Genomic DNA, 55,199 nt, shown 5'->3' with positions numbered 1-55,199 from the left:
CGGCCTCGGAGGCTGCCGCGATGCGGTCCGCCAGCTTGTGGGCGCGATGTGAGGCGTCCGTCCAGGCCGGCAACTGGTAGCGCAGCGCAATGGCGGACATCAGCCGGTCGGCAACCTGCTGGAACGGTGCGCCGAGAACCCGCTTCAAGGGCGAGATGCAGTCAAAGCCGAGGAAGCCTTCCTCGGCATCGTGCAGCAGCTCGGCCCGGGCCTCGGCGGCACTCAGGGGCTGTGCCGCGCCGTCGCGGCGCAACGCCAGCACAAGCAGCGAATGCTGTGCGACCGACAGCGGCCAGGGCCAGACAGACTCGCCTCCCCATCGGTAGGTTCGCGCCAATCGCGATGCAAGGTCGAGGTCCGTCCAGGCGTCGGATCTAGGGTTGATGAGATCCAGGGCCGCCCCAGAAGGCAGCCGTATCCATGCACGTGGCCGATCGGAGGTGTCCATGCGCTGCAGCATAGGGCGGCTGGCGAGGGGGGCGGCAATGCGGGTCTGACCTCACTCCAGCCGATTGCGACGAATTCGCGCCAAGTCTTGAAGAAGATCGGCTGGTGATCAAAAAATTGGGGCGTATTGATGCTTCATTGCCTCATTGCCCCAGCTTCGTCTTCGCTTGCTCATGAGATTCGTCGCATGACGGTGACCCATCGCTCTGCAGCCTGCTGGATTCTGATCCTCTCGCCTGTCGATAGGCGAGCCAGTACGGCTTCGCAAGTCGCCCGGGCCTCTACGGGCACTATCACGTCGCAAGCAGACAGCACAAGGAAGCGTTGGGCCGCGACGCGGCAATGCCCGCGCGTGAGGCTGCGCTCCAGCGAGTCCAGCAGCGATTGGCTCAGGGTCGCATGGGGCGTCGTGGGGCGCGCCAGGAGGGGAGGCCCTCCCACCCACTTGGTTGCTGGAGCATGCGTGCCCATGCCGACGTCTTCTTCTCGTTGACGCGAGGCGACCTCAATATTGGTGGACGCGGAGCAGCACCTTGCCCAGGTGGCTGCCGGTCTTGAGGTGGGCGTAGGCCGCCGCGGCGTCGTCGAACGCGAATTCGCGGTCGATGAGGGGCTTCATGCCGGCGGCAGCCACCGCGCGCACCATCGCCTGCAACATGCGGCGGTTTCCGGCCGTGATGCCGCGCAGTGTCAGGTTTTTGCCGACGATGCCGAAGAGGTTCTGCAGTTGCAGTGCGCCGTCTGCCGGGCTGGCCGCGAGGGCACCGATCAGCGCGAGGCGGCCGTTGGGCGCGGCGGCGGCGATGGACGTGGCGAGTGTGGCCAGGCCGCCCGTCTCGGCGACGATGTCCGCGCCGTCGCCGCCGGTCTGGCGCAGCAGTTCCGCCGCCCAGTCGGGATGGCTGCGGTAGTTGATCGTGAAGTCGGCGCCCAGTTCGCGCGCCGTGGCCAGCTTATCGTCGCTGGACGACGTGATGGCCACGCGCGCGCCGTGAAGCTTGGCCAGCTGCAGCGCCAGCATCGCGACGCCGCCGGTGCCCAGCGCCAGGACCAGATCGCCAGCCTTGATGCGGCCCACTTCCACCAGCGCGTTCCACGCCGTCAGTGCGGCGGCCGGCAGCGCCGCAGCCTGCGTGTCTGTCATGCTGTCTGGCACCTTCACCAGCGCGTCGGCCGGCACGACGATCTGCTCGGCCAGCCAGCCGTCGCGGCTGATGCCCAGGTCCTCGGCGAACCAGCGTGGGTGGAACTCGCCGTCCAGCCAGGTGGCGAAGTGCGGGCAGGTCACGCGCTCGCCGAGTGACAGCCCCTGTACGCCGTCGCCGAGCGAGATCACCTCGCCGACGCCGTCGGACACGGGGATGCGCGTCTCGGGGCGGCGCGGGCCGTAGGTGCCCTGCAGCATCAGCAGGTCGCGGTGGTTCAGGCACACGGCGCGCACGCGCAGCACCACCTGGCCCGGGCCGGGTTGCAGGGCGGGGCGTTCGGCGGCGCGCAGTGACGACAGCCCTTGCTGTGTGCCGATCTCGTAGACCTTCATGTTCATTCCTTTGCGGGGGAGCGTTGCGTAGGCTGCCGGTCGCCCTCAGAGGTTGAGAGTTTTTCGGCCGTGCCAGAAAGGCGCTTTGGCGTGCAAGGCTGGCATGGGTGAAAGACTCTCAACCTCTCAGGCGTCCTGGCAGCGGAACTTGATCTGCAGGTAGTCATCCAGGCCACGACGAGAGCCTTCGCGGCCGTAGCCGGAGGCCTTCACACCACCGAACGGCGCCGCCTCGGACGAGATCGCGCCGGCGTTGATGCCGACCATGCCGGCCTCCAGCGCGTCGGCCACGCGCCAGCAGCGCGCCACGTCGCGCGAGTAGAAGTAGGCAGCCAAGCCGAACGGCGTCGCGTTGGCGGCGGCCAGCACGCCGGCCTCGGTGTGGAAGCGCGTGATGGCGACCACGGGCCCGAAGGTCTCCTCGCAGGCGCAGGCCATCGTGGCGTCCACGCCCACCAGCACCGTCGGCGCGAAGTAGTGCGCGCCGCTGTCCGCGTGCAGCCGTGCGCCGCCCACGCGCAGCGTGGCGCCGCGGGCGAGCGCGTCGCGCACGTGATGCTCGATCTTGTCCACCGCGCGGGCGTTGATCAGCGGGCCGATCTGCGACGCCGCATCGGTGGCCGGGCCGACGTGCAGCGCCTGCACGCGCGCGGCCAGCCGCTCGACGAAGGCGTCGTGCACGGCGTCGTGTACGAACACGCGGTTGGGGCTGACGCAGGTCTGGCCGGCGTTGCGGAACTTGGCGGCCATCAGGCCGTCCACGGCGGCGTCCAGGTCGGCGTCGTCGAACACGATGAACGGCGCGTTGCCGCCCAGCTCCAGCGACACGCGCTTGAACGTGGCCGCTGCCTCGCGGGCCAGGTGCCTGCCCACCGGCGTAGAGCCGGTGAAGGTGACCTTGCGCACGCGCTCGTCGGCCAGCCAGACGGCCACCACCGCCGCCGCGCGCTCGCGCGACGCGACGACGACGTTCAGCACGCCCGCCGGCACGCCGGCCTCCTCGGCCAGCCGGGCCAGCGCCAGCGAGGTCAGCGGCGTGTCCTCGGCCGGCTTGGCGACGACCGTGCAGCCGGCGGCTAGCGCCGGCGCGATCTTGCGGGCGATCATCGCTGCGGGGAAGTTCCACGGCGTGATCGCGGCCACGATACCCACCGGCTCGTGCTCGGCCGTCATGCGCCGACGCGGGCTTGGCGACGGGATCACGTCGCCGTGAATGTGCGCGGCCTCCTCGGCGAACCATTCGACGTAGGACGCCGCGTAGGCCACTTCGCCGCGCGCCTCGGCCAGCGGCTTGCCCTGCTCGCGGCTGATCAGCCGGGCCAGGTCTTGCGCGTGCGCCAGGATCAGGCCGTGCCAGCGCCGCAGCAGCTGCGCGCGGGCGCGCGGTGCGGTGGCGCGCCAGGAGGGAAAGGCGGCGTGCGCCGCGTCCACGGCGGAGCGGGCGTCGGCGGCGTCGCTGTCGGGCACCTGCGCGGCGACGGCGGCGGTGGCCGGATCGGTCACCGCGAACTGGCGGCCGGCCGCGGCGTCGCGCCACTGGCCGCCGATCAGGTTGTGCGTGCGCAGCAGCTCGCTGCGTTCCAGGGTCAGGGGCATGGCGTCAGCTCAGTGGGGTTCTTCGCCGCCGGACACGTTCATCGACTCGGCCGTGATGTAGGCCGCCTGCGGCGAGCACAGGAAGGCCACGGCGTTGGCCGTGTCGGCCGGCAGGCCGGTGCGGCCCAGCGGGATGCGTGCGGTCATCGCGTCCATGTACTGCGCCAGCGTCTTGCCCTGCTGGGCGGCGAAGTACTCGTTCTGCCACGCGCCGAGACCGGTGGTGACGTGGTTGGGGCAGACGTTGTTGACCGTGATGCCGTGCGGCCCCAGCTCGATGGCAGCGGAGCGCGCCAGGCCCACCAGCCCGTGCTTGGACGCGGTGTAGGCCTGGGCCTGCGCGAAGCCGGACTTGGCCGCCTGGCTGGCGATGTTGACGATGCGCCCGCCGCGGCCCTGCTTGACCATCACTGCCGCCGCGGCCTTGAGGCCGTAGAAGGCGCCGGTCAGGTTGACGTCGATGACGGCCGCCCAGTCGTGCGGCTCCACCTCCAGCAGCGGCTTCATGATGTAGCCGATGCCGGCGTTGTTGACCCAGATGTCCAGGCTGCCGTGCGTGGCGACCGCATGCTCGGCCAGCGCATTGACTTGCACCCAGTCGCGCACGTCGCAGGGTTGGGTGCTGACCGCGCCGCCCAGCGCGCGCACGCCGTCGGCCACGGCTTGCAGCTCCTGCTGATCGCCGATCATGCGGCCCGGCGTGGCGGCATCGACCGCGCGGCCGATGTCCGACAGCACGATGTTCGCGCCGTCTGCGGCCAGCCGCAGCGCGATGGCCTCGCCGAGGCCACCGCGGCGGCCGGCCCCGGTGATGACGGCCGTCAGGCCGGCCAGCGGGCGTGATGACGTGTCGGCCATGTCAAGCCTCCAGGCGCGCGGTGTTCAAGAACACCGGATCGGCCCAGTCCTGGAAGTCGGCGGCGATCCTGCGCATCGCGTCGGTGTTGACCTCGTCGCCGAAGCAGTCCATGTCCTTCACGTCGATGATCTCGACGTACTGGTAGGGCGGGCGCGCGACGTCGTCGCCCAGCAGGCCGGTCACCCTGAAGACGGAGAACTCGGCTACCGACTTCAGCCCGTTCACTGTCGGCAGGTCCGTCTTGCGGGCCCAGGCTTCGTAGTCGGCGACCGAGCGGCCGGGCTTCAGGTTGAACAGGACGATGAGGCGGGTGGCGGCCATGGCAGTGCGGTGGACTCGAGGGGAGGGCGCCACGATAGGCGCGGCTCCCGGCATCGCCCCAGTCGCGGCGCGCGGCTATCCACCCTTCGAGCATTGCCGCGCTGGCGGTGAACAGCGGCGGCCTGCGCCTTCATCCTCGCGGCCTGAATCACGCACGAGGAGATTGCATGCAAACCCCTGCCCCGGCGGCGCCCCCGCCCCGGCACGACGGCCCGCCGGACTACCGCGTCGTCGGCCGCCACGCCGTGTTCCCCCAAACGACGCACGACGAGATCGAGCGCATCAACCTGCTGGCGCAGATGAACCGGCACCTGGCGGCGCAGGTGCTGCCTGGCGTCGTGAGCGCTTACGAGCGCCGCGTGCTGCCGCGCCTGCGCGCCACGCTGGGCCGCGAGCCGCGCGATCGCCACGAGGTGCGCCGCGCGCTGCTGGACGATCCGGCCTTCCAGGCCTGGTCGGCCTTGCGCCGCATGACGATGGAGCAGCGCCAGCAGGCCGGCCTGTGGACCGTGCTGCGGCAGGCGCATGAGCTGGCCGCGACCGCCGCGTCGCTGGCCGACGACGAACACCTGCAGCTGGACCCGTCGCTGCAGATCCCGCGCTACGTCAGCGCGGTGGACCACCACTGCATGCCGGGCAGCTACCACCACGAGCGCTTTCCGGGCGACGTGACTGCCGGCGCCAACTACGACCACGGCGGCTTCGTCACCACCGGCGGCCTGCTGGGCCGCTGGGCCGATGGCGGCGGCCAGGCCGTGGTGCAGTGGCTGCGCCGCGCAATGCCGGACTTCCGGCCCCGGCGCATCCTGGACATCGGCTGCACCGTGGGCCACAGCGCGCTGCCCATCGCGCAAGCCTTCCCCAAGGCCGAGGTCATCGCCGTGGACGTCGGCGCGCCGGTCTTGCGCTATGCCGCCGCGCGCGCCGCGTCGCTGGGCGTGAAGAACATCCGCTTCGTGCAGGCCAGCGGCGAAGACTTGTCGCGCTTCGCGGACGGCAGCTTCGACTGGGTGCAGACGACGATGTTCCTGCACGAGCTGTCCACCACCGCGCTGAGCGCCATCTTCCGCGAGAGCCACCGGCTGCTGCGCGTGGGCGGCGTGGCGCTGCACGTGGAGCAGCCGCAGTACAGCGCCGCGATGCCGCTGCTGGAGCAGGCGCTGCGCGACTGGGACGCGTTCTACAACAACGAGCCGTTCTGGAGCCGCCTGCACGAGATGGACCTCGGGCAGCACCTGGTGGATGCCGGCTTCGCTGCCGGCGAGGTGATCCACGACGGCGTCACGGCGGTGGTGGACACCGACCTCTTTCCCGACGCCGCGAAGGACGCGACGGAGGACTACGGCCGCAAGGCGGCCTGGCATGTGATCGGTGCGCGGAGGACGACATGAGCATTCAAGAAGCGCTGAAGCACGCCAGCAGCAAGCCGGCCGGCAAGCGGCCCTACTTCATGACGCCCGAGGTCGAGCGCGTGCTGGCCATCACGATGGCGCTGGTGCAGGAACTGGCCGTGTCGCGGCAGCGGCAGGACACGCTGGAGCGGCTGTTGCTGGCGCAGGGTGTCATCGCGCCGGGCGCCGTCGACGGCTTCCGGCCCGACGCCACCGCCGCCGCCGAGCGGGCGCTGTGGACGCAGGAGTACCTGGCCCGCGTGCTGCGCATCCTGCAGCAGGAGAACGAGGCCGCCGCGCTGGGCGACGAACTGGCGTCGGAGGATGTGGCCGTGGAGGTGGCGCGGCCCGCGTGACGAGGCGCCAGGCCCGCACCGGCTGCGGGCCTGGCGGCGCGGCTCAAGCGAGCGCCGGCGCGGCCGAGGCCGGCACGCGGTAGCGGCCCAGTGCGAGGAAAGACGCGGCGCCCGCTACCAGCCCCACAGCCGAGGCCATCAGCACGCCGTGGTACGAGCCGCTGCGGTCGAACGCCCAGCCGAACACCGCCGGCCCGAAGCCCGCGCCCAGCGAGAAGCACACGTACAGCAGCGAGTAGGTCTGCGTGTAGCCGCGCATGCCGAAGTAGCGCGCGACGAAGAAGGCCATCAGGTCGTACTCCACGCCCACCGCGAAGCCGATCAGAAAGATCGACAGCAGCGCCGCGCCGAAGCCGAACTGCCCCTGCGCCAGCAACCAGCACGACAGGCCAGGCAGCGTCAGGATGACCATCGCCACCGCCGGCGCCCAGAAGCGGTCCACCAGCCAGCCTCCGGCCAGCCGGCCGATCAGCGCCGACAGGCCGATGAACGGTGTCAGCTGGATGATCTGCTCCTTCGCGAAGCCGTTGGCGCGCAGGATGTTTTCCATGTTCGGGATGGGGCCGCCCAGCGCGAACGAGATGGGGATGAAGGCCGCCGCCATCAGCCACAGCCGCCAGGAGCGCAGCGTCTGCGCGAAGGTCAGGCCCTCGGGCTCGCGGTGCGTGGCGGCGGCCTGCGGGTCGCCGTCGGTGTTGCGGAACAGCACGAACGCGACGGGCAGGGCGATGACCAGCGGCAGCAGGCCCAGGCCGATGTAGGCGCCGCGCCAGCCGAAGGCGTCGATCAGCCAGGCCGTCAGCGGCTTGGCGACGACGCCGAAGATGCCGGTGCCCATCAGCGTCAGCCCCAGCGCCAGGCCTTTGCGCTCGTCGAACCAGCTGTTGACGCCGCGCGTCCAGGTGATGGGCAGCGTGCCGGCGCCCAGCAGCGCGATGGCACCCCAGGTCAGGTAGTACTGCGTCAGCGAGCCGGTGTTCAGCGCCATCGCCATGAAGGCCAGCGCGAACAGCCCCAGCGAGCCCAGCGCCACCGGCCGCGTGTCCCAGCGCGCGGCCAGGAAGCCGGCCAGCGGCCCGGCGAACAGCACGACGAAGGTGGTGATGGTGATGCCGAAGAAGATCTGCCCCATACCCCAGCCGAACTCGGCGTGCAGGTGCGGCGCCAGCACGCCGGCCGTGTAGAAGGGCAGAGGCGACAGGCCCAGGCCCACGCCCAGCATGGAGGCGAGCACGATGGGCCAGCCGCGGCGGAACTCTCGGTAGCCTTGCGGGGGATGCGTCATTGGAAATCCGGTGGCGTGCGCCAGGGGCGCGATCAGCGCATGAAACGCGATGCCGGCAGCCGCCTCAACCGACGCGCGGCCCCCATCCGCCACGTGAACAGCAGCGGCCGCCGGCTTCGCGCCGGCTCGGGGGCGACCCTAGGCTGCGGCGCAATGAATCCCCTGCGTTCAGCCACTGTCGTGGTCGCCGATGCCGAGGCTGCCGCCGCGCGCTATGTCGACCATCTGGACCACCGCCTCATCGAGCGCGGTGTCGTGCCCGCCGCGCTCGCGCAGCGCTGGGGCGCCCCGGCCAGCGCCGGGCGCCGCTACACCGTCGTGCGGCCGGCCAGCGGCCGTGCGGTGGACCTGCGCTTCGTCGAGGGCCACCCCATGCCCGGGCTGCGCCCGCTGCGCACCTTCGGCTGGGCCGCCCTCGAGCTGTGCGTGCAGGACGTGCACGCCGTGCATGCGCGGCTGCGCGGCGGGCCGTTCGACATCGTCGGCCCGCCCACCGCCAACCCCGGCCTGCCCAGCATCCATCCGATGCAGGTCTGCGGGCCGGATGGCGAGTTCGTCTACCTGACGCAGATCCTGCAGGGCGGCCCCGGCAGCGGCCTGCCCGACGCGAGGTCGCCGGTGGACGTGCTGTTCATCGCCGTGCTGGCCTGCGCCGACCTGGACGCCAGCGCGCGCTGGTGTGCCGACGTGCTGGGCCTGCGGCTGCAGGCGCCGCTGGACATCCCCTACCGCATGCTGAACCGCGCGTTCGAGCTGCCCGAGCTGCAGCGCCACCGCATCGTCTGCGCGGAGCATGCCGGCGAGCTGTGCGTGGAGCTGGACCAGTACCCCGCCGGCGCCGTGCCGCGCCCGGTGCACGACGGCCAGCTGCCGCCCGGCGTGGCGCTGGTGACGCTGACGCATCCCGACCTGTCGGCCATCCCGGGCGACTGGCTGGCGCCGCCACAGCCGCTGGGCGGCGCGATCTATGAGGGCCGCCGTGTCGGCGTGCTGCGTTCGCCGGAAGGCGCCCTGTTCGAAGTGATGGAGGAAGCGCGATGACGAGCGCGACGGACCGACTGCTGACGCATGCGCTGGGCGTGCAATGGGCGGCGCTGCCGCCCGAGGCGCAGAACGCGGCGGTGACCTTCCTGCACGACACGCTGGGCGTGGGCGTGGCCGGCCGTGCGGCGCCGGATGCCGATGCGGTGTTCCGCGCCGCGCAGGGCTGGAGCGGTGCCGGGCCTTGCCAGGTGCTGGGCCGGCCGGGCGTCGGGCTGACCGCGCCCTATGCGGCCTTCGTCAACGCCTACCAGATCCATGCGCAGGAGTTCGACTGCGTGCACGAGCCCGCCGTGGCCCACCCGCTGGCCACGGTGGCCGCCGCGCTGCTGGCCGATGCCGACCGCGCCGGCCCGCGCCGCGGCGACACGCTGCTGACGGCGCTGGCCGTGGGCGTGGACGTGGTGGCCACGCTGGGCGTGGCGGTGACCACCCCGCTGCGCTTCTTCCGCCCGGCCACCGCCGGCATCTTCGGCTCGGTGGCGGCGCTGTGCCGGCTGCGCGAGCTGCCGCTGGAGGTGGCGCGGCGCGCCTTCGGCCATGCGCTGGCGTTCGCGTCGGGCACGATGCAGGCGCACCTGGAAGGCAAGCCCACGCTGCCGCTGCAGGTGGCCGGCGCAGCGCGCTCGGCGGTGCAGGCGCTGGACCTGGCGCTGGCCGGCATCGACGCGCCGCAGCAGTCCATCGACGGCCCGTTCGGCTACCTGACGCTGTTCGAGGCCGGCTTCAACCTGGACGAGCCGCTGGCGGCGCTGGGCCGGCGCTGGCGCGTGACCGAGCTGAGCTGGAAGCCGTTTCCCACCGGCCGCGCCGCCCACGGCGCCATCGTGGCCACGCAGCAGCTGCTGGCGCAGGGCATGCAGGCGCACGAGGTGCAGCGGCTGGTCTACCGCGCACCGCCGCTGATCGCACGCCTGGTGGGACGCGCAGCCTTCGCCGGCATGGGCCCGGCGCATGCGCGGCTTTGCTTCCCCTACCTCGGGGCGGTGGTGCTGCGGCGCGGCCGTGTCGGGCTGGACGACTTCACGCCCGAGCGGCTGGCCGACGCCCAGACGCTGCAGCTCGCGCAGCAGCTGTCCGTGCAGGCCGACGACAACCCCGACCCCGCCGCCTTCGTGCCGGCGTTGCTGGAAGCCACGCTGGCCGATGGCCGCGTGCTGCGCCAGCCGGTGGCGCGGCAGCTGGGTTCGCCCGAATGGCCGCTGTCGCCCGAGGAGCATCTGGACAAGGCGCGCGCCTGCCTGGCGTTTGGCGGCCTGCCCCACGCGCACGTGTTACTGGCCGCGCTGATGGCGGTGCTGCCGGTCCACGCCGACGTGGCGGCCGGGCTGCGCTCGGTGCTGAACCCCGGGTGACGTGACGACGGCCGCTGGCGGCGGCCGTCGGGCAAGCAGCGGGCGGGTCGTCCGCTCAGTTCTTCGGCGGCGTGTGGTCGTTGAAGTTCTGCCAGTCCGGCGTGATGAAGCGCTCGTCGATCAGCGTGCGCTGGAAGCACACGTCGTTCTTGAACCAGTGCCAGGTGCGCGCGCGGCTCTTGCCGTCTGCGGACAGCTGGATCATTTCGTACAGGTACAGGTCGGGCTCGCCCTTGCGGGTCCAGTTCAGGCAGGTCGAGCGGTTGTAGTCATCGGGCTGCATGGCGGCGGCCCAGCCGGTGATGAGGTCGTTGTCCCACCAGATGCGGCCCTTCTCGTACCAGGCCGGGAAGTCGCGCACGTCGGTGCGGCCGTCTTCCCAGAAGTAGTGGTTGGTCTGGTGGTAGTTGCCGGCGTGCTCGCCCGTCTCGGGCAGGCGGCAGATCAGTCTCGAACGGTGCTCGTCGGTCAGCTTGCCGGTGGCGGCGTCGTAGTAGCGGTACCAGCCCTCCCACACGCCTTCGTTGCGCGCCAGCAGAGGCATCGCTTCGCGGATCTGGGAGGGCTTCTTGTCGGAGGTGCTCATGGGACTCTCGGTTGGTGGTGGAAAAAATGGAAGGGAAGAGGTCAGGGCGCCAGCGCCTGCGCGGCGGCGGACTGGCCGGCCAGGCGGCCGAACGTGACAGCGGCGCACAGGCCCATCGCCGGCAGATAGCCCCAGCAGGACGGGCCCGATACGCCGCGGGCGCTGCCGCCGCCGGCGAACAGGTTGGGCAGCCGGCGGCCGTCGGCACGCAGTACGCGCGCGGCAGCGTCGATCTGCAGGCCGCCCTGCGTGTGGAACAGCGCACCGCAGACCTTGAGGGCGCGCAACGGCGCCGCCGGCGGGGCGTCGTCGAGCCAGTGGCGGCCCAGCCGGTCGCTGGTCGCGCTGCGGCGCGACGACCACGCGGCAGCGATCTCGGCGGCCAGCGTGGCCGCATCCACACCGATCAACCGGGCCAGCGTGGGCAGGTCGTCGGCGTCGCGCATCGCGCCCAGCTCGCGCAGCTGGCGCGTCTCGATCATGTAGAGGCAGCGCTCCTCGATGACGGCATCGACGATGACCCAGGCCAGCCCGTCGCGCTGCTCGAGCACGGCGTGCACCATGCCAGAGATGTCGTCGACCTCGTTGACGAAGCGCCGGCCCTGGCTGTCCACCAGCAGGCCGCCCTCGACGATGAAGCCCGGCGGCACGGGAATGGCCTGCGGGTCGGCCAGCATCGCGTAGCCCTGGTAGGCGCCCATGTCGGCCAGCGCGGCGCCCAGAGCGGCGCCGGCGCGGATGGCGTCGCCCTGGTTGCCCTCGTGGCCGTTGCAGCGCGCATGCGCGGCCTCGGGCAGGTGCTGCGCCACCATGTCGTGGTTGGCCGCAAAGCCGCCGGCGGCCATCACCAGCGTGTCGCAGCCGATGGCCTCGCGCGAACCGTCGGGCCGCTGCACCAGCACGCCGCGCGCACGGCCGTCGGCGTCGGCCACCACCTCCACGAGGCGGGCCTCGGTCAGCACGTCCACCTGCGCGGCGGCCAGGCGGGCGTGCATCAGCTGCACCATGTCGATGCCGGTGTGGCCGGGCCAGCCGTGCACGCGCGCGCGGCTGTGGCCGTAGCTGGGCTTGAAGCGCAGGTCCAGCTCCCAGGGCATGTCGTGCTGCTGCACCAGCCAGTCCAGCGTCGGGCCGGCGTGGTCGGCGATGGCGCGCGCCAGCGTCGTGTCGGTCTGGCCGCGTGTCTTGGCGAGGATGTCGGCGTACAGGCGGTCGGCATCGTCATCGATACCGTGGCGGCGCTGCGCGGCGGTTCCCGCTGCGCACACCAGGCCCTGCGACATGCCGGTGGTGCCGGCCGGCGCGGCATCGCGCTCCAGCAGCAGCACCTGCGCGCCAGCGTCGCTGGCGGCGAGTGCCGCGCTGGCACCGCAGGCGCCGCCACCGACGACCAGCACCGGTACCGTGAACTCGAAGTCCATCGTGCTCATGACTTGCAAGCGCAGAGGCAGGGAGGGGCAGCGAGGGGGCGCATCGTGAGGTGAGTGGCAGGCCCGTTGCCGGGCGATGGCGCATGCTCAACCCCGGCTTGCAAAGGCACCAACGTGCAGTGGCGCGCTATTCGCCCCGTGGACGTCGGGGCCATTGCCGTCGCCGCCGCTGTTCGACAGGTGAATCCATGCGCGAGCCCGGCTTGCGAAACGGCCGCGGCTGCGCACAAGCTGCGCCGTCCCCACCCCAACCGCCCGCCGTGACCGCTGCCACCGCTTCTTCCGACCTGAATGCCGATTACCAGCGCGCCGGCTTCGGCGCGCGCCTGCCCTTCGGCCGCCGGCCTGCGCTGGTCATCGTGGACGTGGTGCAGGCCTATGTCGAGCCCGGCAGCGGCCTGTACGCGCAAGGCTTCGTCGACGCGGTCGAGCCCAACCGCCGCCTCGTTGCGGCGGCGCGCGCGGCCGGCGTGCCGGTGATCTTCACGCGCGTCGCGTTCGATGCGCAGGGCCGCGACGGCGGCCTGTTCTTCCGCAAGGTGCCGGCGCTGCGCGCCTTCCTGCCGGGCTCGCCGCTGGGCGCCTTCGTGGCGGGCGTGGAGCCGCTGGACGGCGAGACGGTGGTCACCAAGCAGTACGCGTCGGCCTTCTTCGGCAGCTCGCTGGCCTCCACGCTGACCGCGCTGGGCGTGGACACGGTGCTGGTGACCGGCTTCTCCACGTCGGGCTGCGTGCGCGCCACCGCGCTGGACGCGCTGCAGCACGGCTTCGCGCCGTTCGTCGTGCGTGAGGCCTGCGGCGACCGCGACCCGCGCGTGCAGGACGCCAATCTGTTCGACCTGCAGGCCAAGTACGCCGAGGTCGTTGCCGAGATCGAGGCCGTCGCGGCCATGCAGGGCGACCGGTGATGCGCCTCTTCGCCGCCCGCCATCAACCCCTCCAGGCCCGACCCACCATGACCCGACCTCTGCATGCCTTGCGCGCGCTCGTGCTCGCGCTGTTGTCCACGCTGGCCTGCACCGCCGCGCAGGCCCAGCCTGCTGCTGCAGCCTCGGCGCCACCCCCGCCGCCGCGCGACGCCGCCAACGCGTCGTTCTGGTGGCGCATCGACAACCCCGCCACCAACCCGCTGGACGCACCGTACAGCGCCTACCGGCCGCTGGCGCCGCTGAAGGGCGCACCCGGGCCCTTCCTGCCGGCCGCCGAGCCGGGGCGCACCACGGTGCCCGCTGCAGCGCTGGACGACGCGGCCAGCTTCGTCGAGTCCAGCAACGGCCGCGCGCTGATCGTCGTGCATCGCGGCGTGGTGCAGCTGGAGCGCTACTTCCACGGCGCCGACGCGACGCAGGACTTCAGCGCCCACAGCATGTCCAAGACGCTGGGCGCGCTGGCCGTGGGCGTGGCGCTGCGGGAGGGGCACATCCGCTCGGTGGACCAGCCGGCCTCGACCTGGCTGACCGAATGGCGCGACCCGGCGCGCAGCGGCATCACCGTCAAGCACCTGCTGACGATGAGCGGCGGCTTTCGCAACCTGCCCAGCAAGGACCTGGGCAGCCATTACATCCAGCTGCACTACGGCTCGGACGTGGAGGCCGTCGTGCGCGACGCGCCGCTGGCGTATGCGCCCGGCACCGACTTCGCGTGGGACAACGACAACTCACATGCGCTGGGCCTGGTCATCGAGCGGGCCACCGGCGGGCGCTACCTGGACTACGTGGCCAGCCGGCTGTGGCAGCCGCTGGGCGCCAGCGATGGCGAGCAACTGCTGGACCGCGAGGGTGGCCGGGCGATGGCCTATTGCTGCATCTGGTCCAAGCCGCGCGACTGGGTGCGCGTGGGGCAGATGCTGCTCGATGGCGGGGTCTGGCAAGGCCGGCGCCTGCTGGATGAAGGCTTCGTGCGGGCGCTGCGCTCGCCATCGCCCGCGAACCCGAACTTCGGCTACCAGGTCAACGTCGGCGCGGCCTGGCAGGACCCGCGCCTGAACCGCCGCGCGCGGGAACTAGGCGAGGACAAGGTGCCCGCCGTCGAGTCCGAGCTGTTCTACCTCAGCGGCGTGGGAGGCCTGCAGCTCATTGTCGTTCCGAGCGAGCAACTGGTGATCCTGCGCGTGGGCAAGGCGTCGCCGGCCTGGCGCGAGCATGTGCTGGCCAACCTGCTGGTGGGTTCGCTGCGCGGCGACAAACGCTGATGGCCGCCTGCACGAGCCATTTCTGTCCGATGCACGGACAAACCTGAAATGCGCGTGACGACTTTGGCCTCCTGAGCACACCCTTGCGCCTTCTAACGCAAGGGTAACTCAGCATGTCTAGACAAGTATCAACTTCAAGGTTTCATAGTCGCGCCGGACGCATGGCGCTGGCCCTGGCGGCGCTGTCCGCGTCGCTGGCCTCGGCCCAGCAGGCGCCGGCCGAGCCGGTCGCCAGCCCGGAGGGCGAACGCAAGACCAGCAAGCTCGAAGCCGTCACCGTGACGGTGCAGCGCATCCGCCAGAACCTGCAGGACGTGCCCGCCTCGGTCACCGCCTTCACGTCGGGCGCGATGGAGAACCACCAGATCCAGTCCGCCACCGACCTCAGCCGCCTCGTGCCCAACGTCAAGTTCGACACGGTGACCGGCGGCTCCACCGGCCTGCGGCCCTTCATCCGCGGCGGCGGCATCACCGATGGGGGCCAGATCACCTCGGAGTCGGAGGTGGGCATCTATGTGGACGATGTCTACCGTGCCCGCCTGTCGGGCGCGCTGATGGAGTTCATCGAGCTGGACCGCATCGAGGTGCTGCGCGGTCCGCAGGGCGTGCTGTACGGCCGCAACTCGTCGGCCGGGGCGCTCAGCATCGTCACCCGTGCGCCGTCGCCGACCTTCACCGCCAGCACGGAGCTGGGCATCGGCAGCAACGGGCTGAAGCGCATCAAGGGCTATGTCTCGTCGGCGCTGTCGGACGACAAGCGCTGGCGCGGCTCGCTGCAAGGCATGTTCAGCAGCCGCGACGGCAACGGCCAGTTCAACGTCACGCAGAACAAGCGCGTCGGCGGCGAGGACTTCACCGGCGCCCAGGCCGACCTGGCCTACGAAGGCCCGGTGCTGAAGGCGAGATTCAGCGCCTTCACCACGCACACCGACGGCGACGGCCAGTGGGCCGTGCCCAACACCGTCAGCGCCGACGGGCTGACCATCACGCCCAGCACGGGCTCCTACCGCAAGGTCGCCTCGCCGACGGACTCGCTGACCGACGTGAAGCAGACCGGCCAGACGCTGCGCCTGTCCACCGACCTGGGCGGGGTGCGCCTGGTGTCCATCACCGGCCATGTGCGCATGGACGACCACTGGCGCCAGGACTTCAGCGGCGGCGTCTCGGCCGCGTTGATCGGCGGCGCCGCGGGCACCACGCTGGCGCTGTTCGAGCGCGACAGCGTCACGCGGCACCGCCAGTTCAGCCAGGAGTTGCAGGCCAGCGGCGAGCTGCTCGACGGCCGCCTGAGCTACATCGGCGGCCTCTACTACTTCGATGAGAGCGGCAGCCAGGACATCGCCACGTTCATCTTCTTCACGCCGTCCACCGTGCGCTTCAATGCCGACACCCGCAGCCGCGCCGTCTTCGGCCAGCTCAGCGGCAAGCTGGGCGAGAACACCACCGTGCAGCTCGGCGGCCGCTACAGCCGGGACGACAAGCGCCTGGACGGCGCGATGTCGGGCTCGCCCTTCGATGCGACGCACCGCTTCAGCAAGTTCACGCCCAGGATCGGCATCGATCACAAGCTGGTTCCCGGCATGCTGCTCTACGCCAGCTACAGCCAGGGCTTCAAGGCCGGCGGCTACAACGGCCTGGCCTCGACGGTGGCGCAGATCCGCGAGCCCTTCCTGCCGCAGACCACCGACGCCTACGAGCTGGGCGTGAAGGCCGACCTGCTGGACCGCACGCTGCGGCTCAACGTCTCGCTGTTCCACAACAAGATCCAGAACCGCCAGCAGACGCTCACCGTGGCGTCTGGCCCCAGCGCCGGCAGCTTCGTCGTGGAGAACTACAACGCCACGCTGAACGGGCTGGAGGCCGAGGCCACCTGGCGCGTGGGCGCGGGCCTAACGCTGTGGGCAAACGGCGCTCTCAACCGCAGCAAGTACACGGCCTGCGCCACGGCGGTGGCGCTGCCCTGCTCGGTCATCGACAACACGCTGCCGGTCGTGCCCAGGCATGCCGTCACCGTGGGCTTCGACCACGAGATGGCACTGGGCCGAGGCCAGCTGACCTATGGCGCCGACTACAGCGAGCGGGCCTCGTTCTTCTCCACCGCCGACAACGCGCTGATCGGTGCGGTGCCGCGGCAGAAGTTCCTCAACGCCTACGTGACCTACAGCCTCGATGCGTGGAGCCTGCAGCTCGCGGGCAAGAACCTGCTGCAGCAAGAGGGCTGGCAGACGGGCTTTGGCTTCAGCGTCGTGCAGCCGCGCTATGCCATCCCGGGCCGCACGCTGCAGCTCAACCTGCGCTACCAGTACTGACGCGCCCCGGCGGCCGGACCATCCCTCGGCCGGCCGCCAGACCCTACAGGCTGCGCGCGACCCGAAAGCCGAACACGTTGGCGCGTGTCTCGGGGCCGTAGCCGCCGCGGTAGGCCGGCCGTGTTCGGCCCGGCCCGCTGATCCACGCGCCGCCGCGCAGGCCACGCGCCGTGCAGCCGGCCAACTCGCGCGCACTGCCGTCGGCAGGCATGTCCTGGCGGGCGTAGGCGTCGGCCGCATAGCAGTCCTGCACCCACTCCCAGACATTGCCGATCATGTCGTGCAGGCCGTTGGCGGTCGCGCGGTAGCTGCCGACGGGCGCGACACCCGGATGGCCGTCGCTGCAGTCGTGCCGCTCGGGCCATTGCCAGCCGTCGGCGTGGGGCGTGGCGTCGGCCACTTTGGCATGCAGGCAGGCCTGCGCCGGGTCGTTGCCCCAGGGCCAGCGGGTGCCGGTACCGGCGCGCGCGGCCAGCTCCCATTCGGTCTCGCTGGGCAGCCGGTAGGTGTGGCCGGCGCGCTGGCTCAGCCAGGCCAGGTAGGCCTGGGCATCGTTCCAGCTCACGCAGACCACGGGGTGGTCGTCGCGCTGCGCATAGCCGGGCGCGCGCCACTGCAGGCGGGGCCGAGCGGTGAGCGTGTGGTCCTGCGCCAGCCATGCCAGGCAGCCCGGCGCCGTGGCATCGGCCTCGGCGCTGGTGACATGGCCGGTCGCCGCGACAAAGCGTGCGAACTCGCCCACGCTGACCTCGGTGCGGCCCAGTGCAAAACGGCGTTCGACGCGCACCGGATGGGCCGGCGCCTCGCGCCCGTCCTTGGCCTGGTCGGCATCGTTCGGCGCGCTGCCCATGACAAAGCTGCCCGGCTCGATGGCCACCAGCAACGGGCAGTCGGGACAGTCCTTGAAGCTGCGCACATCGGCGAGGGCTTGCGGCTGCGCGACCGTTGCCAGCGCCAGCAGAAAAAACGCCCGCGCGAGGCGGGCGTTGCGGCTCGGGTGGGCCATCGTCTTCATGCCAGACGGTCCAGCACCTGCATCGCGCTGGCCTCGGCCGATTCGCAGGCCGCCTCCAGGCCCACGTGCAGGCGCCCCAGGTGGTCGCCCGCAAAGTGCAGCGCGCCCACCGGTTCGTGCAGCACGGCTTCGTGGCGGCCGATGTCGCCCGGCGCCCAGCTGGAGATATGGCCCAGCGCGGTTGGCACCGAACCCCAGTGGTGCACATGGCTGACGGCCACATGGCCGCGCGACGACGGCCGCAGCCGGTTCAGCGTGTCCAGCGCATAGCGGCCCATCGCCGGCTTGTCCATGCCGCGCAGCGCCTGCGTGCCGTCGCCGCCGATGAAGGCGCCGATGATGCCGTGCGGCTGGTCCAGCGCCGGCAGGTGGAAGAAGCGCTCGCAGGGCGTATCCGTCCACATCTCGGCGGCGGCGCCGTCCTGCTGCCAGAACGGCGCGTCGACGGTGAAGAAGACCTGCACGACGTCCGTGCTGCGCACGGCCTGCCAGGCAGCGCGATGCTTCGCGCTCACCGGCCCGTCCACCTTGATCTTGCGGAACACCGGGACGGGAATGGTCGAGATGCAGGCGCGGGCGCGATGCACGGAGCCATCGGCGCAGCGCACCTCGACACCCTTGGCTCCGCTGCGGATGTGGCTGACCATGCGATTGACCTGCACGGGCCGCTGCAGCGACGCCGCCATCGCGTCGGTGAGCGTGCTGGTGCCACCGCGCACGCGCTGGCCCTTGCCGGCGCGGGCCTCCCAGCCATAGAAGAAGGTGCGGCGCACGAAGTGCAGTGCGTTGGCGTCCTCCAGGTTGCTGCCGGGTGCATGCGCCTGCATCAGCCGCAGCGCCTCGGGCGAGGCGCCGAGCTTTGTGAAGTGGTCTTTCAGCGACAGCTGGTCCAGCCACGCGAACTCGGGCTTGAGCCAGTCGTCGAGAGCCTTGAGACCCATGTCGCGGGCCAGGTAGTGCCCCACCAGCTGCGAGGCCGTCATGCCCCGCTCGGCCGGACTGAGCCGGTTCAGCGGCGAGTCCTTCCACTGCACCCGCGAGACCGGCTGGCCGTACACGCTGAAGGCGGCCGGGCCGCTGCCCAGGATGTCGCGCGAGCCCGGTGGCGGCGTCACCAGCTCGACGCCCAGTTCCGCCACGTTCGCACGCACGCGGCCGTAACCGGCGCCGATCGTGCCGGCGCCGATCTCCGGCCGGCCCGGCACGTCATGCGCAGTCCAGCAACGGCCGCCGATGCGCCCGCTGCCTTCCAGCACCGTGACCGACAGGCCCTGCTGCTGTAGCAGTCGGGCTGCGTGCAGGCCGGAGATGCCGGCGCCGAGGATCAGCACGTCGGTCGCGGCGGGCGCCGCGCTCGCCGGCCGATGCAGGGCCAGCAAGCCGGCCGCAGTGGCCGCCAAGGCGGCGCGGCGGTTCAGCTGCGACGACGCCGCTGCAGCGAGCGATGTGGCGGCGGCTTTCATCAGAAGCTGTAGCTCATGCGAACACCCAGCGAGCGCTCTTCCTGCGCCGTGGCTGTCAGGCCTTGCAGCGAGAAGCTCACGAGCGGCACGATGCCCAGGTTGGGTGTGCGCGACACCGTCGTCCAGCCCCGGTTGTTGGTCAGGTTGCGGACGAAGAACTCCAGCGACACATCGCTCTTCTCGAAACCCAGGCGCAGGTCGGCGCGGTGGTAGGCATCGGTCTTCGCGAAGTTGAAGTCGCTGTCCCACATGCCGGCCACGTAGCTGACGTCGCCGCGCACATATGAGCGCCAGCCGTTCGTCAGGCCGAAGCGGTAGGTCGAGTTCGCGGTGACCTGAAAGTCGGGTACGCGACCGATGGTGTTGCCGTCGAACTTCACGGCCTGCCCGGTCAGTGCCAGTGCGCGGTTGGTGCCATAGACCGACTGCGACGAGGCGTCGTAGCGCTGCCAGCGCGCGTGCTTGTAGTCGAAATAGGCGCTTGCGGACCACTGCGGCGTCAGCAGCGCGTCGACCTGCAGCTCGATGCCGCGGATGCGCGCGTCGTTGCCGGCCTGGAGGCCGGAACCCGACGACGTGAAGGGGCAGGCGGTCGTGCCGGTCGTGGTGCCGCAGCTGGCCGGGTTGAAGATGTTGGTAGACGTCAGGCGGTTCTTCCAGGTCTGGTCATAGACAGCGAGGGCGTACTGCAAGTCGTTGCTGACGCGTTGCTTGATGCCCACCTCAATCGCCGTGAGCTTGGGCTGCGGTGTGAAGTCGTTGACGTCCGGCGCGAATTCCCTCAGCAAGGCCTTGCCCGCCTCGCTGGCGCTCGTGTAGCCCGCGTTGACGTTCAGCGGCTGCACGCCCTGGGCGACGTTGACGTAAGTCGAGATGGTCGGCGTCGGCTTGTAGCGCAGCGTCAGGCGGGGCAGCCAGTTTTTGGTTTCGTTGTGGATCGTCAAGCCCGCCCGGGTCATCGACTTCACCTTGTCCTGCTGGTAGCGCGCCTCGAGCGTCGCGGTGACCTGCTTGGTGATGTCGTACTCCACCGAGCCATAGATCGCAGGCACCGTGGACTTCAGGTTGGAGTAGTTGGTGCTGATGATCGGCGCCGTGCCGCCCAGGCCGGCGTTCAAGTCGATCTGCGAAAAGATGTAGCTCGACTTGAACTGGCTTGCCCCGACGACCGCGCGCAGCGATGCGGCCTGGTCGGTCGACAGGCGTGCGTCCAAAGTGAGGTCTTGCGATGGCGTGATCTGCGCATTGAAGAAGTTCGGGCCCGCCGTCTTGTCCAGGTCGAAGACGGCCGTCGTGTTGGCGCGGTTGTAGCCGACGTTGAATGCAAGCTCCATGTCGTTGGGCAGCGTGTAGGCCGCCTGCACCGAGGCCTGCGTCACCTCGCTGCCCATGCCCATGTGATCCACGCGCGGCGACCTGCCCAGTGACGGGTCGCCCAGCGAATTGTTGACGAACGCCGCGTACGCATTCGCTGGGATGCTGGTGTTGGCATTGATGGCGCCGCTACCAAGTGACTTCAGCGACGGGATGCGATCGCAGAAGTACGGCGTGCCCGGCGTGTACTGCACTGCGGCGCCGTCGCGGCCGATGCCGGTGTAGAACTTGCCCGTGCAGCTGGTGTTGCCTGTGGACGAGATGTAGGCGATGGCCGGCAGGGAGTCGTCGTTCTTCTGGAACATGCCGCGCAGGCGCACCCACAGCTTGTCGGTCGGGGTGAAGTACAGCGTGCCGCCGACCGACCTGGAGTTCTCGGCACCGAGCGCTCCCCCATCGGTGGCGTGCGTCTGCGCCACCTTGTTGTGGCTGGCCATCACGAGGCGCCCGGTCAGCAGGCCATCGATCAGCGGCCCCTCGATGCTGGCGTCGATGTCGGACGAGCCCTTGTGCGTGACGGTCGCGTTCACCGTGCCGCGCAGGGTCTGCGACGGCGACTTGGTGATGAAGTTCACCGCACCGCCGAAGGTGCTGCGGCCGAAGAACGCGTTCTGTGGGCCCTTCATCACCTCGACGCGTGAGACGTCGGACATGTTCAGTGTCGAGATGCCGCCCGTGATGGCCACGCCGTCGATGAATACGCCGCCAGAGGCATCGCTGGGGCGGCCCAGCTCACCCTGCAGGCCGCGGAAGGAGATCATGCCCGCCGCACGGCCGTAGGCGCCCGTGCTTTGCGTGGCCGTGAAGGTGAAGCCGGCCAGGCCGCCCAGGTCGGCGACGGAGGTTGTGCCGGATGCGCGCAGGTCCTTTTCCGAGACGGTCTGGATGGAGATCGGCACGTCGATCTGCAGTTCGGCGCGCTTGCGGGCCGTGACGACGACGGTGCCCAGGCTGTTCACCGGGGCGGCTTCTTCCTTCACAGGCGCCGGCGTGGCGTCCTGCGCCCAGGCAGCGCCGACAGGCAGCAACACGGCAGCCGACAGACCAGCCCCCCAGGCGGCGCGCACCAGGCTGCGCAGCGGCTGATGACGGAAGTGACGGGGAACTTCAGCGAGGTGGATGCTTTTCACTTGGGAAGACTCCGGGATAGTCAAAAAAGGACCGTTGGGCAGTGCCGGCAGCTGGGCTGCGGCTGACATCTGGGGAACTGCTTCAGAGGACGCCCATCGCCCCGGGTCGGAGCGATGGGGACCGGGTCACGGCTTATGGCCGTTGGCACTGGATCTCATCGATCAATGCGTTGAAGCGAGCGGGTTCATCAATGAAGACCGCATGGCCGGCGTCGGCAAAGTCGACGAAGCGGGCCTGCGGAAAAAAGTCCTTGAGCCGCGCCACGGTGGCGGGGCCCACCAGGGGGTCCTTCCCGCCGGTGGCGAAGACGGCGGGTTGCGCCGGCAAGGTGGCGGCGCTGCGAGCACGGCGGGCCACGGCCTGATCCACCCAGGGGCCTACGCGCATGGCGGCCGCGGCGAATTGGGCGCGCAGCGCCGGGTCCATGGCCGGGCTCGGAAACAGCAGCTTCATCGACGCGTCCAGCGCGCCGATGTTGAGCGCCAGGTCCGGGCTGGCGGCCGGCCGCGGCGGTGCATTGGCCGGTGGCGGCGGCACGGCCAGCGTGCCGGCGGCGGTGCCGGTCAACAGATAGCCGGCCACCGGCACTGCGGGCTGCAGGCTCGCGAAGTCCATGGCCACATTGCCGCCGAAGGACCACGCCACGATGAGCGGCTTCCTGAGCCCCAGCGCCTGGATGACGCTGGCCACGTCGTCGGCCCACGGCTTGGCGTTGTCATAGGCCTCGCTCTGCCACGGGTGGCCGGAGTTGCCGTGGCCGCGCAGGTCGAATGCGACCAGGCGGCAGCGCGAGGCGAGGTCGGAGCCGAACTGCAGCGTCCAGCTCAGGTAGCTCTGGCGGAAGCCGTGGATGAACAGCACGGCCGGCTTGGCAGGGTCGCCCTTGTCGACGACGTTGAGCGGCACGCCGCCGCCGCCGATGACCTGCGTGAAGCGCGCGCCGGCGAACGGCGAGGCGGCCTGCGCCATGGCCAGTTTGCACATGACGGACGCCAGCAGCGCCACGCACAGTGACAGGCAACGGTGGCTCATGCGGCACTCCCGAGTTGAACGACCACCTTGCCCATCGAGCGCCCGGCCATCAGGTGTTCGACGGCGTCGCTGACCTGCGCCAGGCCCTGGAAGCGCTGCGCGTCCAGCACCACGCGCAGCCGGCCCGATTCGTACAGCGGGAACAGCTGGCGGCGTGCCTCGGGCCAATGCTCGGTCAGCAAGCCGTTCATGAAGCCGCGCACCGAGGCGCCCTTGTAGTAGAGCTTGTGCACGATGCGCGGGCCGGTGACGATCTCGGGCCGGCCGTCCAGGTCCTGCGCCGCGCCGCCCACGACGAGGCGGCCGTACGGGGCGAGGTGGTCCAGCAAGGCATCGAAGGTGCTGCCACCGACGGTGTCGATGGCGAGGTTGATCGCATTGGCGAAATCGCGGCCCAGCACGTCGGCCAGCGGCTCGGCGCGGTAGTCGATGACGTGGTCGGCGCCCAGGCTCCTCACGAACGCCGCCTTCACCGGGCCGCCGCAGATGGCGATCACGCGGCAGCCGCGCAGCTTGGCCAGTTGCACCAGCAGGTGGCCGAGGCCGCCTGCGGCAGCGGAGATGGCCACCGTCTCGCCGGCGCGGGCCTGGCCGATGTGGTGCAGCGCCAGCCAGGCCGAGACGCCCGTCGACGCCAGCGTCAGCCACTCGGGCGTGGCGGCCGGCACCTTCACGAATTCGGCCGCCGGGCCCACGTTGGCCTCGCGGTAGCCGCCGCGAAAGCGCACGGTGACGACGGCATCGCCCGGCGCCAGGCCTTCTACGCCTGGCCCCACCGCCCGCACGATGCCCAGCGCCTCGACGCCCATCAGCGTGGGCAGCGCCACCTTCACGTAGTCGACCGCATTGCGGGCGATCTGCGTGTCGAAGATGCCGTTCACGCCGCAGCACAGGTTGCTGACGGCGACCTCGCCCGGCTGCGGCTCGGCCAAGGGCAGGTCGACGATCTGCGTACCCTCGCGCACGCTGGGCGCGAAACGCTGGAGCTGCAAGGCGCGATAGCTGTTCATGGCCATGTCCTCAGCTCGTTGCCGCCGGTGTGTCGAAACCGAGCACGCCGGGGTTGATCAGGCCGGCCGGGTCGACCTCGCGCTTGATGCTTTCCAGGAAGGCCCACGACGCCGCTTCGCGGCTGGCGCGGTAGGGGTAGGTGCGGCCGATCTGGAAGTGGCCTGCGCCGCGCCGCTGCAGCGCCGCGATGATCTGCGCCTTGGCCTTCAGCGCGACCGCATGCGCGGCCGGGTTGGCAGGCAGCACCGGCAGCTTGGCCAGGTGGGCCGGCTCGATCATCGACTCGTGCACCGCATGGCGCTCGTCGGGCCAGTACAGCACCGGCTCCAGGATGATGGCGTTGGTAGACATGCTGCTGAACAGGAAGCCGGTGTGCACGCCGTGCTGCTTGAACTCGTCCGCCATGGCGGCGAAGACGCCCTCGATCTCCTGCAGCGCGGCGGCGGCCACCGACAGCGGCACCTGGCCGTGGATGGGCAGCCAGCGCTCGCCGTCCGGCCCGAGGATGCTGTTGGCCGCCGGGAAGGGCTGGGCGCGGATCACCTTGGCAATCGTGTTGGCGATCTCGGTGCCGCCCTGCGCGGCGGCGATGCGGCGCGCCTCGGCCAGGTCGTGCTCCACCGCCGCCGCGCAGCGGCCCTCGGCATTGACGTGCAGCGAATAGGCGTCGTCCTCGACGAAGCTGCGCCCGGCCAGCGCCATGCGGCCCACCTCGACCAGCCCCTTCACCAGTGACTTCTGCTTGCCCGCCACGGCTGCTGCCGTCTTCAGGTCGCTGGCCATGGAGGCGCGGCGCATGCGCACGGCGGTCAGGCCCGGGTCGAAGCCGCACATCTCTGCGGCCAGGCCGGCGCGGGCGATCTCGGCCATCGCTGCCATCAGCGCAGCGCCGGTCTTGAAGGAGAACGAGGCATGGCCCTCGGCGGCCGGCATGCGCATGAGCCGCAGCGTGACCTCGGCCTTGATGCCCAGTGCCCCGCAGTCGCCGCAGAACAGGCCGGCGAGGTCGGGGCCGAAGTGGCGGTAGAAGGGCGACTGCCCGTCGGCACCACGCGCGCCGGTGCGCAGCACACGGCCGTCGGCCAGCACCACGGTCAGCGCGACGACGCTCTCGCTGGACGTGCCGTGGTGGCCGGCACCCAGCATCGCGTTCAGTTGCGAGATGCCCGCGCCCACCGTCGAGGCGATGCCCGACATGGGGCCGAAAAACGGCGTGCGCAGGCCCAGCGGCTTCAGGGCCTCCAGCAGCGCCTTCCAACTGCAGCCGGCCTCGACCGTGACCGTCATGTCCTGGGCGTTGATGTCCAGCACGTGGTTCATGCGCGCCATGTCCAACGACACCGTGTGCTGTTGGCTCGGCACGTAGCCGGCCGTGTAGCTCATGCCGGCGCCACGCGGCGCAATGGCATAGCCTGCCTGCGTGGCGGCGGCCACCACGCGCGCCAGCTCGTCCACGCTGCCCGGTGCCACCACCAGGCTGACGGTGCCGGTGCCGCGGTCCCCGATGTCGGCCTGGAACAGGCGGCGTGCGGCGTCGTCGGCGTTCAGCCTGTCTGCGCCGACGATGCGGCTCAGGGTCTCGGTCAATGCCGGCAGCGCTTGCGCTGCGGGGGCCAGGTGGCTCATCGAATGTTCTCCGTGCTGACACCGGTTTCGGCTGCTGCGTATTGAGCTGGCGCAAGACCTGTGTGCGTGACTCAAATATTGCAAACGGGGGGGCGCGCGAACAATCTCTTGCGAGGACTGACCGCAGCGCGAGAACGCGGGTCATTCGCGGCGCCTGGGGGCAGCGGCCGCCGGCCTGGAACCCGCTTACCAACGGGCGAAAACGCCAGCATGGCGCAGTGCGCGCGCCACGCTGGGTCGGCCTGCACAAGCTCGGCGCGTGCGCTCCGACGCCCCTGCCGGCGCGCTCTCAGGGCCGGGCGGGTGGCGCCGCGAGGAATGCCTCGATGGCGTCGGCGCGCCCCTCCCGGGGCATGCGTGCGACCGTTGCCGCCGGCAGCAGGCGGGCTGCAGCGTCCAGGTAGCGGGCCAGCGGGTCGCCGTCGACGGCCATCAGCAGCGTGGCGTGTTGCAGCAGCGGCAGCCGCTCGGACGTCGGGTGCGCGAAGGCCGCCTGATAGGCCAGGTGGTAGCTGGGCAGCGCCTTGAGCATCTCCACCACCAGCGCCTGCCGCACGGCGGGCGGCGGCACGGGGCCGTGGTTCAGCCGGTGCGCCGGGTCCTGCATGAAGTGCGGGAAGTGCACGAACATGTTGTTCACGAAGTGCCAGGCCCAGGCCAGGTGGCCGCCGAAGTCGTCGGGCACCATGGCCGGCGCGTAGCGGGCCTGCATCTGAGCGCGCAGTTCGGGCTCGAACAGCGCGAGGCCGTCCAGCACCAGGCGGCGCACGCGGGCCGGCTGCCGCAGCGCCAGCTCGCAGCCGATGTGCGCGCCGGTGTGCTGGCCGCAGAAGTCGACCTGTGGCACGCCCAGCGCGTCCAGCAGCGCCAGCATCGGCGCCAGGTAGTCGGCGATCTCGGTGCGGGGCAGGTCCAGCGGCTCGGAGTCGCCATTGCCCGGCATGTCGGGTGCGATGACGCGCCGGTGGCGGGCCAGTTGCTGCATCAGCGGCACCAGCCCGGCCGAAGATCCCGGCCCCGCATGCGCCAGCAGCAGCGGCGGCTCGCCGGGCTGCGACGCACCGGCGGTGCGGTAGTGCAGCAGCCGCCCGCCGGGCAGGCGCAGGAAGTGCCGGTCCACCGGCGGCGGCGGGGCGAGGAGGGCGCTCGTGGCGGTCATGCGTGCCTGGCGCCGGGCATCAGCCGAGGTAGACCCACGGCCGCGCGCGGCGGTCGGCGGCCTGGAAGGCATCGATCAGCGCGGCGGACGCCAGCGTCAGCGCGATCGGGTCCAGCCCCTTCAGCAGCATCTCGCGCTGGCTGGCGGCAATCTCGAACGGGTAGGCGTTGCCGGCCGCGTCGCGCACGATGCAGCGCTGCAGGTCCACGCAGAGCTGGCGGCCCTGCGGGTCGGCCGCCACCGAGGCAGCCAGCGCGTTGACCTGCGCCTCGGCCAGCACCACCGGCAGGATGCCGTTGCGCACGCAGTTGCCGGCAAAGATGGCGCCGAAGCTCGGCGCGACGATGGCGCGGATGCCGTACTCCTTCAGCGCCCAGACGGCGTGCTCGCGCGACGAGCCGCAGCCGAAGTTCAGCCCCGCCAGCAGGAGGGTGCTGCCGCGCTGGTTGACCCGGTTGAGGACGAAGTTGGGATCGGGCTCGCGCGCCCGCACATAGCGCCAGCCGGCGAACAGGCCGCCCGCGAGGCCGGTCTTGGAGACGGTCTTCATCTCGCGCGACGGGATGATGGCGTCGGTGTCGATGTTGCTGCGCAGCAGCGCCGCCGCGACACCGGTGTGCACGGTGAACTTGTCCATGTCAGAGGAGCCCGCGAGGGTCGGCAAGGCACCCCGCGATGGCCGAAGCGGCGACCGTGACCGGGCTGGCCAGGTGGGTGCGCGTCTGCGGGCCCTGGCGGCTCTCGAAGTTGCGGTTGGTGGTGCTGACGACGCGCTGGCGCAGGCCGAAGCTCTCGCCGCCGGCGAAGAAGCACATCGAGCAGCCGGACTCGCGCCATTCGAAGCCGGCGTCCAGGAACACCTGGTGCAGCCCCTCAGCCTCGGCCGCGAGCTTGACTTGCGTGGAGCCCGGCACGCAGATAGCCTTGACGCCCGGCGCCACGCGACGGCCGCGCAGCAAGGCGGCGGCGGCGCGCAGGTCGGACAGGCGGCTGTTGGTGCAGGAGCCGATGAAAGCTGCATCAATGGGCGTGCCAGCGAGCGCCTGGCCGGGCTGCAGGTCCATGTAGGCCAGCGCCTTGTGCATGGCTTCCTGCGTGGCGCGGTCGGCCGCGTCCGCCGGGTCCGGCACGCGGGCGTCCACGCCCACGGCGTGCTGTGGGCTGGTGCCCCAGGTCAGCATCGGGCGCAGCGTGCTGACGTCCAGGCGCGTCTCGGCGTCGAACACCGCCTCGGCGTCGCTGCGCAGTTCGCGCCAGGCGGTGCAGGCTTCTTCCCAGGCTTGGCCCTTGGGCGCAAACGGCCGGCCCTGCAGGTAGGCCAGCGTGGCTTCGTCCGGCGCGATCAGGCCGGTGAAGGCCGAGAACTCCACGGCCATGTTGCACAGGGTCATGCGCGCTTCCATGCCCAGCGCGCGCACGGCCTCGCCGGCGAACTCGACCACCGAACCGCGCGCTCCCGAGGCGCTGTCGCGCGCGATCAGCGCGAGGATCATGTCCTTGGCGCCCACGCCGATCGGCAGCGTGCCGTCGAAGCTCACCCGCATCGACTTCGGCTTGACGACGCGCAGCGTCTGCGTGGCCAGCGCATGCTCGGCCTCCGACGAGCCTATGCCCCAGGCCAGCGCGCCGAGTGCCCCCTGCGTGCAGGTGTGGCTGTCCGGGCAGACCACCGTGGTGCCCGGCAGCACGATGCCCTGCTCGGGCGACACCACATGCACGATGCCCTGGCGCGGGTCGCCCAGGTCGAACAGCTGGATGCCGCTGCGGGCCGTCTGCTCGCGCGTGATGCGGATGAAGGCCTCGCCGCCTGGCATCAAGGTGTTGTCGCTACGGCCGGGAAAGGTGTCGACGATGTGGTCCAGCGTCGCGAAGGCCAGCTGCGGGTTGCGCACCTTGTAGCCGGCCTCGGCCAGCGCCTGCAGCGCCACGCCGCCGGTGCGTTCGTGCAGGAACACGCGGTCGATGTGGATCAGGCTTTCGCCCTCGTCCAGCTCGGCCACCCGGTGCTGGCGCCAGAGCTTCTCGAACAGGGACGTACCGCTCATGGCGCCAGCACGCCTTGCTCGACCAGCGCGTCGACATCGGCAGCGCCCAGGCCCCGTGCCAGCAGCAGTTCGCGGCTGTTGGCGCCGACCTGTGGCAGGTCGTGGCGCAGCCCGAAGCGGCGGCCGTCCATCTCGATGGGCAGGGCCGGCAGCCGGGTGCTGCGGCCATCCGGCAGCGTTACCGGCACCAGGCCGCCGGCGGCGTTCAGGTGCGGGTCGTCCAGCAGCTCCTCGGGCTTGGCGATGGGCGCGAACGGCAGGCCGGTGGCTTCCAGCTTGGCCATCAGGCCGGCCTTGTCGAACTGGCGGAAACGCTCGCGGATGACGGGCAGCGTGCGCTCGCGCTGGCGCACGCGCTCGGTGTTGCCGGCCAGGCTGGCGTCAGCCAGGAAGTCTTCGAAGCCAAAGGCCTCGCAGAACTTGCGCCATTGCGTGTCGCTGACGACGGCGGCAAACACGCGCTCGCCGTCGCCGGCCTCGAACACGTCGTAGACGGCCCAGGCCGACTGGCGGATGGACATGGGCGGCGCGGCCTTGCCGGTGACGGCGAACTGCGCCATGTGCTGGCCCACGAGAAAGGCCGTCGTCTCGTACAGCGAGGTGGTGATGCGCTGGCCGCGGCCGGTGCGGTGGCGCTGCTCCAGCGCGCCGAGGATGCCGATGACGCCGAACATCGCGCCGGTGACGTCGATCACCGAGGCGCCTGCACGCATGGGCTTGTCGGGCAGGCCGGTCATGTAGGCCAGGCCACCCATCATCTGGGCCACTTCGTCCAGCGCGGTGCGGTGCTCGTAAGGCCCGGTGAGGAAGCCCTTGCCCGAGCAGTAGATCAGGCGCGGATTGGTGGCGGCGAGAGCGTCGTAGCCGAAGCCCAGCTCGTCCATGGAGCCGGCGCGGAAGTTCTCGATGACGATGTCGGCGTCGCCCAGCAGCTGCTGCACGATCGCGCGGCCCCTGGCCGACTTGGTGTCGATGGCCAGGCTCTTCTTGTTGCGGTTGTACATCGCGAAGTAGCCGGCGCCGGAGCCGCTCAGGCGGCGCGTGTTGTCGCCCTGCACCGGCTCGACCTTGGTCACGTCGGCGCCCATGTCGGCCAGGATGACGCCGATGCTGGGGCCCATGACCATGTGGGTGAACTCGATGACCTTCAGGCCAGCCAGGGGCAAGTCTTGTGGTGTGCGGTTCATGCGGGATCGCTCTTGCGGGTGGCGGGCGCGAAGCCCTTGGGCAGGCCGGCCAGCGGCGTCATGCCGTAAAGCGGCTCGCCAGGCAGCGCGGCGGCCAGCAGCTCACGCGTGGCGAACAGCGCATCAAGGTCGATGCCGGTGCGCAGGCCCATGGCTTCGAGCATGAAGACCAGGTCTTCCGTGACGATGTTGCCGCTGGCGCCGGGTGCGAACGGGCAGCCGCCGAGGCCGGCCAGCGATGAGTCCAGCGTCGTCAGGCCCACGTCCAGCGCCGCGACGACGTTCGCCAGGCCCTGACCGCGCGTGTTGTGCAGGTGGATGCCGGTGAGCTGGTGCCGGCCCACGGCAGACCAGACCGCCTTGATGAGGCGGCGCACCTGGGCCGGGTTGGCGTAGCCGGTGGTGTCGGACAGGCTCACCTCGTCGCAGCCCGCCTCCATCAGCGCGACGGCCAGCTCCAGCACGCGCCTCTCGGGCACGACGCCTTCCAGCGTGCAGCCGAAGGCGGTGGACAGGCCACCCTCGAGATGCGGGCGCTGGCCGGGCGGCAGCGCGTGGATCAGCGCGGCGATCTGGCGCACCTCGTCGAGCATCTGCGCATGGCTGCGCCTGACGTTGCGCAGGCTGTGCGTCTCGCTGACCGACAGCGGGATGGTGATCTTGTGCGCGCCGGCCGCAATGGCCGCCTGCGCACCCTTCAGGTTGGGCACCAGCACCGCGACGTTCAGGCCGGGGATGCCGCGTGCATGGGCAACCAGCTCGGCGGTGTCCGCCAGCTGCGGCAGCAGGCGCGCCGGCACGAAGGAGCCGACCTCGATCTCGGCCACGCCGGCCGCGGCGGCCGCGCTGATCCAGGCCTTCTTGGCCTCGGTCGGCATGATGGCCGAGATGCTCTGCAGCCCGTCGCGCGGGCCCACCTCGCTGACCAGCACATCGCGCTCGGTGGCGGGGGCAATGCTCATGCGACCTCCTGCTGCGCGGCGAAGGCCTCGATGATTTCGCCGGGCGACGCCTGCCAGACCTCGCGCGATGCGCCGATGTGCTGCAACACCGTTTCCAGGTGCCTGATGCGGTGCGGCTGGCCCATCACCCAGGGGTGCAGCGACAGGCTCAGCAGCCGGCCGCCCTGCTCGCGGGCCTCGGCCAGCAGCAGGTCGAAGGCATCCATCACCTGCTCGGCCCAGGAGGCCTCGGCGTGCAGGTTGTCCATGACGACGAAGCGGTCCTCGATCTCGGTGGCCAGCGGCAGGTTCCACAGCTTGCCGTGGGCAGTGTGGAAGCGGTAGGGCAGCTCGTCGTTGACCCAGTCGCAGAAGTAGTCGATGCCCTCGGCCTTGAGCAGCTCGGGCGTGTGCGGGCTCTGCAGCTTGCCCGGGCTGAGCCAGCCGCGCACGGGCTGGCCGGTAGCGTCACGCAGCGTGGCGAGGGACCGCTGCACGGTGGCGCGCTCGGTGTCGATGTCCAGGCCGCCGTGGTGCGGCGTGTCCATGGACCACGAGTGACCCAGCACCTCGTCGCCACGCGCGCGGATGTCGGCCATCAGCGCCGGGTAGCGCAGTGCCAGCTCGGCATTGATCGCAAAGCTGGGCCGCACGCCGTGGGTGTCCAGGGCCCGCAGCAGGCGATAGATGCCCACGCGGTTGCCGTAGTCGCGCAGCGTGAAGTGGCGCAGGTCCGGGTGCGGCATGGTCATGGCGCCCGGCAGCTTCAGCTTGGCCGACGGGTTCATCGGGAAGTGCTGCAGGCTCACGTTGACCCACACGGCCAGCGGCTTGCCGCCGGGCCAGGCCAGCGGTGGGCGGTCGGTCAGCATCGACCAGGCATAGCGCGCATGGTCCATGCCATAGCGGCGCTGCGGGTAGGTCAGGTGCGCTTGATCGAGGGCCATCAGATATTCCCCTTGCTCGCGATGTCGGCCAGCGACTCGTCGTGGTGATGGGCCAGGTAGTGCTCGGCAATCTCGCGGCCGGTGGTGACCCACACATCGCTGTGGCCGGTGATGTAGGCCAGCGCGTCCTCAAAGGCCTTCAGCCGGTGCGGGCAGCTGACCTGGTAGTTGTGCGTGGGGATGCACATCACCGTGCCGGACTCGGCGCCCTCGGCGTAGAGGCGGTCGAAGCTGTCCTTGATCATCTGGCCGTAGCGGCGCGGCTCGATCTTGTTGACGACGTAGGCGATGGTGTCGTTCAACTCCAGCGAATACGGCACCGACACGAAGCGCTGGCCGCCGCGCACGCGCAGCGGCGTGGGTTGGTCGTCGTGGAACAGGTCGCAGCTGTACAGGCCGCCTAGCTCGGCAAACAGGTCCAGCGTGTGTTCGCTGTGCGACAGCGCCGGCGCCAGGTAGCCGGCCGGCGCGCGGCCGGTGTGTTTCTCGATGGTCTCGATGGACTCGAGGATCATCGAGCGCTCCTGCGCCTCGGACATGCCGTAGGTGTAGCGCGTGTTGTAGATGCCGTGGCTGAAGAACTCCCAGTCGCGCTCGCGGCACATCTCGATGATCTCGGGATGGTGTGTGCACAGCGCCGTGGACAGCGAGATGGAGCCGCGCACGCCGTACTTGTCCAGCAGCTTCATCTGCCGCATGTGGCCCACGCGGTTGCCGTAGTCGCGGATCGAGTAGCCGGGCACCGCAGGGGAGGGGTGCGGCCACGCGGCGCGCGCCGGGTTGGCCGGTGGGTTCAGCTCGTAGAACTCGACGTTGGGCGCCACCCAGAACGCCACGCGCGCGCCGCCCGGCCAGCGGATCTTCGGGCGGTCGCGGTAGGGCCAATAGTCGTAGTGGCCGGTGTCGGTTTTCATGCCGCCACCTTGGCCTGTTCGTCCAGCCAGGCCAGCGGCTCGCTCACGTCGACGACGTCGGCGTACTTCAGCATCAGGTCCGTCAGGTTGGCGAAGTGGTAGGACTCGTGCTTGTCCGCCACGCACTGCTCCGGCACGATGGTGCGGTAGCCGCGCGACAGCGAGTCCACCGCGGCCGCGCGCACGCAGCCCGAGGTGGAGCCGCCGGTGATGATGACGGTGTCGACCTGGTGCCAGACCAGCAGCGACTGCAGCGGCGTCTCGAAGAACGGCGACGGCATGCGCTTGCAGTAGACGAAGTCGTGGCCCCGCTCGATCTCGCAGCGCTCGTCGAACTGGGCGCGCCGCGAGCCGTGCCTGATGTTCTGCAGCGAGTCCGGCGTGTCGGTGCGTGTGCCCCAGACGCCGGCATCCTCGCCGGAGTCGGCGTAGGCCACGTGCGTCCACACCACCGGCCAGTTCAAGGCGCGAAAGCGCCGGGCCAGCGCGTTGACATGCTCGATCTGGCGCGGGTCTGTCTCGTAGGCGGTCTTGAACTCGCCCACCTTGGTGTAGGCGCACTGGAAGTCGATGTTCACCAGCACGGCCTTGCGGCCGTAGCCGAAGCGCGCGCGTGCCGGGTTGGCTTTGACCTCGGCCCAGATCTGGCGAGCGGTCTTGTCGGATGTTTCCATGCATCTCTCCATTGGCACGGCCCGCGCGGTTGCGGGCATGGCCGTCGCCGGCACGATAGGCCGGCACCGCCGGGATGACCGCAGCGGCTTGGCGAACTGATCGGCCTGCGGACAGCGGCCTGCGGGCGCCAGCGGCAAGCACCGCAAAACGACAACGGCCGCCAGCAATGGCGGCCGTTGGCGGCGAAAGCTGGCCCGCTGGCGGGCCGGCGTCAGCGGGGCGGCATCGGCCCCGGTCTGGTCACTTCAGGCTTCGCAGAAAGGCCACGAGCGCCTTGCGCTCGGCAGCATCGGTCATGCCGACGAAGGCCATCGTCGTGTTGGGCGCCAGGGCGGTCGGCTTGACCAGCCAGGCGTCGAGCTTGGCCTCGTCCCACACGAAACCGGCCGCCTTCAGGTCCGTCGAGAACTGGTAGCCCGGCAAGGCGCCGGCGCTGCGGCCGAACAAGCCGTGCAGGTTGGGGCCGGTCTTGACCAGCTTGCTGCCCGCCACCGCCTCGTGGCAGGCGGCGCAGCGCATGAACAGCCGCTTGCCCCGGGCCACGCTCGCGGCGTCGGCTTCTGCCTGCGCCCATGCCGGAGCGGCACCCACCAGCGCGGCGAGCAGCCCCGAAGCCAACAACAACCGACCCGACTTGCGCTGCATGACCGACCTCTCGATGCGTTCAAAAAACCCATGCTAGGCGGGCGCCCGCCGGCCATGCGCCACCAGGTGCGCGCGTGTTCGCACCGTGGCCATGACCGCGCCCCGCGTGGCGCAACGGCAGACCGGCTATCCGCCTGATGGACGGAGCGATGGCCCGGCAAGACCGCGCACCAGCATGGGTGTGAGGATGACCCATCACTCGTTCAGTCAGGAAGCATCCGCCCATCATGATCACTCACGAAACCGAGGTACTGGTTGCCGGCCTGGGCCCCGTCGGCGCCACCGCCGCGCTGTCGCTGGCGCGCAAGGGCATCAACGTCACGGCCGTCGAGCCCTTGGTGAGCAGTGCGACCGACCTGCGTGCGTCCACCTACCACTCGCCGACGCTGGAGATCCTCGATGACCTGGGCGCCGCCGAGACGCTGTTCAGCCAGGGCCTGAAGGCGCCCGTCTACCAGTACCGCGACCGCCAGACGGGCGAGGTCTTCTCGTTCGATATGACCGAGATCGCCGACCGCACCCGCTTCCCGTTCCGCATCCAGTGCGAGCAGCACCGCGTCACGGCCAACATCGTCGAGCAGATCAAGAAGCAGCCCAGCGCCACCGTGCTGCAGGGCCAGCGCGTGCTGTTCATCGAGCAGGACGACGACGGCGTGACCGCCTACGTGGAGAGCGCCAACGAGGTCGAGCGCTGGCGCGCCAGGTACCTGGTGGCCGCCGACGGGTCCAGCAGCGTGGTGCGCAAGGTGCTGGGCCTGAAGTTCCCCGGCTTCACCTACGACGAGAAGTTCGTCTGCTTCTCCACCGAGCACCCCATCGAGCAGGCGTTCGACGACCTGGCGCTGGTCAACTACATCTCGGACCCGACGGAATGGATGGTGGTGCTGCGCGTGCCGGGCCTGTGGCGCATCCTCGTGCCCGCGCCGCTGGACCTGACCGACGAGCAGTTGGTGGGCGACGAGTACAAGAACGGCGTCTTCGGCCGCATGCTGGGCAAGGACACCGATGTGACCACCCGGCACCGCACCATCTACCGTGCGCACCAGCGCGTCTGCGAGCGCTTCGCCATGGGGCGCATCGTGCTGGTCGGCGATTCGGCGCACCTGAACAGCCCCATGGGCGGCTTCGGCATGAACAGCGGCATCCACGATGCGATGAACGCGACGGCCAAGCTGCACAAGGTGCTGCGCGAAGGCGCCGACGGGCCGGCACAGATGGCGCTGTATGAACGCCAACGCCAGACCATCACGCGCGACTTCGTGCAGGCGCAGACCATCGAAAACACGCGCCTGATGCGCGATGGCTGGGCCAATGCCCGCGCCGAGCGCAGCGAAGCCATGCAGCGGCTGCTGAACGACCGTGAGGCGCGCCGCGCCTACCTGCTCAAGCAGGCCATGTTCACCAGCCTCGAACAGGCCGAAGCCATCGTCTGACAAGCCCGGAGTTCTCCCATGACTGACGTTCTCGGCTGGCGCAAGGTCTTCGCCGTCATCGCGCCTTCGACCAACACCGTGGTGGAGCCCGAGATGGCCGCCATGCGCCCGGTGGGCGTGACCAACCACTACCGTGACATCTACGTCGAGAACCCGACCGCGCTGTCCGACAAGGACTTCGTGGCCGGCACCGACAAGATCGGCGCCGCGCTGCAGGACGCGCTGCGCACCGCCCGCACCTGCGCGCCCGACTACCTGGTGATGGGCGTGTCGGCCATCTCCTTCGTCGGCGGCCGCGCGGGCGGCGACGACTTCATCCGGCAGGTGGAGGACGCGGTCGGCGTGCGCGCCAGCGTGGGCTCGCGCTCCGTCGTGGCCGCGCTGGAGGCCTACGGCAACATCAGGCGCGTGGCCTTCGTGTCGCCTTACTACCCGTCGGCCAACGCCCAGGTGCGCCGCTACCTGCAGGACAGCGGCTTTGATGTGGTGCGCGACGTGCCGCTGCAATGCAGCAGCTGGCTGGATATCGGCCGACAGACGCCCGAGCGGCTGGTGCAGGTGCTGCGCGAGCTGGACGGCGACGACGTCGACGCCATCGTCCAAGTGGGCACCAACCTGTCGATGGCGCGGCTGGCGCCGTGGGCCGAACTGTTCCTGGGCAAGCCGGTGATCGCCATCAACACGGCCACCTACTGGCATGCTTTGCGCGCCAACGGCATCACCGACCCCATCGAGGGCTTCGGCCGCCTGCTGACGCACATGTAGAAAGCATTGCCAGATGAACCTGCCCACCGTCCGGCGCGCGTTTGTCACCGTCGGTGAGCGCCAGGTCCACTACCGCCAGGCGGGCGAGGGCCCGCCCGTGCTGCTGCTGCATCAGTCGCCCGCCAGCTCGGCCGAGCTGGAGCCGCTGATGCGGCATCTCGCGCCGCGCTGGTGCGTCATCGCGCCCGACACGCCGGGCTACGGTCATTCCGACCCGCTGGGCCCCGCGCAAGCCCAGCTGGGCATCGACGCCTATGCCGATGCACTGGCGGCGCTGCTGGATGCGCTGGGTCTGCCGCGCGCGGCGCTGTTCGGCTCGCACACCGGCGCCATCATCGCCACGCGCTTTGCGGCTCGGCACCCCGGGCGCGTCAGCGCGCTGGTGGCCAACGGCATCTTGCTGAACAGCGCCGAGGAGCGGGCCGAGCTGTGCGCGAACTACTTCCCGCCCTTCGTGCCCGACTGGGCCGGCGGCCACCTGGCCTGGCTGTGGTCGCGGCTGCGCGACCAGCTCGTCTACTACCCCTGGTATCAGCGCCAGGCCGCGCGCCGCATCGAGTGGGCCATGACGCTGGCCGACATCGACCACGCCGCACGCGACCTGCTCGACGCCGGCGACCATTACCGCAGTGCCTACCGCGCCGTGCTGGACTACGACATTGCGCCCGACCTGCCGCGCCTGGCCATGCCCACCTGCTTGATGGTGGCGCAGACGGATGCGCTGGTGATGTATGTGCCTCAGTACCCCGCCGCCAGCGAGCGCCTGAGCATCGAGCTGCTGCCCGACTTCGACGCGCTGCCTGCGGCCGTCGAGCGATTCCTGCTGCGCCAGCCGGCGTTGGCAGCCGCCGTCATCCGGCCCGACGTCCCGCGCCGCTACGGGCCCGGCTCGAAGATGCTCCACGTGCAGGGCGCGCAGCTGCATCTGCGTCAGCACGCCGCCGAGGCGGGGCGCCCGCTGCTGCTGTTGCACGACCTGGGCAGTTCATCGGCTGCGCTGCTGCCGCTGCTGGCGGGCATGGGCGGCTCCCGGCCGCTGCTGGCGCCGGACCTGCCTGGCCATGGCCTGTCTGACGCCACCAGCGCCCACACGCCCGAGGCCATCGCCGAGCTGCTGCACGCACTGCTGGGCCAGGCTGGCATGCGTGACGCGGATGTGCTGGCCGAGGGCGCGAGCGCCGCCGTTGCGCTGGCGCTGGCGGCCCGCCTGCCGGGCCTGCAGGTGACGCTGTGCAACCCGCGCGCGCTGGCCGCTGCCGAGCTGCCGCAACTCGCGCAACACCTGCCCCCGCCGCTGGACGCCTGCAGCGCCGGCTCGCACTTGCTGCGTGCCTGGACTTATCTGAAAGACCGCGACCTCTACAGCCCCTGGGGCGAGCGCAGCGCCGCCACCGCGCTGCCGGGCATGCAGCCGCCGCCGGCCGAGGCCTTGCAGCGTGGCCTCATCGACCTGCTGCGTGCCCGCGCGATCTACCCTCGGCTGCTGGCTGCGGCGCTGCGCCAGGCCACCTGGGAGGCCATTGCCGCCAGCGGTGCCCGGGTGCTGGCCGTGCCCGGCCATGCGGCGCACACGCGGCTGGCCGGCGTGCAGGCGCTGCCTGTCGAGCGGGCCGGCCGGGCCGGCCTGCTGGGCGATCTCAGGCGCTGACGGTGCGGCCCAGGCGGCCGGCCTGCGGCTGCCGCAGCAGCGTGTAGGCCACCAGGCTCAGCACCAGGCCCACCGTCGGCACGATGGCAAAGGCGATCAGGATGCCGCTGATGGCGCCAGCCGATTGCTGCACCATGCCGGTCGACGACGACTGGAAGCCTGACAGGCTCAGCACCACGCCCGCGATCAGCGGGCCGATGGCGAAGCCCAGCTTCTCGATGGCGGTGAACACGCCCGACAGCAGGCCTTCGTCCACCACGCCGTCGGCGGCCTGGCCGTCCTTGATCGCGTCGGTGAGCATCGAGAAGATCATCAGCAGCACGCCGGCGTTGGTGACGCCGATGCCGATGCCGCGCAGGATCACCAGCGCCTGGTGCGTATCGAGGGCGCCCAGCAGCGGCAGCGTGGCCAGCACCTCGCCGCCGGTGCCGGCCCACATCCACGACACCGTGATCAGCGCCCAGGCCACCGTCGCCAGCACGAAGCAGAAACGCTTGCCCAGGCGGTGTGACATCGCCAGCCACAGCGGCTGGCTGATGAGGGAGCCGGCAGCCATCAGCAGGACGAAGGGCAGGATCAGGTCGATCTTGCCGACGACGTAGATGAAGACGAAGCCCAGCACCGTGTAGCCGCAGCCCATGGCGGTGGACTGGATGAAGTGGGCGCTGAGGATCTGGCGGTAGGCGCGGTTGCGCCAGCCGGCGGCCAGCCCGTCGCGCCAGTTGCCGGCGGAGATGGCACGGGTGTCCGGCGCGACGCGGCTGCGCAGGCCCAGCGGCGTCGTCAGCATGCTCAGCAGCGACAGGCCGCCCAGCATCAGCGCGGCCGTGCGCCAGGCGTCCGGGCCGCCGCCCAGGTGCTGGATCACCGGTTGCGCAGCGCCCACGGCGATCACCACGCCCAGCACCGCGAAGATCATCCGGTAGCTGAGGATCTTGGTGCGTTCATAGGAGTCGGGTGACAGCTCCGAGGCCATCGCCAGATACGGCACCGAGAAGGCGCTGAACGCGGTCGACGCCATGAAGTACAGCACGCCGATGGCCACCGCCGCCACATAGGGCGACGAGAAGCCGGTGAAGGAGAACAGGCTGACGAAGCCCAGGCTGGTGAGCACGGCCCCCGCGATCAGGAAGGGCGAGCGGCCGCGCCGTGCCTTGGCCTTGTCGGACCAGTTGCCCATCAACGGATCGCACACCACCAGCCACAGCTTGGGCACCAGCACGACGATGCCGGTCAGCCAGGCCGGCACGCCCAGCATGGTGGCCATGAACAGCGGCAACAGCGCTGCCGGCGTGTCGCGGAAGATCTGCGTGCCCAGCATGCCGGCGCCGTAGGCCAGCATGGTGGACACGTACAGCGGCGCGGGGCGGGTGGTGCGGGTCAAGGCGATCTCCTGGGATGGGCCGTGGCGAGGTGGGCGTTAGGCAGGGCGGGGGTGTTCAGCGCGCCCAGCGCTTCTCGAAGTCCCAGACCTCCTGGAAGCCGATCAGCTTGCAGAACTCCGTGAAGTCGAACATCGGCAGGTCGGGCGTCTGGCTCAGGCCTTCGCTCTTGAGCTTGCGCAGCGCTATCTCCATCGCGGCGGCGGCCACCAGGCTGGTCATCGACGGGTAGATCGCGAACGCGTAGCCGATCTCCTTCAACGTGGCCGCGGGCAGGATGGGCGTTTTGCCGCCGTCGGCCATGTTGGCCATCATCGGCAGGTCGAAGGCCTCGCAGGCGCGGCGCATCTCTTCCTCGGACTGCGGCGCTTCGAAGAACAGCACGTCGGCGCCTGCCTTGGCATAGGCCTCCAGCCGGCGCAGCGCGTCGTCCACGCCGAAGCCGGCGCGCGCGTCGGTGCGGGCGATGATGAGGAAGTTCTTCTTGTCCTCGCGCGACTCGGCGGCCACCTTGATCTTCTCGACCATGTCCTCCATCGGCACGCAACGCTTGAACGGCGTGTGGCCGCACTTCTTCGGAAACTCCTGGTCTTCGATCTGGATGGCGGTGACGCCAGCCTTCTCATAGCCGCGCACCGTGTGGGCCACGTTCAGCAGGCCGCCGTAGCCGGTGTCGCCATCGGCGATGACGGCAGCGTTGCTGGTCTGCACCAGCGTGGCCATGCGGTCCAGCATCTGCGTGTAGCTGGCGATGCCGGCGTCGGGCAGGCCCAGGCTGGAAGCCGTCAGCCAGTAGCCGCTGCCGTAGACGATGGGAAAGCCCACCTTGTTGGCCACGGCGGTGGCGATCATGTCTTGCATGCCGGGAACGACGAAGAAGTCGCCCTTGTCCAGCATCTGGCGGAATACGGGGTTGGCCATGGTGGGTCCTGTGTCAGTGAATCGGTGAGTCAGGTCGGGTCGGCATAGAGCCAGGGCTGGCGCTCCTGCTGGCGCGCTTCGAAGGCGGCGATCGCGGCGCCGGCCTCCCGGCGGATGCCTTCGATCTCGTCCTGGCCCTCCAGCAGCGCCAGCCGGGCGCGTGCATCGATGCCGAAGCGCAGCACGGTGTCGTCGGCGAGCGTCACCGTGCAGGCCTGCAGGTCCACCGTCAGCGCCTGGCCGGCCTGCGCCGCCGCGAGCGCCAGCGCATGCTCGGGCGTTGCCAGGCGGATCGGCAGCATGCCGTTGTTCAGGCAATTAGCCTCGAAGATCTCGCCGAAGCCCGGCGCGATGATGCAGCGCAGGCCCAGGTCGGCCAGCGCCCAGGGTGCTTGCTCGCGGCTGGAGCCGCAGCCGAAGTTGGCGCCCGCCACCAGGATGGCAGCGCCACGCCAGCGGGCCCGGTTCAGCACGAACTCGGAGCGCTCGCGGCCCTGCTCGTCGAAGCGCTTCTCGTAGAAGGCGTAGGGGCCGAGCCCGGCCTTCTGCGTCAGCACGAGAAAGCGAGCGGGGAAGATGATGTCGGTGTCGATGTCGGCATCGGGCATGGGCACTGCGACCGACTTCAGGCGGGTGAACGGCTTCATGCGGCCTCCTGCCGGGCCAGCGTGCGGGGGTCGGCGAAGTGGCCGGCGATGGCCGATGCGGCGGCGGTTGCCGGGCTCAGCAGGTGCGTGCGCGCCCCCACGCCCTGGCGGCCCTCGAAGTTGCGGTTGCTGGTGCTCGCGCAGCGCTCGCCGGGCAGGAGCCGGTCGTCGTTCATGGCCACGCACAGCGAGCAGCCCGGTGCGCGCCACTCGAAGCCGGCAGCCACGAACACGCGGTCCAGCCCCTCGGCCTCGGCCTGCCGCGCCACGCGCTCGGAACCGGGCACGACGAGGGCTTTGACGCTGTCGGCCTTGCGTCGGCCGCGCAGCACCTCGGCGGCGGCGCGCAGGTCCTCGATGCGGCTGTTGGTGCAGGAGCCGATGAAGACATGGTCGATGGCAATGTCCTGCAGGGCCTGGCCGGGCTGCAGGCCCATGTAGTCCAGCGCGCGGGCGATCTTGCGCGCGGCGGCCTCGTCGGCGGCGTCGGCGGGGTCGGGCACGCGGCCGTCGATGGGCAGCACCTGGTCGGGACTGGTGCCCCAGGTCAGCTGCGGCACCAGCGCGGCGGCATCCAGGTCCAGGCTGCGCTGGAAGATCGCATCGGCATCGCTGCCCAGGCTGCGCCAGTAGTCCAGCGCCTGTTCCCATAGTGCGCCGCGCGGTGCCAGCGGGCGGCCGTCCAGCCAGGCGTAGGTGGTGTCGTCTGGCGCGATGAGGCCGCTGCGGGCGCCGGCCTCGATGCTCATGTTGCAGACGGTCATGCGCTCGGCCATGGACAGGGCTTCGATTGCCTCGCCGCAGTACTCGATGGCATGGCCCACCGCACCCGACGCGCCCAGCCGGCCGATGACGGTGAGGATCAGGTCCTTGGCCGCCACGCCCGCCGGTAAGCGGCCGGCGATACGCACGCGCAGGTTGCGCGCGCGTCGCTGGCGCAGCGTCTGCGTGGCCAGCACGCACTCGATCTCGCTGGCGCCGATGCCGAAGGCCAGCGCGCCGAAGGCGCCATGCGTGGAGGTGTGCGAGTCGCCGCAGACCAGCGTGATGCCCGGCAGCGTGAAGCCCTGCTCCGGGCCGATGACGTGGACGATGCCGTGGCGGGCGTCGTTGAGCGGGATGTAGCGCAGGCCGGTGGCGGCCGTGTTGCGCTCCAGCAGCGCGACCTGGTCGCGGGCCAGCGGGTCGGCGATGGGGTGGTCTCGGTGGCGCGTGGGCACGGCATGGTCAGCCACGGCCAGTTGCGCCTGCGTGCGCCGCACAGGCAGGCCGCGCTGGCGCAGGCCCTCGAAGCCCTGCGGGCTGCTGACCTCGTGCAGCATCTGCCGGTCGATGTAGATCAGCGCGCTGCTGTTGCCGTTCTCGTCATGCGCTTCCTGGACCACATGCGAGCGCCAGAGCTTGTCGTACAGGGTCTGGCTCATGGGCGATGGCGGGTGCGGCGGCTGCGGGACATGGGCATGCAGTGTGCGAGCCGGCGCGCTGGTTGCCACACTTGGCGCGGCGGTTGTTCGCCACGTGGACTAGGGCCTGTCAACACGACGGGAGTAGGCCTGCTCCCGCTGTGTTGAACGGCCCTAGTGCATCACCATCGGCTGGTTCTGCACCGGCGCGATGGTGGCGCCCGGGGGCATCTGTAGGGCCAGATCCTGCCGGTCACGCGTCAGCTCTTCCGAGATGGTGGCGGCGCAATGCTTCAGGTCATCGACATAGCGGCGCACGGCTTCGGCCATGGGAATCGCCGACGCGAAGAACACCAGCGACATGGCGCCGGCCACGCGCGAGCCCTCGAAGATGGGCACGCCGATGGACGAGGTCTTGCCCGGAACGGCCGAGTGCGGGTTGCGCTCGCAGGTGGCGTAGCCGTCCTCGCGGATGCGTTGCACGAGCCGCTCGCCCTTGAACATCTCCAGCATGTGGCTGCGGCGCTCGAGCGCTTCCAGGCCCGCCAGCATGCTGTGGCGATCGGCGTCGGGCACATGCGCGAGATAGGCATGGCCCGACGCGCACTCCAGCAGCGGCAGCGTGTAGCCCGGCTCGTAGTTGCAAAAACTCAGCGAGGTCTCGCTGTGCGTGGAGTCGCGCACCATCATGCTCTGGCCCACGTGGGTGACCAGCGACACCGGCCAGGAGATGCGCCGTGTCAGCGCCACCATGTGCGGCCGGGCGCGCGTCAGGAGATTGCCGGTTTCGCGGTAGCCCACCGACAGCGTCTGCACCAGCTGGGTGGCGCGGTAGAACTTGCGGCTGGGCTCGCATTCGACGAGACCTTCGTGCAACAGCGTCTGGATGATGCGAAAGGTCGTCGGGTACGGCAGACCGACGCTGCGAGCGATCTCCATCAGCGACAGCGAACCGTGGCGGTTCACGCATTGCAACACCGCGATGCTGCGGCTGACCGAACGGATGGGAACGCCTCTTTCCATGATGAGCTCTCGCCAGGGGCTGAACGTGGAGGGCCTGCAAGCCCGCCCCGTCGCGACTTGCCGAAAAGCGACTATCGATCCGCGCATGCCGACATCCAACACGGGTTTGCCGCGCCCGTTCGCCGCTGCTCATCAGGCGAACAAATGTGTTGCAACACCGTCATATGCGCCGGCCTTGTTCACGTGGCGGGCAGCGGCAGCGGGGGCTGTGGCGGCGCCGGGGTGGCGGCCTACATTGATCGCCTCCGTCGCCACCGACGCCCTTGTTCATTGCCCGCATGAGTTCAGCCCCGGTGCCGTTCGACGGCCATGCCCTGTCCCCGCAGACCGCACGTTTCCTGGCCCAGCCCCACCCGCTGCTGATCGACGGCCGCTGGGTGGAGGGCGCGGGCGAGATGACCAGCCACGACCCCGCCACCGGCCTGCCGCTGACGCGCTTCCACATCGGTGGTGCTGCCGAGGTGGACCGCGCCGTGGCCGCCGCGCGGGCCGCCTTCAACGGCCCCTGGGGCCGCATGCCCGCCACCGACCGCGCCGCGCTGCTGTTCAAGCTGGCGCGCGCGATGGCGGCCGACGCGCGGCTGCTGACCGAGCTGGACATCGTCGACAACGGCATGCCGGCCTTCATCGCTGAGCTGACGACCGCCAACACGGTGGAGATGCTCGACTACTACGCCGGCGCCGTGCTGCGCATCGAAGGGACGACGACCTCGCCGCCACGCCACATCGCTGCGCAGGCCGAGGCCTTGACCTACACGCTGCGCGAGCCGGTGGGTGTCATCGGCCAGATCGTGCCGTGGAACGTGCCGCTGTCCACCGCCATCCTGAAGCTGGCGCCGGCGCTCGCTGCCGGTTGCACGGTGGTCATCAAGCCGTCCGAGGAGACGCCGCTGTCGGTGCTGGCGCTGGGGCAGATGGTGCTCGACGCCGGCCTGCCGCCGGGTGTCGTCAACATCGTCAACGGCCTGGGTGCCGATGCCGGCGCCGCGCTCGCCAACCACCCGGGCGTGGACAAGATCTCCTTCACCGGCTCCACCGCCACCGGGCGGCGCATCGTGGCCGCGTCGCTGGGCAACCTGAAGAAGATCAGCCTGGAGCTGGGCGGCAAGAGCCCTGTGGTTGTCATGCCCGATGCGGACCTGGCGCTGGCCATCCCGGGCGTGGCGATGGCGACCTTCTTCCTGCAGGGCCAGAACTGCATGGCCGGCACGCGCATCTTTGCGCATGCCGCCATCCACGACGAACTGGTGGCCGGCGTTAGCGCGTTTGCCGACGTGATGGTGCTGGGGCATGGCCTGGATGCCGCCAGCCAGCAGGGGCCGATGATCTCCGCGCAGCACCACGCCAAGGTGCGTGGCTACATCGACGGCGCGCAAGCCGAAGGCGCGGTGCTGGCGGCCGGCGGCAGCTCGCCGGACCGCCCGGGCCACTTCATCCGGCCGACGGTGTTCACCGGCTGCCACCGCGACATGGCCATCATGCGCGACGAGATCTTCGGCCCGGTCATGGCCGTGCAGCGCTTCGAGAGCAGCGACCTGGACACCATCGCCGCGCTGGCCAATGACACGCCGTTCGGGTTGTCGGGCAGCGTGTGGACCCGCGACCTGTCGACGGCCCATCGCCTGGTCAAGCGCATCCGCGCCGGCCAGGTGTCGATCAACTGCCACGGCGCCGTCGGCACCAACATTCCGTTCGGTGGCTACGGCCAGTCGGGCTGGGGCCGCGAGTTCGGCCAGGAGGGGCTGGACGCCTACCTGGAAACCAAGGCCGTCACCGCGCGACTCTGACGCCGGCGTCGCAGCCGCGTGCTGCCTGCACCACGAGGTTGGGCACGCGCGAGTCGTCCCAGTCGAATGCCGCCGCGCCCTGGCGCACGATGACCAGCTGCTCGCGCGCGGACACATAGACGCGCTGCGCGCCGGCGCCGTCGAAGAACAGCATGTCGTCGGCCAGAAAGGGCGCGCTCGCCGGCACCGCGCCCGGCGTCACGCTGTTGTAGCGCCGCTGCGGCGCGTGGGGACTGCCGCGCCAGAGCTGGTAGCCGTAGTTCGGGTTCGCGGTGCTGGGCGCGCCCATCGCCTGCAGCCATGCCGGGTCCATCAGCTGCCGGTCGCCGACACGCCCGCCGTGAACGAACAGCAGGCCCACGCGCAGCCAGTCCTCGGGCCGCGCGAACAGGCCGCTGGCCGTGCGCGCGAGCCCGCCCGGGTGATCCAGCACGACGAAGGCCTCGGCCGCACCGAGCGGTTGCCACAGGCGTTGCGACAGATAGTGCGCATAGCGCTGGCCGGTGGCGCGCTCGACGATCAGCCCGAGCAGCTGCGAGATGCCGCTGGCGTAGTTGAAACGCGTGCCGGGCGTGTCCGCCAGCGCGGCGCTCAAGGGCACGGCGGTGCTGTCGGCACCCAGCAGTGCACGGTTCCAGGCCGAGCCGGGCGACATGTCGAAGGGCAGCGGCGCGAGGCCGCTGGCCATCTGCAGCATCTGCTCGATGGTGATGGCGCCGCGCGGGTCGCCGGCCCACTCGGTGAGCCAGCGCGAGACCGGGGCTTGCACCGTGGGAATGAAGCCGTCGGCCACCGCCTGGCCCACGACGAGGGCCAGCACGGACTTGTGCATCGAGGCCGGCTCGGTGCTGGCGTCCGGCCCGCGGTCCTCGGCGTAGCGCTCGAACACGACACGGCCGCGATGCCAGACCAGGAAGGCATCGCTGCGCACCCGCTCGATCTCCGCCAGCGTCGGGGCCAGCGCGGCCTCGCTGAGGCAGGCACTGGCACCGCGTGGCAGCGGCACGGGCGCAGCTGCACCAGCGACGCGCTCGCTTGGCCACAGCTGCGGGTCGCTGCGGCTGTACACCGCTGGCCGGCCCGGCGGCGGCCGGTTGGCCACGCGCCATTCATACAGCCAGTCCCAGCCGGCCTGGCTGGGCATCGGCAGGCTGCACAGCAGCACGAAGGCCGCCGCCAGCCCGGGGCGCAGCCGCATCACGTCAGGGCTTGACGCGGGGCGCCGCCGGCTTCTGCTCCAGCGCATAGCGCTCCAGGCTGGATAGGCTGGTCCCTTCCATCTTCTCGGGCGCCACCAGGTAGGTCGGGTAGCGCTCGCGCACGCGGTCGATGATGTCCTTGGGATAGGCATCGAGCGACTTGCGGCTGCCGAACAGGCCGCTGTAGACGATGTGGCCGGGCGCCTGGTCCATCAGCATCCACGGCAGCCAGGGCGTGATGCGGTTCCACACGCCGTGGTGGGGAATGTGGCCCAGGTCCGGGTTCTCTAGGTCGGCGCGGCGGATCGCGTAGCGGAACAGCTCCGACACGCGCGACATGGCGCCCGGCGACTCGCGCGGCCACTTCTCCGGCTTCAGCGCGCTGGGGTAGTAGAGGTGGATGTCCGACTCCAGGCCCACCGTCTCCTCGTCCAGCATCATCCAGTTGCGGATGAACGGCCGGCGCGGCGGCGCCTGCTCCTTGTTCAGGCCGCCGTAGCGGGGCGGCTCGGGGAAGAAGTCGGAAATGATGTAGTTGAAGGGGTCGTTGGCAACGTCCACAACCTTGACGCGCTCGCCGGTGTAAGGGTTGTCCCACTCGTCCATCAGCTTGCCGGTTTCCAGGTTGCGATAGAACACGACTTCGCGGCACAGGCGGTGGTAGCTGCCGTCGGGCTGCTTGACGACGCGGATGGTGCTGAAGACCTCGAAGCGCATCAGCGGGCGCACGCGCTCGCCATCGCGCACGCCGTTGACCATGCCCGACACGCAGCCGTAGACGAACTTCTTGGGATCGGCGTCGCCTTCCAGACGGGCCGACATCTCGCGGTTCCAGATGGGGTCGTTGAACGCCAGGGGGCGGATGGCCGGCTTGGCTGCGGTGGTGGCCGCGTTGCCGGCGCCGGCCGCGCCGGCCAGCGCGGCCGTGGCCGCCAGGCGCAGCGCATGGCGGCGCTTCATGTCGTTGGGATTCATGTCTGTCGATCTCCAGGGAGTGAAAGGGCGTTCGCTCAGATGACCGCGCAGACGGTCTTGAGCTCGAGGAAGTTGTCGACCGCCGCCTGCCCGCTCTCGCGGCCCCAGCCCGACTGCCTGACGCCGCCTATGGGCAGGCTGGCGTCGAACATCAGGTGGCAGTTGATCCACACGGTGCCGGACTTGAGTCGCGCCGCGACGCGGTGCGCGGTGGACAGGTCGCGGGTCCAGACGCTGGCGGCCAGGCCGTATTCGGAGTCGTTGGACAGGGCCAGCGCCTCCTCCAGCGAGTCCACTGGCGTGGCCACCAGCACGGGGCCGAAGATCTCTTCCTTGACGCAGGCCATGTCGGGCTTGACGTCCACCAGCACGGTGGGCTCGATGAAGGTGCCGTGGGGGCCGAGCCGCCCGCCACCGACGATCGCCTTCGCCCCGGCCGCGATGGCGTCCTGCACATAGCGGTGCACGCGCTCCGCCTGCTTGCGGCTGACCACGGGACCGATCTGCGTCGCTGCGTCCAGGCCGTGACCCAGCTTCAGGCTGCGGGCGACATCGGCCACGCCTTGCACCACCTGGTCGAACACGTCGCGGTGCACGTACAGGCGCGAGCCCGCCACGCAGACCTGGCCGGTGTTGAAGAAGATCGCGTTGGCCGCGCCGGCGATTGCCGCGTCCAGGTCGGCATCGGGCATGACGATGACCGGCGACTTGCCGCCGAGTTCCAGTGTCACCTTCTTGAGGTTGCCGCCGGCAGCGGCCAGCACGGCGCGGCCCACCGGTGTGGAGCCGGTGAAGGAGATCTTGTCGACGCCCGGGTGGGCGGCCAGCGCCGCGCCGACTACGTCGCCCCGGCCGGTGACGATGTTCACCACGCCCGGTGGCAGGCCGGCTTCCAGCAGCAACTCGCCCAGGCGCAGCGCGGTCAGCGAGGTGTCCTCGGCCGGCTTGAGCACGACGCAGCAACCGGCGGCCAGGGCCGGTGCGAGCTTCATGGCCGTCAGCACCAGCGGCGAGTTCCACGGCACGATGGCCGCCACCACGCCCACCGGCTGCTTGAGCGTGTAGGCGAAGACCTGCTTGCCGGGCGGCTGGTAGTTGATGGAGGTGGGGATGGTCTGGCCCTCGACGCGCGAGGCCTGGCCGGCGAAGAAGCGGAACTGCTCGGCCGCGCCGGGGATCTCCGCATAACGGCCCACCCACAGCGGCTTGCCCTGGTCCAGCGTCTCCAGCTCGGCGAGCTCGTCGATGTGTTGCTCGATCAACTCGCTGACGCGCCACAGGATGCGGCCGCGCTGGCTGGGCGTCATGTCGCGCCAGGCCGCGCCCTCGAAGGCCTCGCGCGCCGCCGCGACGGCGCGGTCCGCGTCGCTCGCGTCACCGGCCGGGAAGCGCCCCAGCACCTCGCCCGTGGCCGGGTTGATGGCGTCCATCCACGCGCCCGAGCGTGCGGGCACCCAGTCGCTGCCGAGCAGCATGGGGTGGTCGGCGCGCGCGAGAAAGGCCAGCGTGGCGGGCTGGGCGGGCTTCAGTGCTGCAATGTCCAGGCTCATGAACCGTCGCTCCTTCAGGCCTTGGGCTGGATGTGTTCGGCGTGGTGCTGCAGATACCAGCCCGCCACCTCTTCGCGCGTCGTGAACCAGACGCCCGGCAGCGACTTGGCGAACTCCAGGAACTCGCGCAGCGCACGGATGCGGTAGGCCCGGCCGCTGACATGCGGGTGCAGGCCCACGTTCATGATCCGGCCGGTCTTGGCGCCCTCGTCATGCAGCACCGACAGTTCCTCGATCAGCACGTCGCGGAACTCGTCGGTCGTGTGGCCGCGCCGCGTCAGCAGCGTGAAGTCGTTGATCTCGTTGGAGTAGGGCGTCGAGACGATGGGGCCGTGCGGCGTCTGCACCAGGTAGGGCTGGTCATCGTTCATCAGGTCGCAATAGAACTTCAGGCCCTTCTCCGCCAGGATGTCGGCGGTGGCCAGCGTGCCGCGCAGCGACGACGACAGCCAGCCCTGCGCGGGGCGGCCGCAGATCTGCTGGTAGACGTCCAGCGTGCGCTCGATGACGCGACGCTCGGCGTCCACGTCGCCGGAGAAGTTGGTCAGCAGCTCGCCCTGCTCGTAGTTGTGGGCGATGACCTCGCAGCCACGCGCCAGCGCGGCGTCCACCATCTGGCGGCGGCGCAGGCCGGTGACGGCATTCATCGTCACGGCCGGCTTCACGCCCATCTCGTCGAACAGCTCGTACAGGCGCCACACGCCCACGCGCTGGCCGTACTCGCGCCAGGCGAAGTTGGGGAAGTCGGGCACGTTGCCGGGCAGTGTGTCGGGCAGGATGGATGGGCCGCCGGCGTAGTAGGGCTTGTCGGTGTCCTTGATCAGGTCCCAGGTCTCGAGATTGATCGTGAGGAACAGCGCGACACGCTTGCCTTCGGGCCAGCGCAGCGGCTGGCGCTCGGGCAGGGGGACGTAGTCGTAATGCATGAGGTTCTCCGGATGAATTCAGCGCTTGTCGGCCGCCGTGCGGCAGGCCGCGCCGGCAGTGACGCGGTCCAGGAAGGACTGTGCGTCACCCACCGTCTGTTGCGCCTTGTCGATGATGAGCATGTGGCCGGCCTCCGGGAACACCTTGCGCTCGACGAAGCAGGCGTTCTTCATCGCGTTGGCGAAGGCTTCGGAGGTCTGCGTGCTCAGCGCCTTGTTCGCGCCGCCCCACAGCACCAGGGCGGGGGCCTTCACGTGGGCGAGCACGCGCAGCGGGTCGCCACGTTCGTACTGCCGGCGCGACACGCGCGACTCCTCGCCGCGACCGACGGTGTTGATGAAGGCCAGCTTGCGCTGCACCAGCTGCGGCCTCACCAGGCTGTGGTCGGCCAGCATGTGGCGCAGGTTGCCCTCGACGTCGGCCGCCGTGATGACCTCGCTGAAAAAGATGTTGGCCGTGGCGGCGGCGGCTGACGCGGCCGACGACGGTGTGGCGGGCGCCGCCGGCCTGCCGGTCTCGATGCCCGCCGAGTTGGCCAGGATCAGCGCCGTGATGCGGTCGGTGCGCGTGGCGGCGTAGCGGAAGGTGATGAGGCCGCCGTAGGAGATGCCGGCGATCGCAAAGCGCTCGGCGCCCAGCTGGTCCATGAAGCCGTCGATGAGGCTGCCAATGCGGTCGGTGGAGTAATTGCCGCTGGCGATGGGGCCGCTCAGGCCGAAGCCCGGGATGTCGAAGCGGATCACGCGGTAGCGCCTGGACAGCAGGGCGGTCCAGCCGTCCCAGTCGCCCAGGTCGCCCATGGTGCCGTGCACCAGCAGCAGCGCCGGGCCGCTGCCCTGGTCCTTGTAGTGCAGCTTGACGCCGTCGACCTCGATGAACCTGGAGTCGGCATCGGCAAAGCGGGCCAGCACGGACTCGCGCGTCAGCACGCGTGTCGACGGCGGCTCGGGGGTCTGGGCGCGGGCGGGCAGTGCGGCGGCGATGCAGAGCAGCGCGGCGGCCAGCGAGAGACGGGGCAGGCGCATAGACATGGCGAAGGGGTCCTAGATGTCCAGCGGCGTCGTCGCCGCATCGAAGTCGAATTCGAGGAAGTCGTCGCGCGGCACGGGCGCATCGTCGGCCGCATCGACGAAGTGGCGGTGCAGACGCAGGCCATGCGCGTCTGAGCGCTTCACGGTATTGGTGGCGCGCGCATAGCGCAGCCGCTCGTAGCAGGCCAGGCCGGCCTCCACGCCCAGGCCCTTGGCCAGCGCCGTAGACAGCGCCCGCGCCAGCATCACGCCGTCCTCGATGGCCATGGCCGCGCCCTGGCCCAGGAAGGGCAGCATCGGGTGCGCGGCATCGCCCAGCAGCGTGACGCGCCCCTGTTGCCAGCCCGGCAGCGCGGCGCGGCCGAACAGGCCCCACTTGAAGACGCCGCTGCGGCACAGGCCGTCGATCATGTCGGCGGCTTCTTCGTGCCAGCCGGCGAAGTGCTCGCGCAGTTCCGCCGGGTCGGCCGGCAGCGACCAGCCTTCCTCGATCCATGAATCCACACGTGCGAACGCCACGACGTTGACCGCCGTCTGGCCGCGCACGCGGTAGCGCAGCAGCGAGCGATGCGGGCCGAGGAACACGGCGCTGTCGGGCGTGAAGTCGGGGTTGCGCAGCGACTCGGCCGGCACGACACCGCGCCAGGCCACATAGCCGGTGAACTGCGGGGCGCCGTCGCCATGCAGCGCGGCGCGCACGCCCGAGCGCACGCCGTCGGCGCCGATCAGGCAGTGGCTTTCGAAGCGGCCCGCCGGCGTGTCCACGCTGACGCGATCGCCGTGCTGGCGCACGCCATCCACGCGCGCACCCAGCACCAGCGCGGTCGAGTCCAGGCGCTGCAGCTCGTCGGCCAGTACCTTGTGCAGGTCGGCGCGCAGCAGCTGCAGATAGGGCTGGCCCCAGCGCTGCTCCATCGCGTCGCCCATGTCGTAGGCGGACAGCGTCTCGCCGCTGTGGTAGTGCTTCATCGCCGCGCGCTGCGGGCGGTTGGCGGCGGCGCGCAGTGCGTCCTTCACGCCCAGGCTGTCCAGCGCCCGCGTGGCGTTGGGCGCCAGCGAGACGGCCGCGCCCACCTCGCGCAGTTCGGCCGCCTGCTCCAGCACGCGCACCGGCACGCCGGCGCGCAGCAGGCCCAGCGCCGCGCAAAGGCCGGCAATGCCGGCACCGGCGATCAGCACCGGCTCATGCTTGCTTGTGCCGACGCTCATGCCTGCGCCGTCTCGTTGATGACTTCGTCGTAGCGCTGCTTGCTGTCGGCGTCCTGCAACTCCTTGGCTTCCTTGCGGACGACGTAGTACAGGCGCTCCAGCAGTTGCTGGCGCTGCAGCTCGCGCGCATCGAGCGCGGCCTGGTCCAGCACCAGGGCCTCGATCTCGGCGGCCAGGTCGATGCCGCGCTTGGCAGAAACGCGCTCGATGGCGTCGACGCGGTCGCGCAGCACGCTCAGCTCCTGCGCCAGCACGACGATCATCGACATCGCTTCGTCGAGGCCCGGCGTCGCGTAGAAGACCGGGCGCTTGCCGCGCGCGTGGCGCGTGGCGCGTGGCGTGTTGTCGGCGGCGCTCATGCCAGCACCGCCTTGCGTGCGATCAGCACTTCCCAGCCGCCCCCCGGCGCGAACTCGCCGGCCGTGAACTCGCGGTCCGCAACGGCGCTGGTGGATGCGTCCGTGTAGCCGGCGGCACCTTCGGCGGCGGCCTCCAGGATGGCCATGGGCGCGGTGGCGAAGGCCACATCCGCGGCGGGGAAGCCGGCGTCCACCGCCAGCTTGATCTGATCGACTTCTCTCATCGCGCCCCAGAACGGTTCGTTGTTGTACCAAGTCTCGTTGTCGAGGATGAACTGCGTGAACGCGTTCATGTTGTCGAACGGCGGCAGGTCGGCATGGATCACGTAGCCGCCCGGCGACAGCAGCCGGTGGCATTCGCGCACGACACGCGGCATGGCCTTGCCGCTGGTCTCGTGCATCAGGATGTGGCTGACGATGAGGTCGAAGTAGCCGTCCTCGAAATCGGTCTTCTCGGCATTCATCTGCGCGAAGTTGACCTCCACGCCCAGCGCGGCGGCGCGCGCATGGCCATAGCGCACCACCGGGCCGCCCACGTCGATGCCCCAGACCTCCGCGTCGGGGAACAGCTGCTTGTAGGGCAGCGTGGAATGGCCGACCGTGCAGCCCATGTCCAGGATGCGGCGCGGCTTGAAACCGGGCAGGTTGCGCCGGATGTAGTTGCACACCGAGCGGCCCATGTCGTCGTTCAGCGGGCCGGCGAAGCCCATGCCGTAGAGGTAGGCGCCGCGGTCGTAGAGGGCCGCGACGCTGACGTCGTCCTTGGTCACCTCGCTGGCGTAGCCGCCGGGCATGCAGTGGATGTCCAGCGCCGTGACGTACTTGGGCGGCACGAAGTCAGGGTCCATGCGCAGCTCGGCCTTCGTCTTGGCCGACCAGTCACGCGCCTTCTCGATCAGCTCGGGCAGCTGACGATCGACCGCGTCGATGACCGAGTTCCACATCGCTTCCTGCGAGATGCGGTTCAGTGCCGCGTAGTGCTGGAAGTACAGGTCCACCTCCATCGCCTTGCGGATGTCGCGGCGGTCCTGCGGCGCGCGGCCATGCTGCTGCTCGAAGTGCTTGGCAGCGCGCTGGGTGAACACCGGCTGCAGGCCCGGCAGCAGGCCCTGCTGCACGAAGGCCTTCAGGCTCTTGGAGAACTCCTGCCGCGAGGACTCGTCATGCGTGGACTTCGGCAGCAGCGGATGCTGCTCCTGCTGGAAGGTGTTGAGCACGGGGACTCCTTGGTTTTCTGATGCCTGAAGCGATGCAACGAATGTAGGGGGCGGTCCCCCGGCAGTCGCGGGGTTCGGGCGCCCTGGTCACCTGACGAACAGCGCGCCGGGGCGCATGCCGGTCAGGCCTTGTCGAGGTCGTCCAGCAGCCGCAGCGCCGCGGACTCGGCCGACTCGCAAGCGCCTTCCATGCCGACGTGCAGCCTGCTGCAGTGCTCGCCCGCGAAGTACAGCGCACCGACGGGCTTGTCCAGCAGCTCGGCGTAGCGGCCGATGTCGCCGGGCGCGAAGCTGGCGATGTGGCCACGCGCGAACGGCTGCGCGCCCCAGTTGTGCACATGGCTGATGCGCACCGCGCCCTGGCTCGCCGGACGCAGGCGGTTCAGCTCCTTGAGCACGAACTGCCCGACGTCGGCGCTGGACACGCGGTCGAAGCGGTCGGTGGCCTGGCCGTTGATGAAGGCCACGAGGTTGCCGGGGCCGCCCCCGTCCCGCGCCGGCATGTGCAGCACGCGCTCGATGGGGCCGTCGGACCACAGCTCGGGCGCCATGCCGTCCTTCTCCCAGAAGGGGCTGTCGACGGCCATGAAGACCTGCACCAGCTGGGCGTAGGGGATCTTCTGCCAGGCTTCCCGCTGGCGCCCGGGCAGCTTGACACCCTTGATGCCGTCGACACGGATGCCGCGCATCACCGACATCGGGATGGTGCTGATGCAGGCGCGCGCGCGGTGGACGCTGCCGTCCTGGCAGGTCACGACCACGCCCTTGGGGCCGGTCTCGATGCGCCGCACGACGCGCTGGAGCTGCACCGGTCGCTGCAGCGACGCGGCCATCGCGTCCGTCAGTGCGCTGGTGCCGTCGCGCACGCGGCTCTGGATGCCGGCCTTGGCTTCGTGCCGGTAGAAGTTCATCTTGCGCAGCGCGTCCAGCGCATTGGCCTCGTCCAGCGTGCGCGCGCCGATGTTGACGTTGAGCAGGCGCAGCGCCTCGGGCGACGCGCCTTGCTGTCGGAAGAACTGGCGCAGCGACATCCGGTCGTACTCGGCCAACTCGGGCTTGAGCCAGTCCCCCAGGTCCACCAGCGGCGACTTGGCCGACAGGTAGCGGCCGTAGAGCTGCAGCGGCAGCAGCGTGCGCTCGTTCGGCGCCAGTCGGTTCAGCGGCGAATCGACCCAGGGCTGGTTCACGGCCGGCTGGCCGTCGATGCTGATGGCCACGGCGGCCGACCCGAGCATGGATGCTGCGCCGGGCGGCTGGTCGCTCAGCGCCACGCCCAGTTCGGCCGCATTGCCGCGCACGCGCCCGTAGCCCGGCCCGATCTCGCTGGCGCCCAGCTCGGGGCGCCCCGGTACCTGGCGCGCCGTCCAGCAGCGGCCGCCCACGCGCTGGCTGGCCTCCAGCACCGTGACGCTGACGCCGGCTGTCTGCAGCATGCGCGCGGCGTGCAGCCCCGAAATGCCGGCCCCGAGGATCAGTACATCCGCGGGGGCCGCGTCCGCCGCCGCCATCACCGGCCCTGCCAGCACCGCCGCGCCCAGCGCGAGCGCGTGACGTCGGTTCAACCTCTGTTCCGCCATGAAGACACCTCTGGGCCGCGGGCCCGTGATCCAGTCAAAACGCCGTTCGGCACGATGGGCGGAAGTGAAGCACCTGCGGCGACCGCGTGCACGCCGGCGTGCCCCCGTGTTCATGAGGCGAGTAAGCGGTGGGCAGGCGGTGAGTCGGCGGTGAGGGCGGCGTCCTCGCTGGATGAACAGTCGCCCGCCCGCCACTGGCGCCCACCACCGGCGCAAGCTAGCGTGTGCCGATGATTGCTACCCCCGACCTCCCTGCCGCCGCACCCGCCCGCCT

General features: G+C 70.5%; 49 protein-coding genes (2 of these 49 only partly in view). 12 read left to right on the top strand and 37 right to left on the bottom strand.

What is annotated here, in order from left to right; genetic code table 11:
• From ACG0Z3_RS12840 to ACG0Z3_RS12820, 5 genes are all read right to left on the bottom strand, one after another.
• On the bottom strand, positions 1-448 hold the 5' portion of the coding sequence (locus ACG0Z3_RS12840; protein ID WP_394397940.1) for a phosphohydrolase. The gene continues 176 nt to the left of window position 1, outside the view; 448 of the gene's 624 nt are visible here — the first part of the coding sequence; it begins with the start codon at positions 446-448; the stop codon falls past the left edge of the window.
• A gap of 504 nt (positions 449-952) precedes the next feature.
• Positions 953-1,993: a zinc-dependent alcohol dehydrogenase family protein gene (locus ACG0Z3_RS12835; RefSeq protein ID WP_394397938.1), complete on the bottom strand. Its 1,041-nt coding sequence runs from the start codon at positions 1,991-1,993 to the stop codon at positions 953-955.
• A gap of 120 nt (positions 1,994-2,113) precedes the next feature.
• Complete coding sequence (locus tag ACG0Z3_RS12830) at positions 2,114-3,583, bottom strand: NAD-dependent succinate-semialdehyde dehydrogenase (RefSeq protein WP_394397936.1); 1,470 nt, start codon at positions 3,581-3,583, stop codon at positions 2,114-2,116.
• 9 nt (positions 3,584-3,592) lie between these two features.
• Positions 3,593-4,441: an SDR family NAD(P)-dependent oxidoreductase gene (locus ACG0Z3_RS12825; protein ID WP_394397934.1), complete on the bottom strand. Its 849-nt coding sequence runs from the start codon at positions 4,439-4,441 to the stop codon at positions 3,593-3,595.
• Between the two features lies 1 nt (position 4,442).
• Positions 4,443-4,763: a hypothetical protein gene (locus ACG0Z3_RS12820; RefSeq protein ID WP_394397932.1), complete on the bottom strand. Its 321-nt coding sequence runs from the start codon at positions 4,761-4,763 to the stop codon at positions 4,443-4,445.
• Between the two features lie 167 nt (positions 4,764-4,930).
• Here ACG0Z3_RS12820 and ACG0Z3_RS12815 point away from each other — a divergent pair, with 167 nt between their 5' ends.
• Positions 4,931-6,154, top strand: coding sequence for a class I SAM-dependent methyltransferase (locus ACG0Z3_RS12815; protein ID WP_394397930.1), 1,224 nt, complete (start codon positions 4,931-4,933; stop codon positions 6,152-6,154).
• A complete protein-coding gene (locus ACG0Z3_RS12810) occupies positions 6,151-6,510 on the top strand; it encodes a hypothetical protein (protein ID WP_394397928.1) in 360 nt (119 codons plus the stop codon). Before ACG0Z3_RS12815 ends, ACG0Z3_RS12810 begins: the two co-directional genes overlap by 4 nt.
• Positions 6,511-6,553: 43 nt before the next feature.
• Here ACG0Z3_RS12810 and ACG0Z3_RS12805 read toward each other — a convergent pair whose 3' ends face one another.
• Positions 6,554-7,795, bottom strand: a complete 1,242-nt coding sequence (locus ACG0Z3_RS12805) for an MFS transporter (RefSeq protein WP_394397926.1) — start codon at positions 7,793-7,795, stop codon at positions 6,554-6,556.
• A 153-nt stretch (positions 7,796-7,948) separates the two neighbouring features.
• Here ACG0Z3_RS12805 and ACG0Z3_RS12800 point away from each other — a divergent pair, with 153 nt between their 5' ends.
• Positions 7,949-8,836: a hypothetical protein gene (locus ACG0Z3_RS12800; RefSeq protein ID WP_394397924.1), complete on the top strand. Its 888-nt coding sequence runs from the start codon at positions 7,949-7,951 to the stop codon at positions 8,834-8,836.
• On the top strand, positions 8,833-10,191 hold the full coding sequence (locus ACG0Z3_RS12795) for an MmgE/PrpD family protein (RefSeq protein WP_394397922.1): 1,359 nt from the start codon (positions 8,833-8,835) through the stop codon (positions 10,189-10,191). The genes ACG0Z3_RS12800 and ACG0Z3_RS12795 overlap by 4 nt, the downstream gene beginning before the upstream one ends.
• A 55-nt stretch (positions 10,192-10,246) precedes the next feature.
• Here ACG0Z3_RS12795 and ACG0Z3_RS12790 read toward each other — a convergent pair whose 3' ends face one another.
• Positions 10,247-10,777, bottom strand: a complete 531-nt coding sequence (locus ACG0Z3_RS12790; RefSeq protein WP_394397920.1) for a hypothetical protein — start codon at positions 10,775-10,777, stop codon at positions 10,247-10,249.
• Between the two features lie 41 nt (positions 10,778-10,818).
• Positions 10,819-12,207, bottom strand: a complete 1,389-nt coding sequence (locus ACG0Z3_RS12785; protein WP_394397918.1) for an FAD-dependent oxidoreductase — start codon at positions 12,205-12,207, stop codon at positions 10,819-10,821.
• Positions 12,208-12,467: 260 nt separating this feature from the next.
• On the opposite strand from ACG0Z3_RS12785, the gene ACG0Z3_RS12780 reads away from it, so the two are divergent.
• The 3 genes from ACG0Z3_RS12780 (at position 12,468) to ACG0Z3_RS12770 (ending at position 16,707) form a co-directional block, all read left to right on the top strand.
• Positions 12,468-13,115, top strand: a complete 648-nt coding sequence (locus ACG0Z3_RS12780; protein WP_394397916.1) for an isochorismatase family protein — start codon at positions 12,468-12,470, stop codon at positions 13,113-13,115.
• Positions 13,116-13,162: 47 nt separating this feature from the next.
• Entirely contained in the window at positions 13,163-14,398 is a 1,236-nt protein-coding gene (locus ACG0Z3_RS12775) for a serine hydrolase domain-containing protein (protein WP_394397914.1), read from the top strand.
• Positions 14,399-14,559: 161 nt separating this feature from the next.
• Entirely contained in the window at positions 14,560-16,707 is a 2,148-nt protein-coding gene (locus tag ACG0Z3_RS12770; protein WP_394397912.1) for a TonB-dependent receptor, read from the top strand.
• A 43-nt stretch (positions 16,708-16,750) separates the two neighbouring features.
• On the opposite strand, the gene ACG0Z3_RS12765 is transcribed toward ACG0Z3_RS12770, so the two are convergent.
• From ACG0Z3_RS12765 to ACG0Z3_RS12695, 15 genes are all read right to left on the bottom strand, one after another.
• Positions 16,751-17,722, bottom strand: a complete 972-nt coding sequence (locus tag ACG0Z3_RS12765) for a formylglycine-generating enzyme family protein (protein WP_394397910.1) — start codon at positions 17,720-17,722, stop codon at positions 16,751-16,753.
• Positions 17,719-19,185, bottom strand: a complete 1,467-nt coding sequence (locus ACG0Z3_RS12760) for a flavin monoamine oxidase family protein (RefSeq protein ID WP_394397908.1) — start codon at positions 19,183-19,185, stop codon at positions 17,719-17,721. Before ACG0Z3_RS12760 ends, ACG0Z3_RS12765 begins: the two co-directional genes overlap by 4 nt.
• Positions 19,185-21,689 (bottom strand): TonB-dependent receptor, encoded by a 2,505-nt coding sequence (locus ACG0Z3_RS12755; RefSeq protein ID WP_394397906.1) that lies wholly within the window; start codon positions 21,687-21,689, stop codon positions 19,185-19,187. The genes ACG0Z3_RS12760 and ACG0Z3_RS12755 overlap by 1 nt, the downstream gene beginning before the upstream one ends.
• Positions 21,690-21,822: 133 nt before the next feature.
• On the bottom strand, positions 21,823-22,722 hold the full coding sequence (locus tag ACG0Z3_RS12750; protein ID WP_394397904.1) for an alpha/beta fold hydrolase: 900 nt from the start codon (positions 22,720-22,722) through the stop codon (positions 21,823-21,825).
• On the bottom strand, positions 22,719-23,732 hold the full coding sequence (locus tag ACG0Z3_RS12745; RefSeq protein ID WP_394397902.1) for a zinc-binding dehydrogenase: 1,014 nt from the start codon (positions 23,730-23,732) through the stop codon (positions 22,719-22,721). The genes ACG0Z3_RS12750 and ACG0Z3_RS12745 overlap by 4 nt, the downstream gene beginning before the upstream one ends.
• A gap of 10 nt (positions 23,733-23,742) precedes the next feature.
• Positions 23,743-25,359: an FAD-binding oxidoreductase gene (locus ACG0Z3_RS12740; RefSeq protein ID WP_394397900.1), complete on the bottom strand. Its 1,617-nt coding sequence runs from the start codon at positions 25,357-25,359 to the stop codon at positions 23,743-23,745.
• Positions 25,360-25,648: 289 nt separating this feature from the next.
• Positions 25,649-26,518, bottom strand: a complete 870-nt coding sequence (locus ACG0Z3_RS12735) for an alpha/beta fold hydrolase (protein WP_394397898.1) — start codon at positions 26,516-26,518, stop codon at positions 25,649-25,651.
• Between the two features lie 19 nt (positions 26,519-26,537).
• Entirely contained in the window at positions 26,538-27,155 is a 618-nt protein-coding gene (leuD, locus tag ACG0Z3_RS12730; protein WP_394397896.1) for a 3-isopropylmalate dehydratase small subunit, read from the bottom strand.
• A 1-nt stretch (position 27,156) separates the two neighbouring features.
• Positions 27,157-28,563 carry a 3-isopropylmalate dehydratase large subunit gene (locus tag ACG0Z3_RS12725; protein ID WP_394397894.1) on the bottom strand — a complete coding sequence of 469 codons (1,407 nt, stop codon included), beginning with the start codon at positions 28,561-28,563 and terminating at the stop codon, positions 27,157-27,159.
• Positions 28,560-29,750, bottom strand: a complete 1,191-nt coding sequence (locus ACG0Z3_RS12720) for a CaiB/BaiF CoA transferase family protein (RefSeq protein ID WP_394397892.1) — start codon at positions 29,748-29,750, stop codon at positions 28,560-28,562. The genes ACG0Z3_RS12725 and ACG0Z3_RS12720 overlap by 4 nt, the downstream gene beginning before the upstream one ends.
• Complete coding sequence (locus ACG0Z3_RS12715) at positions 29,747-30,712, bottom strand: hydroxymethylglutaryl-CoA lyase (RefSeq protein ID WP_394397890.1); 966 nt, start codon at positions 30,710-30,712, stop codon at positions 29,747-29,749. The genes ACG0Z3_RS12720 and ACG0Z3_RS12715 overlap by 4 nt, the downstream gene beginning before the upstream one ends.
• Positions 30,709-31,638, bottom strand: a complete 930-nt coding sequence (locus tag ACG0Z3_RS12710; protein ID WP_394397888.1) for a polysaccharide deacetylase family protein — start codon at positions 31,636-31,638, stop codon at positions 30,709-30,711. Before ACG0Z3_RS12710 ends, ACG0Z3_RS12715 begins: the two co-directional genes overlap by 4 nt.
• The gene (locus ACG0Z3_RS12705) at positions 31,638-32,552 is read right to left on the bottom strand and encodes a polysaccharide deacetylase family protein (protein WP_394397886.1); all 915 of its coding nucleotides are present in this window, start codon (positions 32,550-32,552) and stop codon (positions 31,638-31,640) included. The genes ACG0Z3_RS12710 and ACG0Z3_RS12705 overlap by 1 nt, the downstream gene beginning before the upstream one ends.
• Entirely contained in the window at positions 32,549-33,226 is a 678-nt protein-coding gene (locus ACG0Z3_RS12700) for an isochorismatase family protein (protein WP_394397884.1), read from the bottom strand. Before ACG0Z3_RS12700 ends, ACG0Z3_RS12705 begins: the two co-directional genes overlap by 4 nt.
• A gap of 241 nt (positions 33,227-33,467) precedes the next feature.
• Positions 33,468-33,872, bottom strand: coding sequence for a c-type cytochrome (locus ACG0Z3_RS12695; RefSeq protein WP_394397882.1), 405 nt, complete (start codon positions 33,870-33,872; stop codon positions 33,468-33,470).
• Positions 33,873-34,099: 227 nt separating this feature from the next.
• Between ACG0Z3_RS12695 and ACG0Z3_RS12690 the strand changes: the two genes are divergently transcribed.
• Genes ACG0Z3_RS12690 through ACG0Z3_RS12680 form a run of 3 tightly spaced genes read left to right on the top strand, consistent with a single transcriptional unit; the run spans position 34,100 to position 37,718 of the window.
• The gene (locus ACG0Z3_RS12690; RefSeq protein WP_394397880.1) at positions 34,100-35,305 is read left to right on the top strand and encodes an FAD-dependent oxidoreductase; all 1,206 of its coding nucleotides are present in this window, start codon (positions 34,100-34,102) and stop codon (positions 35,303-35,305) included.
• An 18-nt stretch (positions 35,306-35,323) separates the two neighbouring features.
• Entirely contained in the window at positions 35,324-36,070 is a 747-nt protein-coding gene (locus ACG0Z3_RS12685; RefSeq protein ID WP_394397878.1) for a maleate cis-trans isomerase family protein, read from the top strand.
• Between the two features lie 13 nt (positions 36,071-36,083).
• Entirely contained in the window at positions 36,084-37,718 is a 1,635-nt protein-coding gene (locus ACG0Z3_RS12680) for an alpha/beta fold hydrolase (protein ID WP_394397876.1), read from the top strand.
• Here ACG0Z3_RS12680 and ACG0Z3_RS12675 read toward each other — a convergent pair.
• The 5 genes from ACG0Z3_RS12675 to ACG0Z3_RS12655 all read right to left on the bottom strand — a co-directional run bounded on the left by ACG0Z3_RS12675 (position 37,708) and on the right by ACG0Z3_RS12655 (position 43,094).
• Complete coding sequence (locus ACG0Z3_RS12675) at positions 37,708-39,102, bottom strand: MFS transporter (RefSeq protein WP_394397874.1); 1,395 nt, start codon at positions 39,100-39,102, stop codon at positions 37,708-37,710. The genes ACG0Z3_RS12680 and ACG0Z3_RS12675 overlap by 11 nt on opposite strands.
• Positions 39,103-39,157: 55 nt before the next feature.
• Complete coding sequence (locus ACG0Z3_RS12670) at positions 39,158-40,021, bottom strand: isocitrate lyase/PEP mutase family protein (protein WP_394397872.1); 864 nt, start codon at positions 40,019-40,021, stop codon at positions 39,158-39,160.
• Between the two features lie 29 nt (positions 40,022-40,050).
• Positions 40,051-40,668, bottom strand: coding sequence for a 3-isopropylmalate dehydratase small subunit (gene leuD / locus ACG0Z3_RS12665; RefSeq protein ID WP_394397870.1), 618 nt, complete (start codon positions 40,666-40,668; stop codon positions 40,051-40,053).
• Positions 40,665-42,092 carry a 3-isopropylmalate dehydratase large subunit gene (leuC, locus tag ACG0Z3_RS12660; RefSeq protein ID WP_394397868.1) on the bottom strand — a complete coding sequence of 476 codons (1,428 nt, stop codon included), beginning with the start codon at positions 42,090-42,092 and terminating at the stop codon, positions 40,665-40,667. The genes leuD (ACG0Z3_RS12665) and leuC overlap by 4 nt, the downstream gene beginning before the upstream one ends.
• A gap of 153 nt (positions 42,093-42,245) precedes the next feature.
• Positions 42,246-43,094 (bottom strand): helix-turn-helix domain-containing protein, encoded by an 849-nt coding sequence (locus tag ACG0Z3_RS12655; protein ID WP_394397866.1) that lies wholly within the window; start codon positions 43,092-43,094, stop codon positions 42,246-42,248.
• Between the two features lie 278 nt (positions 43,095-43,372).
• Between ACG0Z3_RS12655 and ACG0Z3_RS12650 the strand changes: the two genes are divergently transcribed.
• Complete coding sequence (locus ACG0Z3_RS12650) at positions 43,373-44,881, top strand: aldehyde dehydrogenase family protein (RefSeq protein ID WP_394397864.1); 1,509 nt, start codon at positions 43,373-43,375, stop codon at positions 44,879-44,881.
• Here ACG0Z3_RS12650 and ACG0Z3_RS12645 read toward each other — a convergent pair.
• From ACG0Z3_RS12645 to ACG0Z3_RS12605, 9 genes are all read right to left on the bottom strand, one after another.
• Complete coding sequence (locus ACG0Z3_RS12645) at positions 44,865-46,079, bottom strand: serine hydrolase domain-containing protein (RefSeq protein ID WP_394397862.1); 1,215 nt, start codon at positions 46,077-46,079, stop codon at positions 44,865-44,867. The two genes, ACG0Z3_RS12650 and ACG0Z3_RS12645, sit on opposite strands and share 17 nt — an antisense overlap.
• A gap of 4 nt (positions 46,080-46,083) precedes the next feature.
• Positions 46,084-47,055, bottom strand: a complete 972-nt coding sequence (locus ACG0Z3_RS12640; RefSeq protein WP_394397860.1) for a DUF1838 family protein — start codon at positions 47,053-47,055, stop codon at positions 46,084-46,086.
• A 35-nt stretch (positions 47,056-47,090) separates the two neighbouring features.
• The gene (locus ACG0Z3_RS12635) at positions 47,091-48,605 is read right to left on the bottom strand and encodes an aldehyde dehydrogenase family protein (RefSeq protein ID WP_394397858.1); all 1,515 of its coding nucleotides are present in this window, start codon (positions 48,603-48,605) and stop codon (positions 47,091-47,093) included.
• A 14-nt stretch (positions 48,606-48,619) separates the two neighbouring features.
• Positions 48,620-49,531, bottom strand: a complete 912-nt coding sequence (locus ACG0Z3_RS12630; protein WP_394397856.1) for a polysaccharide deacetylase family protein — start codon at positions 49,529-49,531, stop codon at positions 48,620-48,622.
• 18 nt (positions 49,532-49,549) lie between these two features.
• On the bottom strand, positions 49,550-50,563 hold the full coding sequence (locus tag ACG0Z3_RS12625) for an alpha/beta fold hydrolase (protein ID WP_394397854.1): 1,014 nt from the start codon (positions 50,561-50,563) through the stop codon (positions 49,550-49,552).
• 12 nt (positions 50,564-50,575) lie between these two features.
• Positions 50,576-51,772, bottom strand: coding sequence for an FAD-dependent monooxygenase (locus tag ACG0Z3_RS12620; RefSeq protein ID WP_394397852.1), 1,197 nt, complete (start codon positions 51,770-51,772; stop codon positions 50,576-50,578).
• Entirely contained in the window at positions 51,769-52,131 is a 363-nt protein-coding gene (locus ACG0Z3_RS12615; RefSeq protein WP_394397850.1) for a hypothetical protein, read from the bottom strand. Before ACG0Z3_RS12615 ends, ACG0Z3_RS12620 begins: the two co-directional genes overlap by 4 nt.
• Positions 52,128-53,348 (bottom strand): class I SAM-dependent methyltransferase, encoded by a 1,221-nt coding sequence (locus tag ACG0Z3_RS12610; protein ID WP_394397848.1) that lies wholly within the window; start codon positions 53,346-53,348, stop codon positions 52,128-52,130. Before ACG0Z3_RS12610 ends, ACG0Z3_RS12615 begins: the two co-directional genes overlap by 4 nt.
• A 122-nt stretch (positions 53,349-53,470) precedes the next feature.
• Positions 53,471-54,910: a flavin monoamine oxidase family protein gene (locus ACG0Z3_RS12605; RefSeq protein ID WP_394397846.1), complete on the bottom strand. Its 1,440-nt coding sequence runs from the start codon at positions 54,908-54,910 to the stop codon at positions 53,471-53,473.
• 245 nt (positions 54,911-55,155) lie between these two features.
• Between ACG0Z3_RS12605 and ACG0Z3_RS12600 the strand changes: the two genes are divergently transcribed.
• Positions 55,156-55,199, top strand: the start of a protein-coding gene (locus tag ACG0Z3_RS12600) for an FAD-binding oxidoreductase (protein WP_394397844.1). 1,561 nt of this gene lie beyond the right edge of the window; the window shows 44 of its 1,605 coding nt (coding positions 1-44); the start codon lies at positions 55,156-55,158; its stop codon lies beyond the right edge, outside the window.

It is taken from the genome of Pelomonas margarita (assembly GCF_043555875.1).
GTDB lineage: Bacteria > Pseudomonadota > Gammaproteobacteria > Burkholderiales > Burkholderiaceae_C > Pelomonas > Pelomonas margarita.
This window is presented reverse-complemented; position numbering and strand designations above follow the sequence as displayed.

Excerpts from the sequence above, each read along its gene's own strand:
- ACG0Z3_RS12835 (WP_394397938.1), bottom strand. The coding sequence starts at position 1,993 with ATGAACATGAAGGTCTACGAGATCGGCACACAGCAAGGGCTGTCGTCA.
- ACG0Z3_RS12830 (WP_394397936.1), bottom strand. The coding sequence starts at position 3,583 with ATGCCCCTGACCCTGGAACGCAGCGAGCTGCTGCGCACGCACAACCTG.
- ACG0Z3_RS12825 (WP_394397934.1), bottom strand. The coding sequence starts at position 4,441 with ATGGCCGACACGTCATCACGCCCGCTGGCCGGCCTGACGGCCGTCATC.
- ACG0Z3_RS12820 (WP_394397932.1), bottom strand. The coding sequence starts at position 4,763 with ATGGCCGCCACCCGCCTCATCGTCCTGTTCAACCTGAAGCCCGGCCGC.
- ACG0Z3_RS12815 (WP_394397930.1), top strand. The coding sequence starts at position 4,931 with ATGCAAACCCCTGCCCCGGCGGCGCCCCCGCCCCGGCACGACGGCCCG.
- ACG0Z3_RS12810 (WP_394397928.1), top strand. The coding sequence starts at position 6,151 with ATGAGCATTCAAGAAGCGCTGAAGCACGCCAGCAGCAAGCCGGCCGGC.
- ACG0Z3_RS12805 (WP_394397926.1), bottom strand. The coding sequence starts at position 7,795 with ATGACGCATCCCCCGCAAGGCTACCGAGAGTTCCGCCGCGGCTGGCCC.
- ACG0Z3_RS12800 (WP_394397924.1), top strand. The coding sequence starts at position 7,949 with ATGAATCCCCTGCGTTCAGCCACTGTCGTGGTCGCCGATGCCGAGGCT.
- ACG0Z3_RS12795 (WP_394397922.1), top strand. The coding sequence starts at position 8,833 with ATGACGAGCGCGACGGACCGACTGCTGACGCATGCGCTGGGCGTGCAA.
- ACG0Z3_RS12790 (WP_394397920.1), bottom strand. The coding sequence starts at position 10,777 with ATGAGCACCTCCGACAAGAAGCCCTCCCAGATCCGCGAAGCGATGCCT.
- ACG0Z3_RS12785 (WP_394397918.1), bottom strand. The coding sequence starts at position 12,207 with ATGAGCACGATGGACTTCGAGTTCACGGTACCGGTGCTGGTCGTCGGT.
- ACG0Z3_RS12775 (WP_394397914.1), top strand. The coding sequence starts at position 13,163 with ATGACCCGACCTCTGCATGCCTTGCGCGCGCTCGTGCTCGCGCTGTTG.
- ACG0Z3_RS12770 (WP_394397912.1), top strand. The coding sequence starts at position 14,560 with ATGGCGCTGGCCCTGGCGGCGCTGTCCGCGTCGCTGGCCTCGGCCCAG.
- ACG0Z3_RS12765 (WP_394397910.1), bottom strand. The coding sequence starts at position 17,722 with ATGAAGACGATGGCCCACCCGAGCCGCAACGCCCGCCTCGCGCGGGCG.
- ACG0Z3_RS12760 (WP_394397908.1), bottom strand. The coding sequence starts at position 19,185 with ATGAAAGCCGCCGCCACATCGCTCGCTGCAGCGGCGTCGTCGCAGCTG.
- ACG0Z3_RS12750 (WP_394397904.1), bottom strand. The coding sequence starts at position 22,722 with ATGAGCCACCGTTGCCTGTCACTGTGCGTGGCGCTGCTGGCGTCCGTC.
- ACG0Z3_RS12745 (WP_394397902.1), bottom strand. The coding sequence starts at position 23,732 with ATGAACAGCTATCGCGCCTTGCAGCTCCAGCGTTTCGCGCCCAGCGTG.
- ACG0Z3_RS12740 (WP_394397900.1), bottom strand. The coding sequence starts at position 25,359 with ATGAGCCACCTGGCCCCCGCAGCGCAAGCGCTGCCGGCATTGACCGAG.
- ACG0Z3_RS12735 (WP_394397898.1), bottom strand. The coding sequence starts at position 26,518 with ATGACCGCCACGAGCGCCCTCCTCGCCCCGCCGCCGCCGGTGGACCGG.
- leuD (WP_394397896.1), bottom strand. The coding sequence starts at position 27,155 with ATGGACAAGTTCACCGTGCACACCGGTGTCGCGGCGGCGCTGCTGCGC.
- ACG0Z3_RS12725 (WP_394397894.1), bottom strand. The coding sequence starts at position 28,563 with ATGAGCGGTACGTCCCTGTTCGAGAAGCTCTGGCGCCAGCACCGGGTG.
- ACG0Z3_RS12720 (WP_394397892.1), bottom strand. The coding sequence starts at position 29,750 with ATGAACCGCACACCACAAGACTTGCCCCTGGCTGGCCTGAAGGTCATC.
- ACG0Z3_RS12715 (WP_394397890.1), bottom strand. The coding sequence starts at position 30,712 with ATGAGCATTGCCCCCGCCACCGAGCGCGATGTGCTGGTCAGCGAGGTG.
- ACG0Z3_RS12710 (WP_394397888.1), bottom strand. The coding sequence starts at position 31,638 with ATGGCCCTCGATCAAGCGCACCTGACCTACCCGCAGCGCCGCTATGGC.
- ACG0Z3_RS12705 (WP_394397886.1), bottom strand. The coding sequence starts at position 32,552 with ATGAAAACCGACACCGGCCACTACGACTATTGGCCCTACCGCGACCGC.
- ACG0Z3_RS12700 (WP_394397884.1), bottom strand. The coding sequence starts at position 33,226 with ATGGAAACATCCGACAAGACCGCTCGCCAGATCTGGGCCGAGGTCAAA.
- ACG0Z3_RS12695 (WP_394397882.1), bottom strand. The coding sequence starts at position 33,872 with ATGCAGCGCAAGTCGGGTCGGTTGTTGTTGGCTTCGGGGCTGCTCGCC.
- ACG0Z3_RS12690 (WP_394397880.1), top strand. The coding sequence starts at position 34,100 with ATGATCACTCACGAAACCGAGGTACTGGTTGCCGGCCTGGGCCCCGTC.
- ACG0Z3_RS12685 (WP_394397878.1), top strand. The coding sequence starts at position 35,324 with ATGACTGACGTTCTCGGCTGGCGCAAGGTCTTCGCCGTCATCGCGCCT.
- ACG0Z3_RS12680 (WP_394397876.1), top strand. The coding sequence starts at position 36,084 with ATGAACCTGCCCACCGTCCGGCGCGCGTTTGTCACCGTCGGTGAGCGC.
- ACG0Z3_RS12670 (WP_394397872.1), bottom strand. The coding sequence starts at position 40,021 with ATGGCCAACCCCGTATTCCGCCAGATGCTGGACAAGGGCGACTTCTTC.
- leuD (WP_394397870.1), bottom strand. The coding sequence starts at position 40,668 with ATGAAGCCGTTCACCCGCCTGAAGTCGGTCGCAGTGCCCATGCCCGAT.
- leuC (WP_394397868.1), bottom strand. The coding sequence starts at position 42,092 with ATGAGCCAGACCCTGTACGACAAGCTCTGGCGCTCGCATGTGGTCCAG.
- ACG0Z3_RS12655 (WP_394397866.1), bottom strand. The coding sequence starts at position 43,094 with ATGGAAAGAGGCGTTCCCATCCGTTCGGTCAGCCGCAGCATCGCGGTG.
- ACG0Z3_RS12650 (WP_394397864.1), top strand. The coding sequence starts at position 43,373 with ATGAGTTCAGCCCCGGTGCCGTTCGACGGCCATGCCCTGTCCCCGCAG.
- ACG0Z3_RS12645 (WP_394397862.1), bottom strand. The coding sequence starts at position 46,079 with ATGCGGCTGCGCCCCGGGCTGGCGGCGGCCTTCGTGCTGCTGTGCAGC.
- ACG0Z3_RS12640 (WP_394397860.1), bottom strand. The coding sequence starts at position 47,055 with ATGAATCCCAACGACATGAAGCGCCGCCATGCGCTGCGCCTGGCGGCC.
- ACG0Z3_RS12635 (WP_394397858.1), bottom strand. The coding sequence starts at position 48,605 with ATGAGCCTGGACATTGCAGCACTGAAGCCCGCCCAGCCCGCCACGCTG.
- ACG0Z3_RS12630 (WP_394397856.1), bottom strand. The coding sequence starts at position 49,531 with ATGCATTACGACTACGTCCCCCTGCCCGAGCGCCAGCCGCTGCGCTGG.
- ACG0Z3_RS12625 (WP_394397854.1), bottom strand. The coding sequence starts at position 50,563 with ATGTCTATGCGCCTGCCCCGTCTCTCGCTGGCCGCCGCGCTGCTCTGC.
- ACG0Z3_RS12620 (WP_394397852.1), bottom strand. The coding sequence starts at position 51,772 with ATGAGCGTCGGCACAAGCAAGCATGAGCCGGTGCTGATCGCCGGTGCC.
- ACG0Z3_RS12615 (WP_394397850.1), bottom strand. The coding sequence starts at position 52,131 with ATGAGCGCCGCCGACAACACGCCACGCGCCACGCGCCACGCGCGCGGC.